The sequence below is a fragment of the Burkholderia sp. Bp8992 genome (assembly GCF_003853705.1).
Lineage (GTDB): Bacteria > Pseudomonadota > Gammaproteobacteria > Burkholderiales > Burkholderiaceae > Burkholderia.
In genome coordinates, this window is sequence record NZ_QTQI01000002.1 from 343,489 (window position 1) to 400,426 (window position 56,938).

Consider the following 56,938-nt stretch of genomic DNA (forward strand, 5'->3'; position numbering starts at 1 on the left):
GACCGGCGCCGGAACGCGAAAGACGCACGAAGCGCGCGCCCATGAAAAAACCGGCCCGAAGGCCGGTTTTCATACCGCATGCCGTAAGCGGCGCTCACGCGCCGCGCGACATCAGAAGCGGTGGATCAGGCCGACGCCGACGCCGATCTGGTTCTGCTTCGAACCTGCGCCCACGCCGTCACCGATCGACGTCGTTGCAGCGATGACCGACGCGCCGTTGAGCGTGTTGCCGCTCGCGTGCTGGTACGCCTCAACTGCGTACAGGCCCGTGCGCTTCGACAGGCTGTAGTACTGCGACAGCGTGACCTGGTGGTACTTGGCCGAGCTCGAGATGCCGTTCGACTCGGTCGCACGCGTGTACGAGTAGCCTGCAGCGAAGTCCCACTGAGCCGATGCCTTCCAGTGCAGCACGGCGCCAGCCGTGTTGAAGATTGCCGTGTTGCGGAACGACGAGCCCACGCCCGGGATGTACTGGACGTTCGAGTACGACGCCGAAATATCCCACGACGGCGTGAACTGGTAACCGGCCGTCACGGCGACGCGCTGTTGCGACTGTGCCGACTTGTAGCCGTTGTTGATCGACGACACGGCCTGTTCCGCACCGTTGCCGCTCGCGTCCAGACCGTTCTGCGCGGTCGAGTTCGCGCCCCACACGCCGCCGCCCAGCGTCGAGTTGTTGATCTTCTGGTAGCCGACTGCGATGCCTGCCGGGCCGTTCAGGTACTGGATCGCCGCGCTCCACGTCGAGCCGCGGTTCGTCGCGCCTGCGACGCCGCCGAACGAGTACGAACCGCCGACCGTGAAGCCGTAGAACTTCGGCGACATGTAGACGAGCGAGTTGTTCGCGCGGTAGCTGGTGTCCAGCGAATCGATATCGCCCGGGTGTGCGCCGTAATAGCCGGTCAGCCAGGTCGTCGGGCTGTACGGCGACAGCAGCGTGTAGTACGCGGTGTACTGGCGGCCGGCCGTCAGCGTACCGTACGTGGCGTTGGTCATACCGACCCATGCCTGACGCGTGAAGATGCCGTTGGTCCACTGCGACGAGCCGTTAGCCGTGTTGACGCCGGCTTCCAACTGGAAAATCGCCTTCGTGCCGCCACCCAGATCTTCGCTGCCCTTCAGGCCGAAGCGGCTGCCAGCCCACACGCCGGTGGACATCTGCACCTTCGAGTGACCACCCGTGGTTGCGCCGACTGCCGACGAATTGTTCTGCCACGCGATACCGTTGTCGACGATACCGTACAGGGTCACGCTGCTCTGAGCGTGGGCGGCGGTAGCGGCTGCGAGACCGACTGCCGTCATGGCGAAAGCGACGCGCTTTTTCATTGATTCTCCGTCCTCAAAGAATGTTTCTTTTCTGGTGTGGTTTTATGACCGACACATGTGCGAGTACATGCCGACGCGATTCTGACGGATTACCAATTGTTTCCCAACATGTGCAGTCGGTCATCGTATGATCGACGCAACGCGCGGGTTCACCAAGCGGTTACATAACACCTGAAAACGCTTACGCGGCGGGCCTTTCCGGCATTTCCCGGTGAAAACCCTAGCTTTACATTTTTACGGGTGCAACGCGGCCGCCCAATGTCGTCAGACGCCTTCGGCAAAAATTCATCTTACAAATGCGCGATCGCAGCTGACACTGCGATTCACGCCGCCGCGCAGGATCGCTGACATTCATGACACCCATGTTTCGTGAAACGAAATCATGAAAACGTTTCAGTTGGTGTGGGGGAAATCGGACAGGGAGCGGCCCGGCGAACGCGGGCCGACAGGAATGCCGGCGCGGCGCGCCGGCGCTATTCAGCGCGATGCCGGGCCGGCGAGGCGCGCGGTCACCGCATCGGCGAGCGCGGCCATGCGCGCACGGATCGCCGCGTTCGAGCCCACCAGCGCGAGCGACGACGCCATGATCCGGTAGATGCGCTTTCTCGGCACCTTGGCCGGCTTCGCCGGATCGAGCCACGCATCGTGGCCGGCCAGCAGCTCGAGCGTTTCGAGGCCGATCATGATCGGCCACAGGCATGCGAGCCGCAGCCGCACGAAGCGGCGCGGGATCGCGAGCGTATACAGGCACGCGTCGCGATACTGGTCGAGCGTCACGCGCAACAGGTCGACCAGCACGACGCGCGTCCGCGCCGACGCACCGGGCTGCATCAGGTCGGCCACGCCCAGCCCATGCGCGCCCAGTACGTCGTCCGGCAGATAACAGCGCCCGATGCGCAGGTCCTTCGCGCAATCGCGCAGGATGTTGGTCATCTGCAGCGCCTTGCCGAAGCGGATGCCCTTCTCGCGCATGTCCGGCAGGTCCCAGCCGCGCGCGGCGCGCGTGTGCGCGCCCGTCATGTCGGTCCAGAACTCGCCGACGCAGCCGGCGACGAGGTACGTGTAGCGGTCGAGTTCGTCGCGCGTCGGCAGCGACGCGACCTGCCCCGACTGCTCGTCGGGGAACGTGCGCAAGTCGAATTCCATCCCCGACGTGAGCGTCGCGACGACCTTGCGGATCGACGCGCGGTCGGCGTCCGGCTGGGCGCGCAGCAGCGCGAGCATCGGTTCCATCGAGCCGAGCAGCACGTGCTCGTGCGAATCGGTCTGCATCCGCGTCACGTCCTCGAGCGAACGCGACAGCGCCACGCCGTCGCCGAGCCGCTCGACCTCGTTGCGCAGGTCGGTCAGCAACGCCGCGCGGCGACCGGGCGCGACGAGCGCGGTGTCGGCAATCGTGTCGGCCGCGCGCGCAAGCAGGTACGCGAGGCCGACCGGGTCGCGCATGCCGTCGGGCAGCACGCGCAGCGTCAGGTAGAAGGAGCGGGAAACGTTCTTCAGCAGGTCGCCGAGCAGGAAGGCGGAATCGGTTCGAGTCGTCATGGGTCGGGAAAAATCGGCCGGCGCGGGCCCCGGACGCACACGGGCGCCGGGCGCCCGCGCCGGCCCGCGAGTCGCCGCATCGTCGCGCGGGACGGGCGTCGGCCCCGGCACGGCGATGCAAAATTCCCGCAAGTTTAGTGCATCCGGCGCTCGGCCTGCCCGAGGCGGCCGGATTGCGGCACACGCCGGGCCGTCGTCATCGGTCCTGCCGCGCGGATTGCACCCCAAAAACAGGAACGGAAAGGTCGAAGTAATACATATGTAATTATTCGATGCGACGATCGCGCACCGTTCGATTCCGTGCGGCTCGGCGCGACAGCCGCGCCGACGGAGCGTCCGCCCTTTTCCGACTCCCGTTTCGAAGGTTCATCGACATGCTCTTCAAGCGCCCGACCTCCCTGCGCTACGTCCCGTTCGCCTGTGCCGCCGCGTTCCTGCTCGCCGCGTGCGGCGGCGACGACGACGTGACGTCAGATCCCACCCAGCCGATTTCCGCGAAAGTCCAGGTGGTCGGCCATCGCGGCGCGAGCGCGCTGCGCCCCGAACACACGCTGGCGTCGTACCGCAAGGCGATCGAGGACGGCGCGGACGTGATTGAGCCCGATCTCGTGTCGACGCGCGACGGCGTGCTCGTCGCACGCCACGAGAACGAGATCTCGGGCACGACGAACGTGTCCGTGCTGCCGCAGTTCGCCAGCCGCAAGGCGACCAAGACGATCGACGGCGCGCAGCTGACCGGCTGGTTCACCGAGGATTTCACGCTGGCCGAGCTGAAGACGCTGCGTGCGCGCGAGCGTATTCCGCAGGTCCGCCCGGCGAACACCGCGTACAACGACCAGTTCGAGATCCCGACGTTCGACGAGATCGTCGCGCTCGCGAAGCAGATGTCCGCACAGACCGGCCGCACGATCCACCTGTATCCGGAAACCAAGCACCCGACCTACTTCCAGTCGATCAACCTGCCGCTCGAGGACCGTCTCGTCGATGCGCTGCTGAAGGATACGTACACGTCGCGCACGGCGACCGTCTACATCCAGTCGTTCGAGGTCGCGAACCTGAAGGCGATCCGCAACCGGATCAAGTCGAGCCAGCCGAACTGGAAGCTCGTGCAACTGATGGACGAAGCCGGCCAGCGCCCGTACGACTTCGTGAAGGCGAACGACAAGCGCACCTACGGCGACCTGTCGACGCGCGACGGCATGCGCGAGATCGCGACCTACGCGAACGGCGTCGGCCCGTACAAGACGTCGATCATCGCGGTTGCCGCAGACGGCACGCTGCAGCAGCCGACGCCGTACGTGCGCTACGCGCACGAGGCCGGCCTCGTCGTGCATCCGTACACGTTCCGCCCGGAGAACAACTTCCTGCCCGCGTCGCTGAAGGACGGCGGCACGCCGGCCACGCGCAACACGGCCGGCTCGGTGCGTGAAATCCAGGCGTACCTGCGCGCGGGCATCGACGGCTTCTTCACCGACGATCCGGCCGTCGGCCGCACGGCCGTCGATACTTTCAAGCGCTGATACGCGCGTCGACCGGGCGCGGCGCACCACACGCGCGCCGCGCCCGGTTGCAACGCATCGGTCAGATCACGTTGAAGTGGTGCGTGCCGTCCCGCTTCAACTGGTCGACCAGCCCGTATTCCCAGTCGAGATACGCCTGCATCGCGGCCGCGGCGTTGTCGGTGCCTTCGTACGGGCGCCGGTAGCGGTCGACGCGCGGCGAGGCGAGATGCGTCTCGCCGCTTTCGAGCGGCAGCCCGGCGTCGATCCACGCGGCCGTGCCGCCGGTCAGCACCCGGATCTCGGCCGAGGCCGGCAGCAACGCACGCGCATCGTCCGCCGCGAAGCGCGCCAGCAGGCTCGATCCGCACGTGAACACATAGCGCTTCGCGGGCGGGATCGCCGCAAGCGCGTCGCGCAACTGCGCACGCACGGCGAACCACGCACCCGGAATATGGCGCTTCACGTAGTTCGCGCTGGCCGTCACGTCGACGATCGCCAGTTCGCCGGGTGCAGCCTCCTTCAGCCAGCCCGCGAGCGTCGCGGGCGACACGTCGGCCGCGGGCGGCGTCGCCGGCACGTCGCGCGGCGGCTGGCCGCGCTCGGTGAACGCCGCCGCGCCGGCCGGTTCCACGACGCGCACGTCCCAGCCCATCTGTGCGAGCCACGATGCGGTCATGTCCGCGCGCACGCCGTCGTCGTCGGCGAGCACGATCCGCGCGCCGCGCACGGCCGCGTGATGGTCGGTCTCCTGCACGAGCTGGCCGCCCGGCGTGCTCAGGAAGCCCGGTAGGTGGCCGGCTTCGTATTCCTCCGGCGTGCGCACGTCGAAGCGGTACAGCGTGCGGCCCGGCGCGTCGAGCGCGGCGACCTCGGCCAGCGCGATGCGCGGCACGCCGGCGCGCTCGGCCACTGCGCGTGCGGCCTGGCGCGCCTGCGCGCGCTGCGCCGCGTCGATTTCATCCGGAAAGCGTCGCGCGGCGCCGCGCTCGAGCGTCTGGCCCGCGAGCGTCCAGCCGATCGTGCCGTTGCGCAGTGCCGCGACCGGATTCGGCAGCCCCGCGTTGACGAGCGACTGCGTGCCGATGATGCTGCGGGTGCGGCCCGCGCAGTTGACGACCACCTGCGTCTTCGGATCCGGCGCGAGCGCACGCACGCGCAGCACGAGTTCCGCGCCCGGCACGCTCGTCGACGTCGGGATGTTCATCGTCTGGTATTCGTCGAACCGGCGCGCATCGACGATCACGACGTCGGCTTTCGCATCGATCAGCGCCTGCACCTCCTGCGCGGACAGCGACGGCGTATGGCGCTCGGCCTCGACCCATTCGCCGAACGACTTGCTCGGCACGTTCACGTCGATGAACAGCTCGCCGCCCGCCGCCAGCCAGCCCGCGAGGCCGCCGTCGAGCAAGCGCACGTCGCTGTAGCCGAGTTGCGCGAGCTTCGCGGCCGCGCGCGGCGCGAGATCCTCGCCGCCGGCTTCGCCGTACACGACGATCGGCGTGTCGCGGCGCGGAATGCGCGTCCATGCGTCGAGTTCGAGCTTCGACAGCGGAAAGTTGGCGGCCCACAGCGGATGGCCCTGCGCGTACGGATCTTCCTCGCGTACGTCGATCAGCGCGAGCTCGTCGCGGGCCAGCAGGCGTGCGCGCACGTCCTGGTACGACGCGACGGGAAAGCGGGAAATGGAATCGGCGGATTGCGTCACGATGTCTCTGCGTTGAATACGTTGAAGTCGGTGAAGAAAGCGGAACGGGGCGATCTCGGGCCTGCCGCCGCGCACCCGCAACGGGCCGCGCCGGCAGGCCCCGCATCAGGCGTTCGAATAGCCCGACACGAAAGGCTTCACGGTGCCGTCGTCCAGGAACACCGCGCGCTCGACCTTGCCGATGTTCGCGCCGTACACGTGGATGCTGATCGACACCTGGTCGTCGAACGCGTTGGTCACGCGATGGACGTCGCCGATGCGCGGCGACACGGCCTCGACCTCGCCCGGCGCCAGCCGCACGGCGTCGCCCGCGGCAACCGGCTTGCCCGCGGCGTCGAACCGGTAAGGCTGCGAGAACTCGCCGCCGCGCAGCATCCCGATCAGCCCCCACACCGTGTGGTTGTGGATCGGCGTGGTCTGGCCGGGCCCCCACACGAAGCTGACGACCGAGAAGCGCTCGTCCGGGTCGAGATGCAGCAGGTATTGCCGATAGCGCTCGGGATCGGGCTGCGCGAACGCGTCGGGCAACCAGTCGTCGTGTTCGACGAGCGCGGCAAGCAGCGCGCCGCCCTCGTCGAGAATGCGCGCCTCGTTCGCGCCGGACGCGAGCAGCGCGCCCAGGCCGTCGACGAACGGACGCAGCGGCGTCTGTTGCAACGAAAGCGTACTCATCGGCCGTCTCCTCGAATATGATGCCGAATATGATGGATCGTCATGATGCACCCGAAAGACCATGCAGAACAAACATGAAAATTAGCGATATCGACGCTTTTGCAGCAGTCGTCCGCTGCCAGACCCTGAGCCAGGCCGCGGCCGAGCTCGGGATGACGCAGCCCGCGATCACGCGGCGCGTCCAGAATCTCGAGGAGGCGCTCGGCGTGATCCTGCTCGACCGCAACACGAAGCCGCCGCGCCCGACTGACATCGGCCGGCAGGTCTTCGAGCAGTGTCGCGCGATCCTGCGCGAGGTCGATGCGCTGCGCGAGCTGACGGCCGGCGAGCAGCCGCCCGCCGGCGAATTCCGGATCGGGCTCACGCAGGGGCTCGGCGAACTGATGCTGCCCGCGCTGATCGCCGGGCTCGCCGCGCAGTGGCCCGCGCTCGCGACTCAGGTCACGACCGCATGGGGCGGCAGGCTCGTCGAGCGTGTCGCGCGCCGCGAACTCGATGCGGCACTGGTGTTCCTCGCACGCGAAATGGTGCTGCCGGCACAGGTCGAGGGCGAGCGGCTGCTGGCCACGCGGCTCGTCGCCGTCGGCCGCAAGGGCGACTGGCCGCGCCGCAGCTACCGGCTCGCCGACTGCCACGCGCGCGGCTGGGTGCTCAATCCGGACGGCTGCGGCTTTCGCGCGGGCCTGCGGCGCGCGCTCGACGCGCAGGGCCTGCCGATGCCCGTCACGCTCGACACCTACGGCCGCGACCTGCAACTGCAGAGCGTCGCGAACGGCTTCGGCATCGGGCTGATGCCGTTGCCGCTCGTCGAAGGCAGCCCGCTGCGCGAGGCGCTCGAGATCGTGCCGCTCGCCGATTTCAAGCCGCAGATCGATCTGTGGCTGCTGCGCCGGCACGATGCGGCCCGCTTCGACGCACCGCTCGCGGCCGTCGCCGCGCATGCGCGCACGGCGTTCGCGGTGACCGAGCAGCCGCACGGCAAGGCCGCCTGACCGGCCGGGGCGGCCGCTGCAGCGCGCCGCCCGGTTTTCCTGCACCCCCATCCTGCCAGGCTCACGCATCGGGTCGACCGCATTCGATCTCGTTGCGTGGCGCTTCTCCCGCCTCGGCCTTCGTTTCGCTCGCGCTCGCCGCGTCGAGCACCGCCCGCCCCGCCGCCACCGCGATCGCGTCGTCCTGCGGCGTATGCACGCGGCTGCACAGCACGTCGCGGTAGTGGCGTTCGAGCGGATTGGCCCGGCTGAGCCCGTGATTGCCCGACAGCTTCAGCGCCTGCTCGACCGTGCGGATCGCCTGCTCGGTCACGGTGCGCTTGACGAGGCCGCTCGTCGTCACCGGCGGCGCGTTGCCCGCGTCGGTGCGCGCGATGTGATCGTCGAGCAGCACGCGGTTCGCGTGCAGCCAGCCCTCGATTTCGCCGACGGCTTCCTGCACGCGCGGCAGCGTCGCGAGCGGCGCGCCGAGCCCGCTCGGCGCACGCGTCGTCGCGAATCCGACCAGCCAGTCGCGCGACGCCCGCGCGACCGCGTCGTACAGGCTGCCGAGCAGCGCGACCATCCACGCCTGCTGGTCGGCCTGCGCGTCGGCATCCGCATGGGTCGCGGCCGATACGGCCCACGCGTCCGGCGCGCGCACGTCGACCGCATGGTCAGCCGGCAACCACAGATCGTCGAACACGACTTCGTGGCTGCCCGATGCGCGCAAACCGAGGTGGTTCCAGCTTTCGATCACGCGGATGCGGTCGCCGTCGGCGTCGCGCTCGCGCGGCACGAGGAACACGCCGACGCGCGGCTCCGGTTCATCGGTGCGCGCCCATACGGCCAGCCAGCGCAGCGCCGGAATGCCGGTGCTGTACAGCTTGTGGCCGGACAGTCGCCAACCGTCGCCGTCGCGCCGCGCAACGGTCGCCGGCAGCCCGCCGCGCGACGGCGAGCCGAGCGCCGGCTCGACGCGCAGCGCATTGATCAGCGCGCCGTGCGCGACCGCGCTGTCGAACACCGCGCGCCGCACCTCGGCCGGCCAGCGGTTGTCGGCGCGGCCGAGCGCGCGATGCTGCAGGTAGGTCATCGTCAGCACCAGCGCGGTCGCCGGATCGGCCCGCGCGACGGCGGCCACGATCCGGCTCGCCTGCGCAAGCGTCGCACCGGCGCCGCCATGTTCGCGCGGCACGACCTGCGCGATCAGCCCCGCGCGCTGCAGCCGTGCGAAGTTCTCGTGCGGAAAGCGGCCGTCGACATCGTTGCGGGCCGCGTCGGCGGCGAGTTCGGGCGCGAGACGGTCGAGCAGCGCGGCGACGCGCGCGTCGTTCGCATCGTCGGCGTGGCCGGCAGGCAGGAGGCGCAGCGCAGGCTGCGGTGACGGCGAGGAAGCGGCAAGGCTGGCGGACATCGAGACGGATTCCCTGTGGAGTGCAAACACGGCGCCAACGCGCGCCCGATCATTCACGAGCCCACAGCGTATGCGTAACGCATTCGGGCCCAAACCATGCAAATCTGATATTCAATTCGGGATTGATTATTTCCATTCCGCATGATCGCGGCGTTAACCTGCGCTCCATTCCTGCCCGGCCGTGCGCCGGGACATCCCTGCACCGGAGACCCAGATGAGCGTCGAATTCATCGGCATGATCCAGAGCCAGAAACAGTCGGAAATCCATCCGGCATCGGGCCCCGTCGTCGATCCCGACTACGTGCGCGACTTCGCTCGCGCCCACGAGACGGCCGGCTTCGACCGGATCCTCGTGCCGCACCACTCGACCGGCCCGTCGGCCACGCTGACGATCGCGTTCGCGGCGGCCGCGACCGAGCGCATCCACTTCATGCTCGCGCATCGCCCGGGTTTCACGGCGCCGACGCTCGCCGCGCGGCAGATCGCGACGCTCGACCAGTTCAGCCGCGGCCGGCTCGCCGTGCACTTCATCTCTGGCGGCTCGGACAGCGAACAGCAGCGCGACGGCGATTTCCTCGACCACGACGCGCGTTATGCGCGCACCGACGAATACCTCGGCATCCTGCGCCGGATCTGGACGGAAGCGCAGCCGTTCGATCACGACGGCGCGCACTACCGGTTCAAGCAGGGTTTCTCGGAAGTGAAGCCGGTCCAGCAGCCGCATGTGCCGATCTACTTCGGCGGCGCGTCGGACGCCGCGCTCGCGGTGGCCGGCAAACACGCCGACGTGTACGCGCTGTGGGGCGAATCGCTCGACCAGGTGCGCGACCTGACGACGCGCGTGCGCGCCGAAGCCGCGAAGCACGGGCGGCAGGTGCGTTTCTCCGTGTCGTTCCGCCCGATTCTCGCCGCAACCGAAGACGAAGCGTGGGCGCGCGCGCACCGCATCCTCGACGAGACGCGCCGGCTGCGCGAAGCGGCCGGCCTCGGCGCCGGCGGCCCGCAGCAGAGCGAAGGCGCGCGCCGCCTGCTGGCCGCGGCCGAACGCGGTTCGCGCGTCGACAAGCGGCTGTGGACCGAAATCGCGAAGCTCACCGGCGCACGTTCGAACTCGACGGCGCTCGTCGGTACGCCCGAACAGGTCGCCGACGCGCTGCTCGACTACTACGACCTCGGCGTGACGACCTTCCTGATCCGCGGCTTCGACCCGCTGGAAGACGCGATCGACTACGGCCGCGAACTGATTCCGCGCGTGCGCAGCGCCGTCGCCGCACGCGACGCAGCACGCCGCGCCGCCTGACGTCCAACGGAGCCACACGCCATCATGTCCGCCGTCCTTTCCTCGCCCGTGCGCACTGCATCGGGCCTCGAACTCGCCGAAGCCCCGCGCCAGCACTTCTGGTTCGACGCGACGGCACCGCGCATCGACGTCGCCGCCGAACGCCGACACCGGCAGGAGCGGCTCGCGGCCGCGTTCCGCCTGTTCGCGCGCTTCGGGTTCGCGCAGGGGCTCGCCGGCCACATCACCGCGCGCGATCCGGAGCTGCCCGACCATTTCTGGGTGAATCCGCTCGGCGTGCATTTCTCGCAGATCAAGGTGTCCGACCTGCTGCTCGTCAACGCGCGCGGCGAAACCGCGATCGGCACGCGGCCGCTGAACAAGGCCGCGTTCGCGATCCACGCGGCGATCCACGAAGCCCATCCGCACGTCGTCGCCGCCGCGCACACGCATTCGACCTACGGCAAGGCATGGTCGACGCTCGGCCGCCCGCTCGATCCGCTCACGCAGGACGCCTGCGTGTTCTACGAAGATCACGCGCTGTTCGACGACTTCACGGGGATGGTCGTCGACACGAGCGAAGGCGCACGGATCGCCGACGCGCTCGCGAAACCCGACGGCAGCACGCACAAGGGCGTGATCCTGAAGAACCACGGCATCCTGACGGCCGGCCCGACGGTCGAGGCCGCCGCGTGGTGGTACATCGCGCTCGACAACGCCGCGCACACGCAGTTGCTGGCCGAAGCGGCCGGCACGCCGCAGCCGATCGATCACGACACCGCGCGCCACACGCACGGCCAGATCGGCGGCCCCGACGGGGCGCTGCATGCGTTCGACAGCCTGTTTGCGCGGGTCGTCGCCGACGAACCCGACCTGCTCGACTGAGCGCCTTTCCGCACGACCGGAGACCCGACAATGACCCACACCACCGCTCCCGCGCCCGCCGACGCGCACGACGACAAACGCCGCCGCCTGCTGCGCGCGGCCGGCGCCGCCGCGCTCGCCGCGCCGGCGATCACGCTCGGCCGCAAGACGTGGTCCGCGCCGCCGCTGAAGAAGCTCACGTTCGCGTGGAACCAGAATGCGTTCTGCCTGACGCCGATCGTCGTCGCGCAGGAAAACGGCTTCTTCGAGAAAAACGGCCTGAAGGTCGATCTGATCAACTACAGCGGGTCGACCGACCAGTTGCTCGAATCGATCGCAACCGGCAAGGCCGATGCGGCGGTCGGGATGATCCATCGCTGGCTGAAGCCGCTCGAAGCCGGCTTCGACGTGAAGATCATCGGCAGCTCGCACGGCGGCTGCGTGCGGCTGCTCGGCGCGAAGGCGGCCGGCGTCACGACGCTGCAGGCGCTGAAGGGCAAGACGGTCGGCGTCAGCGATCTCGCCGCGCCCGGCAAGCACTTCTTCTCGATCCTGCTCGCGAAGAACGGGATCGATCCCGAGCGTGACATCACGTGGCGGCAGTATCCGGCCGACCTGCTCGGCGTCGCGGTCGACAAGGGCGAAATCCATGCCATCGCCGATGGCGACCCGAATCTCTATCTGCTCGAAAAGCGCAGCAACGGCGCGTATACGGAACTCGCGACGAACCTGTCCGGCGAATACGCACGCAAGGTGTGCTGCGTGATCGGCGCGCGCGGCGACCTCGTCCGCAACGACCGGCCGGCGGCCGCCGCGCTCGCGCGCTCGATCGTGCAGGCCACCGAATACACGCACGACAACCCGAACGAAGCGGCGAAGGTGTTCGCGAAGTACTCGCCGAAAATCAATCCGGAAGACCTGCGCAAGCTGTACGCGACGCTCACCTACACGCATCACCCGACCAACGTCGACCTGCAGCAGGAAATCGCGTTCTATGCGGACGATTTCCGCCGCATCAGCGTGCTGAAGAAGAGCACGGACCCGCAGCGCTTCGCGCAGCAGGTCTATGCGAACGTACTGGGGTAACGCGATGTCGACGATCGAACACGCTGCCGCTGCACGCACCGCGTCGGCCCCGGCCGGCGCCGCGAACGCCAACGCTTCCGCGCGCGCGGCCTGCACGGCCTGCGAAGCCACGCTCGCCGCCGAAGCGCGCCGCGCGCGCACGTGGCCGACCGGGATCGCCGCCGCGCTCGCGTGGGCCGCGCTCGGCGCGCTCACGCAGCTGTGGCCGAACCGCATCGTCGGCTTCAGCGACTGGGCGTACACCGACACGTTCGGCACGGCCGCGTGGACGATCGCCGCGCTGCTGCTCGCCGCCGCGACGCTCGGCCATCTCGTCGCCGCGTCGCGCACGCGGCTCGCGCGCGTGCGCCCGGCCGGCCCGTGGCTCGTCGCGCTGCCGCTCGTGCTCGCCGCGTGGGAGATCGTCACCGCGAAAACCGGCTGGCTGCCGACGCCGTTCTTCGCGCCGCCGCAGGCGCTGATCGAGGTCTACGTCGACGACTGGCCGCGCCTGCTGGGCAGCGCCGGCAACACGCTGAAGCTGCTCGCGCTCGGGTTTGCATACGGCGTCGCGGTGGGCTTTGCGGTCGGCGTGTCGATCGGCTGGTCGCGCCGGATCGGCTACTGGGTGCATCCGGTGCTGCGCGTGCTCGGCCCCGTGCCGGCCACCGCGCTGCTGCCGCTCACGTTCTACTTCTTCCCGTCGAGCTATTCGGCCGCCGCGTTCCTGGTCGCGCTCGCCACCGGGTTCCCGGTCGCGGTGCTCACATGGTCGGGCGTCGCGAGCGTGAACAAGCAGTACTACGACGTCGCGCGCACGCTCGGCGCGAACGCGCGCTTCCTCGTGCTGCGCGTCGCGATTCCCGCCGCGCTGCCGCACGTGTTCGTCGGCATCTTCATGGGGCTGAGCGCGTCGTTCACCGTGCTGGTCGTCGCCGAGATGATGGGCGTCAAGTCGGGGCTCGGCTGGTACCTGAGCTGGGCGCAGGGCTGGGCGTCGTACGTGAACATGTATGCGGCGCTGATCGTGATGGCGCTGCTGTTTTCCGGGCTGATCGCGCTGCTGTTCGCGGTGCGCGACCGCGTGCTCGCGTGGCAGAAGGGAACCGTCAAATGGTAAGCGCCGCCGTACTCGAACCGTCCGCGGCCACTGTCGCAGCACCCGCCGTCACCGCGCCGCGCGGCGCACGCATCGACATCCGCCGCGTGAGCCATGCGTTCGACGGCCCCGGCGGCGCGCTGCCGGTGCTCGACGACGTCACGCTGTCGGTCGCGGCCGGCGAATTCGTCGCGCTGCTCGGCCCGAGCGGCTGCGGGAAATCGACGCTGCTGCGCCTCGTCGCGGGGCTCGATGCTGCGCGGCAAGGCACGATCGCGCAGGACGGCGTGCCGATCGAACGGCCCGATCCGTCGCGCATCGTCGTGTTCCAGGACCCGACGCTGTACCCGTGGCGGCGCGTACGCGCGAACGTCGCGCTCGGCCTCGAAGCGCGCGGCGTGGCGGGCACCGCACAGCATCGCGTCGACGATGCGCTCGCGCGCGTCGGGCTGCAGGAATTCGCGAACGTGTTCCCGCATCAGTTGTCCGGCGGGATGGCGCAGCGTGTCGCGCTCGCCCGCGCGCTCGTCAACGATCCGCGCCTGCTGATTCTCGACGAACCGCTCGGCAAGCTCGATTCGCTGACGCGGCTCACGATGCAGGCCGAGCTGACCGCACTGTGGCAACGCGACGGGTTCTCGTCGCTGCTCGTCACGCACGACGTCGAGGAAGCGCTGTTCCTCGCGCAACGCGTGATCGTGTTCGGGCCGCGTCCGGCACGCATCGTCGCCGAATTGCACGTCGACCTGCCCTACCCGCGCCATCGTGGCGACCCGCGCCTCGCCGAATTGCGCCACGACGCGCTGCGGCATCTCGGGCTCGATGCGAGCTGGTAGATGCGAGGTGCCGTTCGACGACCGGTTGATACACGGCGGAGACGCGCGCGATGAACGCACCGCCGTTCGCCGACTGGGCGATCGCCTTCCTGCAACTGCTGTATCGCGCGCAAATCGCGCTGGCACGTGTGCTGCACGCGGTCGGCCTGACGGGCGACGCCGACGGTCAGGCCGCGTGGCCGTGGGCGCACCGCATCGCACTCGAAACGCTGCGCATCGATGCCGGACTGACGCGGCAACTCGCGCTCGCCGGTGCCATGACGGCGCTGGCCGTCGTGCTCGCCTGCGTCGCGCTCGCTTCGCGCAAGCGGCGTTTGCCGTCCGCAATCGTCGCGATCGCCGCGCTGGCCGTCGCGTGGTTCGCGCCGTGGCCGCCGTCGTCGCTGTGGCTCGCGCCGGCCGTGCCGACGAGCTTCCAGCGCGATCCCGCGCCGTTTGCCGTCTCGAGCGTGATGCACGGCGCGCACCTGTATGTCCAGCACTGCGCGGCCTGCCACGGTGCGGACGGACGTGGCGAAGGGCCGCTCGCGGCCACGCTCACGCGCTGGCCGCCGACCTTTGCCGGTGCGCTGCTCGCGCGTCGCCTCGACGGCGAGCTGTTCTGGCGCGTGCGGCACGGCACACGCGACGAACACGGTGCGTCGACGATGCCCGGTTTCGCCGCGACGCTCGGCCCGCAGGACACGTGGGCCGTGCTCGACTACCTGAAGGCGCTGGCCGCGGGCAGCGGCGCGCAGGCGGAAGGCGCGTGGCCGGTGCCCGTCCCGCTGCCGGCGCTCGACGTGCGCTGCGGCGACGCCGCGCCGCAATCGCTCGACCGCTGGCGCGACGGCCAGCGCGTGCGCATCGTCGCGCTCGCGCCGGGCGCAACGCCGCCGCCGGAAGACGCGCGCTGGCAAACCTTGCTCGTCACCGAACGCGGTGCGTCCGTGGCGCCCTCGGCCGCCACGCGCGCGAACTGCGTCGCGACGACGCCCGATGCGTGGCGCGCGTTCGCGACGATTGCCGGCGTCGCGCCCGATGTGCTCGGCGGCACGCAACTGCTCGCCGATCGCCGTGGCTGGCTGCGGGCGCGCGCGTTGCCGGGCAGCGCCGGCTGGTCGGATGCCGACCTGCTGTGCCGCTCGGATGCGGCTGCACGACCGGCCGCGCCGGCCGCCAGCGGCGACGCACTGACCGCGCTGCTGCTGCGCGTCGACGCGGAACCCGTGCGCGACGTGCAAGCCGGGCTCCCGCATTGATTCCCTGAAACCTGCCTTCGACCGACCTTCACTTCACGATGAATCCGACCCGACGCCATTTCCTCGCCCAAGCCGGCGCCCTCGCCACGATCGCCGCGGCGCCTGCCGCGCTGCGCGCGCAAGCGGGCGCGCGGCCGCTGCTGCGTGCCGGCGACCAGAAAGGCGGGCTGCGCGCGCTGCTCGAAGCCGCCGGCGAACTGAACGGCCTCGCGTACGACATCGCGTGGACCGAGTTCCCGGCCGCCGCGCCGCTCGCCGAAGCGCTGAACGCGGCGGCCGTCGACTGCGGCCCGATCGGCGACGCGCCGGTGATCTTCGCGCTCGCATCGGGCGCCCGCATCAAGGTGATCGGCGCGAACCGTTCCGATCCGTACGGCACGGCCGTGCTCGTGCGGCCCGACGCGGCGCTGAAAGGCGCGGCCGACCTGAAGGGCAAGCGCATCGGCACCACGCGCGGCTCGATCGGCCATTTCGTCACGCTGAAGGCGCTCGACGCGGCCGGCCTGCCGCCCGATGCGGTGTCGTTCCGCTTCCTGCCGCCGGCCGACACGATGCTGGCGCTCGCCACCGGGTCGATCGATGCGTGGGCGACCTGGGAGCCCTATACCGCGCTCGCCGAAACGAGCGGCCGCGCACGCGTACTGGTCGACGGCCGCGGGCTGTGGTCGGGCCTCAGCTATCTCGCGGCGACCGACGCGGCGATCGCATCGAAGCGCGACGTGCTGCACGATTTCCTGCGGCGCGTCGTGCGCGCGCAGACGTGGTCGTACCGCCATGCCGACGCGTATTCGGCGGCGCTCGCACGCATCATCGGCATTCCGCCGGCCGCCGCGAAGCTGCAGTTCGAGCGCCGCAACACGCGCTGGCTGGCGCTCGACGCCACGGTGATCGCCGAACAGCAGCGCACGGCCGACTTCTACCTGAAGGCCGGGCTGCTGCGCCAGCCGCTCGACGTGCGCACGACGTTCGATACCGGCTTTCCGCTCGCCTGACCGCGCACGCGGCGGCCGACAGCCGCCCGAACGGCTTCGGCATGATCTGGCACAATCGCGATTCGACCATCCCGCGTTCAGCCAGCGTCATGCCAGCCATCACCGAACTCTTCGTCTATCCGATCAAATCCTGCGCCGGCATTGCGCTGACGCGCGCGCAATTGCTCGAAACGGGCCTTGCATACGACCGTCACTGGCTGATCACCGATCGCGACGGACAGATGATCACGCAGCGCACGCACCCGCGCCTCGCGCTGATCCGCACGGCGCTCGACAGCGATGCGCTCGTGCTGAACGCGCCGGGCATGCCGGCGCTCCGCACGCCGCTCGACGGCGACGCGTCGCCCGCGACGCCGAAGATGGCCGCGACCGTCTGGCGCGACACCGTCGACGCGATCGACACGGGCGCCGACACGGCCGCCTGGCTCACTGAATTCCTCGGCACGCCGACGAAGCTCGCGCGCTTCGGCGCCGACGCGCGCCGCGGCTGCGACCGCAAGTGGACCGGCGACATCGATACGCATACGCAATTCTCGGACGCCTATCCGCTGCTCGTGATCGGCCAGGCGTCGCTCGACGACCTGAATGCGCGGCTCGCCGCGAAAGGCGCGCCGGCGATCCCGATGAACCGCTTCCGGCCGAACATCGTCGTGTCGGATCTCGATGCGTACGAGGAGGATTTCGTCGAGCACCTCGACACCGGCGGCGACACGCCGGTGCGGCTGCAGCTCGTCAAGCTGTGCACGCGCTGCCCGATGCCGACGATCGACCAGGCGACCGGCGCGCCCGATCCGGCATGGCCGCACGAGCCGACCGACACGCTGCAGACCTATCGCGGGAACCCGAACTACAGCGGCGCGCTGACGTTCGGCATCAATGCGATCGTCGTGCGCGGTGCGGGCAGTTTCCTGGAAATCGGGCAGGCGCTCGACGCGGAAATCGGCTTCGGCGACTGATCGACCTGCCGTGCGGACCGCCGGATGGCCGGTCCAGCCATCGCTTGAAAATGTGACGCACCGGGTAATTTGCCGCGATGCGTCACCGGGATAAAATGATTTAACCCTGAATTTCGCTGACGCTTTATTTATAAACTATATCGACCATTTATTTCTGAATCGACAATTCGGTAAGTACTGCATCGCTCACCGTGATCGTTTCATCGGGAATTTTCGGATCGAGATAGATCGTATAGTTCGCCGTTCCGGTTTTCGAATTCCGCGGCGTAACCGAGGTCAAATCCAGCAACGGGAATGGCGCCGGCGGAATGCCATGCCAGTTGGCGACGGAAACCAATCCGATGTAACCGTGCAGGTGCATCCAGAAGGTGCGCACCAAATTGCTGTGCCCCCCGCCTTCCTTTGCCGGAAAATTCCAGTAATTCCCTCGAATCGCGATTTTTGTCGGTGCGGGCCGCTGGCTCCAGACAACCGCACCCGGACCGTGCACTGAGCCGGTACCCTCCGGCAGTGACGCCTGCACACCTTCCGTGTTGAAAGCAGCGGCGAAGGAGATGAGCGGTGCCTTTCCGCTCCCGGACGTGACCTGCCCTCCGCTTACCTTGAATTTCACGACAACGATTTCCGGCAGAACGTCTTCGTCGAGTACTGTGGCCATGATGTGGTCCTTTTCAATAATCTGAAATTTTGATTCACCCCTAAATCATCAAGACAAGGCCGCGCAACAGGCGGCCAATTTATCGTAGGTATAAAGATTCCGTTTTTGAAGCTGTCAAAAATAGCAGCGTATTACGACGACATCAAATTAATCACTGAATTGTCGATTTAATTGTTTTTATTTCTGCAGCCCTGCATCGATCGCCACCGGCAACCACACCGCCACGTCCAACCCACCGCCGGGCGCATCGCCCAGCGTCACCCTGCCCTGGTGCACGCGTGCGATCTCCCGCACGATCGACAACCCGAGCCCCGTCCCCTCGACCGTCTGCGTCTTGCTGCCGCGATGGAAGCGTTCGAACACCGCGTCGCGTTCGTCCGCCGGGATGCCCGGCCCGTTATCGATCACGTCGAGCCGCGCCTCTGCGCCGTCGCGCGACACGCGCACCGTGATCACCGCATGGTCGCCCGCATAGCGGACCGCGTTGTCGATGAGGTTGCCGATCATCTCGCCGAGCAGATCGGACTGCCCGAGCACGTCGACGTCGGCCTCGTGCTCGAAGCCGAGATCGATGTCGCGCGCGCGAGCGACAGGCGACCAGTCGAGCGTCACGCTGCGCGCGAGCCGGTGCAGTTCGACCGGCTTGTGCGCGACCGCGTGGCCACTGTCCGAATCGAGCCGCGACAGCGACAGCAGCTGCTGGACGATCTTCGCGGCTTGCCGCACCGCGCCGTTCGCGCGCCGCAGGTGCCCGTTCGCGCGCGGCTGCTCGTCCGGTCGCAGCGCGAGCTCGACGCCGGCCTGCACGGCCGCGAGCGGCGTCTTCAGCTGATGGGCCGCATCGGCGAAGAAGCGGCGCCGCGCCACCTGCATCCGCTGCGTGCGGCCGATGTACTGGTTGATCGAATCGACGAGCGGCGCGAGTTCGCTCGGCATCGCGCCGGTATCGAGCGGCGTCGTGTCGTCCTCGCTGCGGGCGGCGACGGTGGCCGACAGCCGGTTCAGCGGCCGCAGCCCGCGCCCGACGCCGAGCCACACGATCCCGAGCGCGAGCACGACGAGCAGCCCCTCCTGCAGCAGCGACCCGATCAGGATCTCGCGCGCGAGCGCCTGGCGCGCCTCGATCGTCTCGCCGACCATCACCCACACGATGCGCGACTGCGCGGTCGGCACGTCGTGCACCGGGATCCGCAGCGCGGCCATCCGCAACTGCTCGCCGCGATAGACGACGTCGTAGTAGCGCGTGACGAACAGCGCGCCGTCGCCTGCGTCGCGCCCCTGCGGCAGCGGCAGGTCCGGATAGCCGGTGATCGTGTGGCCGTTGTCCTCGCGGATCAGGTAGTAGATCTTGCCGCCGTCGCTCGACTCGAGCATTTCGAGCGCGAGATACGGCAGGTCGACCTCGATCTCGCCGTCGTTGAGCCGCACGCCTTCGCGGATCGACTTTAGCGACGACGACAGCGTGCGGTCGAACGCGACGTGCGCGGCGCTCATCGCACGCTGGTACGTGAGCCACGAGTCGAGCGCGAGCAGCCCGAGCAGCGGCAGCAGCAGCCACAGCGCAACCTGCGTGCGCAGGTTCGGGCGGCGGGTCATTCAGCGCTCTCCGCCTTCGCTTCGAGCAAGTAGCCCAAGCCGCGCAGCGTGACGATCGCGACGCCCGTGTTTTCCAGCTTCTTGCGCAACCGGTACACGTAGATCTCGATCGCATCGGCGTTGACCGACTCGTCGATCCCGAAGATCTTCTCCGACAGCGTGTCCTTGTTGATCGCGCGACCGTTGCGCAGGATCAGCACCTCGAGCACCGAGCGCTCGCGCGGCGTGAGCGACAGCGGCTCGCCCGCGAGATGAAAGCTGCGGTCGATACTGTCGTACGAAAGCGGCCCGCATTCGACGCGCGAATGCTCGTGGCCGAGGCTGCGCCGGATCAGCGCGCGGGCGCGCGCTTCCAGTTCGGTCAGCTCGAACGGCTTCGCGAGATAGTCGTCGGCGCCGAGATCGAGCCCCTTCACGCGGTCCTCGACCGACCCGTGCGCGGTGAGGATCAGCACCGGCACCGGGTTGCGGCGCGCGCGCAGCCGCCGCAGCACCTCCAGCCCGTCGAGCTTGGGGAGCCCGAGATCGAGGATCACCAGCGCGTAATCCTGCGTGCGCAGCACGTGGTCCGCCGCCTCGCCGTCCGCCATGTGATCGACCGCGAAGCGCGCGGCGCTCAGCGCGTCGTTCAGCGACTGGGCCAGGTTCGGGTTGTCTTCGACGAGCAGCACGCGCATGGGGATTCCGGTAAGGTCAGCGACAGGCCGCTACATTACATGATCCTTTCCATGCCGACGCCTCGCGGAAACACGGGTTGCGCGGGGGCCGCCAGGCCGCCGCGCCCCGCCGCGACGGCCACTGCTCAGCGCTCGGCAGCGGCTCGGTCACCCGTCGCGAAGCGTGCATCTCCCGTCGCGCGCCGCTCGCGAAAGCCGACGACCACCGCGACGAACGCGACGCTCGCGCCGGCCGTGACGACGATCATCGGGCGCGCGGTGCCGTCCGACAGCGCCGCCAGCACGCCGCCGCACGCGGCCGTGATCGCCATCTGGATAAAGAAGAACAGCCCCGACGCCGTGCCGGCGATCGTCGTGTAAGGCTGCATCACCGCGAACTGGCAGGCCGGAATCGCGATCCCGACGGCGATCATCACGACGAACATCGGCACGACGAGGGCCGCCACGGCCGTCGGCGCGATCGCGCCGCCGACCCACAGCGCGGCGGCGCCGGCCAGATTGACGACTGCCGCCGCCGCGATGACCGCATCGGCTTGCCAGCGCTTGCCGGTGCGCGCGAACGCGCTCGAACCGATCAGGTAGCCGAGCACGGTCACGCCGAAGATCGCCGCGTAGACCGGGCCGGACACGCCGATTTGCCGCTGGAACAGCGTCGACGATTCCGCGATGAACGGGTAGTACGTGCAGTAGACGAAGCCGATCGCCAGCGAGTAGCGCAGGAAACGTCGGTCGCGCAGCAGGCCGGCGTAGGTCTGCAGGAGCCGCGGGCCCGGAGCCGGTCGCGCAGCGCGTTCACGCGTCTCGGGCAGGTAACGCAGCACCATCGCGGTCGCGACCAGCCCGCCCGCCGCCAGCCATCCGAACACGCCGCGCCAGCCGAACCACTCGGCAATCGCGCTGCCTGCCAGCGGCGCGACCACCGGCGACAGCGCCATGCCGGCCGAGATATGACCGAGCATCGCGGCCTGCGTCGCGGCCGGATAGCGCTCGCGCACGATGACGCGGCCGATCACCGTGCCGGTGCAGCCGCCCAGTGCCTGAAAGATGCGCGCGACGACGAGTGCCGGAATACCGGTCGACAGCGCGCACGCCACGCTCGCGACGACGTACACGCACAGGCCGCCGAGCAGCACGGGACGGCGGCCCCAACGGTCGGACAGCGGCCCCGACACCAGCATCGACAGCGCATAGCCGACCATGTAGAGGGTCAGCGTGAGCTGCAGCTGCGCGTCGGTGCCGTGCAGCGCATCGGCCATCGCGGGCAGCGACGGCAGGTAGGCATCGATCGTGACGCGCGGCAGGCACACGACAAGCATCAACAGGAACAACCAGCCCCGCTGGGGCAATGAACGTGTCTTCATGCGGCAAGTCCGTTTCCGGTCCGGAGAGAGAGGTCGACAGCAATCTAAGGGGAAAGTGATATAATCTGAAGGACCATTAAATCGACTATTGACTGGACCACTATGCCGCGAGGCAAAGCCGCGATTCCACTCGACCTGCCACGCCCTTCCGGGCTGTCGGCCGGCAGCCCGCAGTCGAAACAGGAATGCATCGCCGACACGATTCGCGGCGCGATCCTGAAGCGCCTGCTGCCCGCCGACAGCCCGCTGCCGTCGAGCCGGACGCTGGCCGCGCGCTGGGACATCGCGCGCGGCACCGTCGAAGCCGCATACGACATCCTGTGCGCCGAGGGCTACGTCGCGCGCACCCAAGGGTCCGGCACGCGCGTCTGCGCGGTGGTGCCGGACAGCTATCTGCGCGCGGCCGCGCAGCCTCGTCCCCGCGACACACGTCCCGCACCCGCGAGCGCCCCGGGCGCAGCCGAACCCGAACACGGCGTGCGCCCCGGCGTCCCGTTCGTCGCACGGCTCGCCGATCCCGGCCTGATGCCGATGCAGCAATGGAAGAAGGCGCTCGGCGCGAGCCTGCTGGCCGCGACGGCGAACGACCTCGGCGCGACGCCCGCGCAAGGCATCGACCGCCTGCGCGACGAAATCGCCGCGTACCTGCGGGAATATCGCGGCATCCCGTGCGACGCCGGCGACATCTTCATCACGACCGGCATCCGCCATTCGATCGACCTCGTCGCACGCACGCTGCTCGCGCCCGGCTCGACGGTGCTGATGGAAGACCCCGGCTACGTGTCGGCCTGGCAGATCTTCACGATCGCGGGCGCGACCGTGATCGACGTGCCGGTCGACCGCGAAGGCATCGACACGGCATCGCTGGACCGGCATCCCGATGCCTGCGCGGCCTATGTGACGCCCGCGCATCAGGCGCCGCTCGGCGTGACGATGTCGGTGTCGCGCCGGCTCGAACTGCTCGACCGCGCGCAGCGCAACCGCACGTGGATCATCGAGGACGACTACGACGGCGAATTCAGCTACCAGACGGCCCCGCTGCCCGCGCTGAAATCGCTCGACGCGTGCGACCGCGTGATCTATTGCGGCTCGTTCAACAAGACGCTGTTCTCGGGGTTGCGCATCGGCTTCATGGTCGTGCCGAAAACCTTGCGGCCGGCGCTGTCGGCCGTGTGGCACGCGACCGCGCGCGCGGTCGGCGTGGCGCCGCAGCTGGCGCTGGCGCGCTTCATCGCCGACGGCGATTTTGCGAAGCACCTGCGCGCCGCGCGGCACGCGTACCGCCAGCGCCGCGACATCGTGCTCGACCAGTTGGCGAAGCACGCGGGCGGCAGGTACACGGTATCGGGCGAGCACGCGGGCTTTCATTTCGTGCTGTGGCTGCCGCCCGGGATGGACGCCGCCGCGTATGTCGCCCAGGCGCGCGCGGCCGGCATCGCGTTGCAGCCGATCCGCGAATTCTGTCGAAGCGCCCGGCGCGACGCGGGCGTCGTCGTCGGATATGCCGCGCTGACCGCCGCGCATGCCCGGCATGGCGGTCGGATCCTCGGCAAGCTGCTGGCGGCCTCCGAATAGCCCGTCGTCGTGACAGGCTTGCGCGCCCGCCCGTGCGTCGCCTTCTTCCCCTTTTCGCACCGTGCCGCACGCCGTGAAACCCGCGGTAGCGGCCGCGTCGACCTCGGGAAATCCATGACACAAACGACGCGACTGCGAACAGAAATGAAAGCAGGCTGAAAGTGCCCCGCAATTAACATCCGCGTCACTCGAACAACACAATGCGTAACTGGAGGAAGACATGCCGTTTGCACCGAAGCACCTCGCCGCCGCGCTGGCTATCGTCCTGGGCACCGCCGCCGGCAGCGCCGCCGCACAGGTTCCGGCCGGGTATCCGGGTAACTACCAGGGCGTGATCGACGCCGCGAAGAAGGAAGGCAAGCTGATCGTCTACTCGACGACCGACACGGGCCTCGTGCGCCCGCTGATCAAGGACTTCGAAAGCCTGTACGGCGTGAAGGTCGAGTACAACGACATGAACAGCACCGAGCTGTACAACCGCTACATCAGCGAGAACGCGGCGAGCAGCACCAGCGCCGACGTGCTGTGGAGCTCCGCGATGGACCTGCAGGTCAAGCTCGTCAACGACGGCCTGATGGCGTCCTACGATTCGCCCGAAAGCCCGAACGTGCCGCAATGGGCGCAGTACCAGAAGCAGGCGTACGGCACGACCTTCGAGCCGCTCGCGATCGTCTACAACAAGCGCCTGATCCCCGAGAACGAAGTGCCGAAGACGCGCGCCGAGCTGATCAAGCTGCTCGCGTCGCAACCGGACAAGTTCAAGGGCAAGCTCACGACCTACGACGTCGAGAAATCCGGCGTCGGCTTCAACGCGCTGACGCAGGACGCGCACCTGAACGAGAAGGTCACGTGGGAACTCGTGAAGGCGATCGGCGCGACCGGCCCGAAGCTGCAGTCGAGCACGGGCGCAATGATGGAGCGCATCTCGTCGGGCGAGAACCTGATCGGCTACAACATCTTCGGATCGTACGCGTACGCGAAGGCAAAGAAGGACAAGTCGATCGGCTACGTGTTTCCGAAGGACTACACGCAGGTCGTGAGCCGCCTCGTCACCATCTCGAAGAAGACGAAGAACCCGAACGCCGCGAAGTTGTGGGTCGACTACCTGCTGTCGAAACGCGGCCAGACGCTGATCGCAAACCAGGCGAACCTGTACGCGATCCGCACGGACGTGACCGGCGAAACGTCGGCCGCGGGCCTCATGAAGGAACTCGGCGATTCGCTGAAGCCGATCCAGATCGGCACCGGCCTGCTCGTCTACCTGGACCAGTCGAAGCGGCTCGCGTTCCTGAAGCAATGGCAGCAGGCGATCAAGGGCTGATCGCCTGATCCGCTGATCGGCTTCGGCCGGCCAACGGCCGCCCGCCACGTTGCGCGGGCGGCCCCTTCCCCATACCGACTTCCTAGAGGCGGCCATCCGGATGGCCGCAGGGGCGAACTCATGCTTTCAACCAGCACCCGCGGCACGGCACCGGCCGTTCCGCCCGCCACCGGCCCGCGCGGCGCGATTCCCGCGCTGCCGGTCAGCAGCCTCCAGCCGCTCGCCGGCATGCTGCGCTGGATCGTCGTCGCGGTACTGACCGTCGCGGTCGCGCTGCCGCTCGGCTTCATCCTGTTCCAGAGCCTGTTGTCCGCGCCGTTCTTCGATGCGAACAAGACGCTCGGCATCGAGGGCTTCCGTTTCGTCTTCAGCGATCCCGATTTCTGGTCGGCCGTGAAGAACTCGTTCGTCATCGCCGGCGGGATGCTGTTCATCTCGATCCCGCTCGGCGGCATCCTCGCGTTCCTGATGGTGCGCACCGACCTGCCCGGCCGCCGCTGGCTCGAACCGCTGCTGCTCACGCCGGTGTTCGTGTCGCCGATGGTGCTCGCGTTCGGCTACGTGGTCGCGGCCGGCCCGGTCGGCTTCTACTCGGTGTGGTTCAAGGAACTGTTCGGCGTGCAGAACGTGCCCTGGAACGTGTACTCGGTCTTCGCGATCACGGTGATCGTCGGCCTCACGCACGTGCCGCACGTGTACCTGTACTCGTCGGCCGCGCTGCGCAACCTCGGCTCGGACGTCGAGGAAGCCGCGCGCGTGACGGGCGCCCGCCCGTTCCGCGTCGCGCTCGACGTGAGCCTGCCGATGACGATGCCCGCGCTGCTGTTCGCCGGCGTGCTGGTGTTCTTCCTCGGCTTCGAGGTGTTCGGGCTGCCGCTCGTGCTCGGCGATCCCGAAGGCCACCTCGTGCTCGCGACCTACCTGTACAAGCTGACCAACAAGCTCGGCGTGCCGTCGTATCACCTGATGGCCGCAGTCGCCGTGTGCATCGTCGCGATCACGTTCCCGCTCGTGCTGCTGCAGCGCCGCCTGCTGAAGACCGCGAACCGCTTCGTCACCGTGAAGGGCAAGGCCGGCCGCGCGACGGTGCTGCCGCTCGGCGTGTGGCGCTGGGTGGCGCTCGCGATCGTCGCGCTGTGGCTGATGCTGACCGTGATCGTGCCGATCTCGGGCATCGTGCTGCGCGCGTTCGTAACCAACTGGGGCGAAGGCGTCGCGCTCGCCGAGGTGCTGACGCTGTCGAACTTCGTCGAGCTGTTCGAGCAGGACAACCTGGTGCGCGCGATCGTCAACACGCTCGGCATCGGCGTGATCGGCGGCGCGCTCGCGATCGGCTTCTACTCGCTCGTCGCGTTCGCCGGCCACCGCCGCCCCGACTGGGCGACCAAGCTGCTCGACTACCTCGTGCTGCTGCCGCGCGCGGTGCCGGGCCTGCTCGCCGGTCTCGCGTTCCTGTGGATCTTCCTGTTCGTGCCGGGCCTGCGCGAGCTGAAGAACTCGATGTGGAGCATCTGGATCGCGTACACGGTCGTGTGGCTCGCCTACGGGATGCGGCTCATCCAGAGCGCGCTGCTGCAGGTCGGCCCCGAGCTCGAGGAAGCCGGCCGCAGTGTCGGCGCGACGCGCAGCCGCGTGTCGCTCGACGTGACGCTGCCGCTCGTGCGCTTCGGCCTGCTCGCCGCGTGGCTGCTGATCTTCATGATCTTCGAGCGCGAATACTCGACGGCCGTCTACCTGCTGTCGCCCGGCACCGAAGTGATCGGCGCACTGCTCGTGTCGCTGTGGGCGACCGGCGCCGTCGACCAGGTTGCCGCGCTTTCTGTCATCAACATCGCGATGGTCGGCGCCGGTCTCGGCGTGGCCCTGCGCTTCGGAGTGAAACTTCATGGATAAGCTCATCGTCGACGACCTGCATCTCAGCTACGGCGCCAATCCGATCCTCAAGGGCGTGTCGTTCGAACTGAAGGCCGGCGAAGTCGTGTGCCTGCTCGGCGCGTCGGGCAGCGGCAAGACCACACTGCTGCGCGCGGTGGCCGGCCTCGAACAGCCGTCCGACGGCCGCATCCAGCTCGACGACCGCGTGTTCTTCGACGGCGCTCGGCGCGTCGACCTGCCCGTCGAGCAGCGCTCGCTCGGCCTCGTGTTCCAGTCGTACGCGCTGTGGCCGCACCGCACCGTCGCCGACAACGTCGGCTACGGGCTGAAGCTGCGCCGCGTCGCGCCGGCCGAACAGAAGCGCCGCGTGCAAACCGCGCTCGACCAGCTCGGCCTCGGCCATCTCGCGGAACGCTTTCCGCATCAGCTGTCGGGCGGCCAGCAGCAGCGCGTCGCCATTGCACGCGCGCTCGTCTACAACCCGCCGGTGATCCTGCTCGACGAGCCGCTGTCGAACCTCGACGCAAAGCTGCGCGAGGAAGCGCGGGCGTGGCTGCGCGAACTGATCGTGTCGCTCGGGCTGTCGGCCCTGTGCGTGACGCACGACCAGACCGAAGCGATGGCGATGTCCGACCGCATCCTGCTGCTGCGTAACGGCCGCATCGAACAGGAAGGCACGCCGGCCGAGCTGTACGGCGCGCCGCGTTCGCTGTACACCGCCGAATTCATGGGCAGCAACAACCGGATCGACGCGCGCGTCGCCGCGATCGACGGCGAATGCGTGACGCTCGCCGGCGACGGCTGGGAGTTGCGCGCACTCGCGCGCGACACGCTCGCGCCGGGCCAGGACGCGCAGGCCGTGATCCGCCTCGAACGCGTGCAGGTCACCGACGGCCCGGGCGCGAACCGGCTGCAGGCCGACCTCGTCACGTCGATGTATCTCGGCGACCGCTGGGAATACCTGTTCCATTGCGGCGACATGCGCCTGCGCGCGTTCGGCCATGTGCCGCGCGCGGCCGGCAAGCACTGGATCGAATTCCCGACCAACGACTGCTGGGCGTTCGCGAAGGCGGGCTGACCCGGTCGCGGCGGCCGGTGCGCCGCTGCGGATGAATTCAGGCACACCTCCCTTTGCGACTCGCATCGGCGGACGCCTCATAGCGTCCGCCGACAGCGCGGCGAGTAACCGTTTTCTGTTTCAACCAGCCCACAAAAACCAAGGAGACACCGTCAAAATGAAGTCACGCGCAGAACGTTCCATTCGAACAGTAGTCCTCACCGGTTCGGCCGCGGCAGCCTGTATCGCCTTGCCGGCCGCGCACGCGCAGTCGTCGGTCACGATGTACGGGATCATGGATGCCGGCATCGAGTACACGAACCACGCGGCGCCGGAAGGCGGCAGCTCGGTCAAGCTCAAGTCGGGCAACAAGAACACGTCGCGCTGGGGCTTGCGCGGCGTCGAGGATCTCGGCGGCGGGCTGAAGGCCGTGTTCCGCCTCGAAAGCGGGATCGACCTCGCGAACGGCGCGCTCGACGACGGCCCGGACTCGATCTTCGCGCGCCGCGCGACGGTCGGCCTGAAGAGCAAATGGGGCGAACTGACGCTCGGCCGCAACTACACCGTCACCTACGACTACATGCTGCCGTTCGACCCGATGGGTTATGCGCAGAACTACTCGTGGGCCTCGTCGTCGATGGCGACGGGCGGCCGCAAGGACGGCATGTTCACGCGCTCGTCGAACGCGGTGCGCTACGACGGCGAATTCAGCGGCTTCAAGTTCGGCGCGCTGTACGGCTTCGGCAACGTGCCGGGCAGCATGAAGACCAGCTCGAAATACGACTTCGCGGTCGGCTACGAGAAAGGCCCGTTCGCGGCGGTCGTCACGTTCGACCGGCAGAACGGCGCGGCCGACAGCGTCACGCCGGTCGATACGGTCAACTATATCCAGGGCATCCATGCCGGCCTGAGCTACGACTTCGGCAACCTGAAGACGATGGCCGGCTACCGCAACTACAAGCGCACGTTCCGCACCACGGCGGCGAACCAGTTGAGCGACATGGTCTGGCTCGGCGGGTCGTATCAGTTCACGCCGGCGTTCTCGCTGATCGCGGCCGTTTATCACCAGAACATCAAGGGCGGCAGCGACGCCGATCCGACGCTGGTGTCGATGCGCGCGAACTATGCGCTGTCGAAGCGCACGGTGCTGTATGCGGCCGGCGCGTTCGCGATCGCGAAACACGACCAGAAGGTCGGCGTGTCGCGCGATTTCGCGGGATACGGCACGACGCAGGTCGGTGTCACGGCGGGGATTCAGCAGCGGTTCTGACGCGTGGGCCGGCGGGCGGCGGTAGTCGGTCGACCGCCCTTCTGCCAGGCCACGCGCGGCGGCATCGCGGCAAACCGCCGACCGCCGCCGCGCAGCGCACCCCTCGCGCCGTGCCCAGCGCGCTGCGTTTCGATGCACCGCTCACTCGCCGCGCATCGTGAACACCGGGCGCACGAGGCTGTTCACATCGCCCCAGTGTTCGCCGACGTCGGACAGCGGCACCGTGCGCGTGTCGATCGCGAGACCTGCCGGCCCGGCCGCGTCGAACACGCCGCGCACCGACGCCAGCAAGCGCGGCAGCGATACGCTGCCGATCCCGCTGCCCATCAGTTCGATTGCAGTCGCCCGCAGCACGGCCCCCGGCAACGACACGTCCGCGCCGCCGATCGAGCCGATCTGCACGTATCGCAGCCGACGGCCGGCCGGTAACGCCTTCGCGGCGGCAGACAGCAGCGTCTGCGCGCTGGCGCCCCACAGATAGTCGAGCACGACGTCCACACCGTCACGGAAATGCGGTTCGAGTGCACGCGCCAGATGGACGTCGTCCTGCTGCAGCGACACGACCGCATCGGCCCCGGCGCTCGTCAACGCCTGCAGCGCAGCCGCGTTGCGGCCCGTCGCGATCACCTTCGCGGCACCGAGACGCTTCGCGATCCGCACCGCCAGCCGCCCCGACGTACCCGTCGCGCCGTTGACGAGCACCGTCTCGCCCGCGACGAGCCGCGCGCGTTCGGTCAGCGCCGCCCACGACGACATCCCCGGAATCGCAAGCGCCGCGGCCGTGACATCGTCGAGCGTGTCCGGCAGCGGCACGCATTGCGTATCAGGCACGATCGTACGTTCGGCCATCGCGCCGAACGGCACGGGGGCGCCGAAGAAGTAGACACGCCGGCCGTCGTCGTGACGCCGCCCCACGCCGTCGACACCAACCACGAACGGATAGCGTCGGTCCGACGAGTAATGCGTGCCGGCCGCGCGCCCCTGCGCGATCCGGCTCAGCGCGGACGCCGTCACGTCGATCAGGCTGTGGCCCGGCATCGCGTGCGGCGCATCGAATTCCATGTGAACGGGACGCTCGCCGGCGCCCGTCACGACTGCTGCTTTCATGGCGACTCCTTGATTCGGGGATCTCGATCGACGGTTCGGGCGCGCATCAGCGTGCGTCTAGCCATGCGCGCAGCGCGGGATCGCGCACTTCCAGCACGTCGAACAGGCCGAGCGCACGCAGCGCCGGCAACGCGTCGATCGCATCGGCCTCCGCGCGCACCCGGTCGGCGGGTGCTGCATTCGGGTCGGTCAGCACACGCGCGTTGACCAGGAACGCGCCGACGGTCCCCTTGCGGATCGTCGTTCCGCCGGTTTCGATCTGGTCGGCATGGTCGGGGAGCATCTGGTCGGCTCGCATCGTGTCGTACTCCGGTTGTCATCGATGGACGCAGTGTAGGCATGCGAAATCGGCCGATCTCCGGTATAACGGCCATTCGATACCGAAATCCGGCCATGTCCGATCCGCTCCTGCCCGCCCGATTCGTCACATCCGACGACGGCCCGTTCGTGGTCGCCGCCGTGCTGTCGCAACGCGACCCGCGTGTCACGCCGGCGCATTCGCATGCGCGCGGCCAGCTCGTCGGCGCGCTGAGCGGGCTGGTGACGATCGGCCTCGACGACCAGGACTGGGTCGTGCCGGCGATTCATGCGATCTGGATTCCGCCGCATTGCCGGCATTCGCTGCGCTCGTTCGGGCCGATTTCCGGCTGGTCGGCATTCGTCGCCGAAGCGCGTTGCGCAGCACTGCCCGCTGCGCCGCGTGCGATCCGCACGACGCCGCTGCTGCGCGAAGCCGTGCAGCGCGCGGCAAGCTGGGGCGATTCGGAACTGGATGCCGCACAGACGCGGATCGCCGACGTGATCCTCGATGAAATCGCGTCGTCGGAGGTCGAGGCGCTGGGGTTGGTCCGGCCGCAGGACCCGCGGCTGATGAAGATCACCGACGCGCTGGCCGCGGATCTCGCGGACAACCGGCGGCTGGAGGAATGGGCCGAATGGGCCGGCATCGGTGCGCGTACGATGAGCCGCCGCTTCGTCGCGGAGACGGGGCTGACGTTCGCGCAGTGGCGTCAGCAGGCGAGGCTGCTGCGCGCGCTGGAGCGAATCGCGGATGACGTGCCGGTGACGACGATCGCACTCGATCTCGGGTACGACAACGTCAGCGCGTTCATCGACATGTTCCGGCGTGCGCTGGGGACGACACCGGGGAGGTATATGGAGGCGGGCCGGCGCAGCAACACGTAGCGTCCTTCACCGTCCCGCCGCCGACAGGCTCAATACGACCCATCGCCCTTCTTCGCCGCGTCGCCGCCCTTCCCCTTGAACTGCGCCGCCAGCCGCTCCGCACTTCTCGCCAGCAGCGTCGTATCCACACCGACCGCAACAAACAGCGCCCCCGCTTCGAGATAACGCCGTGCGGCGGCTTCATCGGCACTGAGAATGCCCGGCGCCTTGCCGGCCGCCTTGATCGCACGGATCGCGCCGTCGATCGCGGCCTGCACGTCCGGGTGCCCCGGATTGCCGAGATGGCCGAGATCGGCGGCCAGGTCGGCCGGCCCGATGAACACGCCGTCCACGCCCTCGACCCGCGCAATCGCCTCGATCGCGTCGAGCCCCGCATGCGTCTCGACCTGCACGAGGACGGCCATCTCGTCGTTCGCGCGCTGCAAGTAATCACCGACGCGATTCCACCGTGACGCACGCGCCAGCGCACTGCCGACGCCGCGAATCCCGTGCGGCGGGTATCGCGTCGCGGCCACGGCCGCGCGCGCTTCGTCGGCGCTCTGCACCATCGGCACGAGCAGCGTCTGCGCGCCGAGATCGAGCACCTGCTTGACGATCACCGGATCGTTCCACGGCACGCGCACGACCGGATGCGACGGGTACGGCGCGATCGCCTGCAGTTGCGCGAGGATCGTCGGCACCGTGTTCGGCGCATGCTCGCCGTCGATCAGCAGCCAGTCGAAACCGGCGCCCGCGACGACCTCGGCGCTGTACGGATTCGCGAGCCCGAGCCACAGCCCGACCTGCGCGTCGCCGCGCGCCAGCGCGGCCTTGAACACATTCGACGGAATCTGCATCGTTCGCTCACCTCACTCGAAGTAGCACTGGATCGTTCCGAGCGAGCCGTAGTCGACGCTGAACGTGTCGCCCGATCGCGCCGCGCACGGCCGCGTGAACGAGCCGCCGAGCACGATCTGCCCCGGTTCCAGCGCGACATCGAAGCGCGCCAGCCGGTTCGCGAGCCATGCGACGCCGTTCGCCGGATGGTTCAGCACGCCGGCCGCGACACCCGTTTCCTCGACCACGCCGTTGCGCGACATGATCGCCGCGACCCAGCGCAGGTCGACGTCCTGCGGCCGCACCGGGCGGCCGCCGATCACGACGCCCGCGTTCGCCGCGTTGTCGGCGATCGTGTCGAACACCTTGCGCGGCCGTTTCGTGTCCGGGTCGATCGACTGGCTGCGCGCGTCGATGATCTCGAGCGCGGGCACGACGTAATCGACCGCGTCGTACACGTCGAAGATCGTGCAGTTCGGGCCCGAGAGCCGCTTGCCGAGCACGAACGCGAGCTCGACCTCGACGCGCGGCACGATGAAGCGGCCGGTCGGAATCGTGCCGCCGTCTTCGAAGAACATGTCGTCGAGCAGCGCGCCGTAGTCGGGCTCGTCGATCTGCGACGTGTTCTGCATCGCCTTCGACGTAAGGCCGATCTTGTGACCCTTCAGCGTGCGGCCTTCCGCGAGCTTGAGAGTGACCCACGCGCGCTGGATCGCATACGCGTCGTCGATCGTGATGTCGGGATGGTCGAGCGAGATCTGGCGAATCTGCGTGCGCGCGCGCTCGGCGTCGTGCAGACGCTGCGCGAGCTGGTCGATGATGGCGGGTTCGAGCATGGTCGGATCGGGAATGAGGTTCAGCCGGCCCGCTTGTAGCGGGCGTGGATGTTGTTGTGCTTGTACGAGCCGCTTTCGCTGAACTCGGTCAGCTCCATCGACAGCGCGAGGTAGCGTTTCGCGTACAGCTCGGCGAAATGCGCCTTGATCGCGTCGAACAGCGCGTCGCACGCAGCGTGCTTCGTTTCGTCGCTGCGGCCCGCGCCGATCTTCAGCGTCACGTGGACGAACGCGTCGTCCTCGGTGCCGTCGGCCACGCAGTAGTCCTGCAGCTCGATCGCGCGCGAGCGGATGCCGCCGGTCGGGAACACGCCGCCCTGCGCGATCAGCGTCGCGTTGATCGTGCGCAGCAGCGCGGGAATGCGCGCGTCGTCGCGGATGTTCGCTGTGTATTCGACGACGATGTGAGGCATGGCAAATCTCCGGTCGGATTCGGTTGCTTGGCGGGCCGCCGCGCTCAGGCCAGCGGGAAGATCGCGTTGATCTGCCCGGTGCCCGAACTCGCGAAATAGTCGGTGACGATCTCGACGGGCTTGTCGTAGCGGTCCCAGCCGAGCAGCCCGAGCAGCATCGCCGTGTCGTGCATCCCGCCTTCGCCGTGGCAATGCAGGTTGTACTCCGGCAGCATCGCGCAGAAGGTCTTGAAATCGCCCTGCTTCCACAGCTCGACCACGCGCAGGTCGACCTGCCGGAAGAATTCGCGGCTGATCTGGTGGATCGATTCCTCGGGGCTGTCGTTGTCGTTGAAGCGGTGCGACAGCGAACCGCTCGCGAGGAACGCCACGTTCGAATCGCTCTTCTCGATCGCTTCGAGCAGCGCCTCGCCGAAGCGGCGGCTTTCGTCGAGCTGATGCCACATGCACCAGCCCGCGATCGACACGACCTTGAAGTGCTGGTCGCCATTCATGTAGCGCATCGGCACGAGCGTGCCGTATTCGAGTTCGAGGCTGTCGATCTCGTGCGCGCGCGTCGCGATGCCGCGCTCGGTGGCCGTCTCGGCGATCAGCCGGCCGAGCGCCGGGTTGCCCGGATACGCGTACTGCATGTCGCGGATGAAATGCGGCAGCTCGTTGCTCGTGTAGGTGCCCGCGAACCGCGCATTGCAGTTCACGTGATACCCGGCATTGACGAGCCAGTGCACGTCCGACACGACGATCGTGTCGACGCCGAGCGCGCGGCAGCGCTCGCCGATCAGCTGGTGGCCGCGGATCGCCGCTTCACGGCAGCCGTGATGCCGGCCGGGCAGTTCCGACAGGTACATCGACGGCACGTGCGTGATCTTCGCGGCGAGGGACAGTTTGCCCATCGTTCAAGTCTCCCTATCGTTCGTTCTTGCGGCGACACGACCGGCGCCCGTCACACGCCCCAGCGCGGGATGTGATGCGAACCCATCGAGATGCACACGTTCTTGATCTCCGCGAACACCTCGAAACTGTATTCGCCGCCCTCGCGCCCGGTGCCCGATTCCTTCACGCCGCCGAAAGGCTGGCGCAGGTCGCGCACGTTTTGGCTGTTCACGAACACCATCCCGGCCTCGATGCCGCGTGCCAGACGATGCACCTTGCCGACGTCCTGCGTCCAGATGTACGACGCGAGGCCGTACGCCGTATCGTTCGCGAGCCGCAGCCCTTCGTCTTCGTCCTCGAACGGGATGATGCACGCGACCGGCCCGAAGATCTCTTCCTGCGCGATGCGCATCCGGTTGTCGACGTCGGCAAACACGGTCGGGCGCACGAAATTGCCGTTGCGCAGATGATCGGGCAGCCCGGCCGGCTTGTCCGCGCCGCCCGCGACCACACGTGCGCCTTCCTGCTCGCCGATGCGGATATAGCCCGTCACCTTCTCCCAGTGCTGGCGCGTGATCATTGCGCCGAGATTCGTGCCCGGATCGGACGGATCGCCGACCACCAGGTTGTTCGCGCGGCGCGCGAATTCCTGCACGAAGCGATCGTAGATCGTGCGCTGCACGAAGATCCGCGACCCGGCGGTGCAGCGTTCGCCGTTGATCGAGAAGATCGTGAACAGCGACGCATCGAGCGCGCGATCGAAATCGGCGTCGTCGAAGACCAGCACCGGCGACTTGCCGCCGAGCTCCATCGAATACTTCTTGAGGCCGGCGCGCTCCATGATGCGCTTGCCGGTGACCGTGCCGCCGGTGAACGACACCGCACGCACGTCCGAGTGGCGCACGAGCGCGTCGCCGGCCGTCGCGCCGAAGCCCTGCACGACGTTCAGCACGCCGGGCGGAATGCCGGCTTCGAGCGCGAGCCGGCCGAGCTGGTCGGCCGTCAGCGGCGACAGCTCCGACATCTTCAGCACGGCCGTGTTGCCGAGCGCGAGGCACGGCGCCGTCTTCCACGTGGCCGTCATGAACGGCACGTTCCACGGCGACACCAGCGCGCACACGCCGACCGGCTGGTACAGCGTGTAGTTCAGCATCTGGTCGTCGACCGGATACGTGCGGCCGTTCATCTGCACGCACACTTCCGCGAAGAAGTTGAAGTTCTCGGACGCCCGCGGAATCAACTGCTTGCTCGTCTGCGCGATCGGCAGGCCGGTGTCCTGCGTCTCCAGCGCCGCGAGCATCGGCACGTTCTTCTCGATCAGCTCGCCGAGCTTGCGCATCAGCTTCGCGCGCTCCTTCGCGGGCGTGTTCGCCCATTTCGGGAACGCCGCCTTCGCCGCGCGCACGGCCGCGTCGACCTCGGCCTCGCCGCCCGACGCGACGTCGGTGATGACTTCGCCCGTCGCGGGGTTCAGCGTCGTGAAGGTCTCGCGGCTCTCGACTTCGCGGCCGTCGATCCAGTGCTTGATGGTCATATGCTCTCCTGGTGCGACGGGCTCAGCCGGCGCGATAGTAGTCTGCTTCGCCGACGATCGTGTTCACGAGCCGGCCGATCCCTTCGATCTCGGTCACGACCTCGTCGCCCGGCTTCGTGTCCGCCAGCCCCTCGGGCGTGCCGGTCAGGATCAGGTCGCCCGGCGAGAGCGTCATGAAGCCGCTGATGTGCTCGATCAACGCCGGCACGTCGAAAATCATGTCGCGCGTGCTGCCGCGCTGCGTCTCCCGGCCGCTCACGGTCGTGCGCAGCATCAAGTCGCCCGCGTCGCCGATCTCGTCGCGGCTGACGAACCACGGCCCGAGCGGCGTGCAGGTGTCGCGGTTCTTCACGCGCAGGTTCGGGCGGTAGTAGTTCTCGAGATAGTCGCGGATCGCGTAGTCGTTCGCGACCGTATAGCCGGCCACGTAGTCGATCGCCTGCGCGCGGCTGACGTTGCGCGCGGGCCGGCCGATCACGACGGCCAGCTCGCACTCGTAGTGCATGTGCGTCGCATCCGCCGGGCGCACGGTGCGCGACCGGTGGCCGATGAACGTGTTCGGCCCCTTCAGGAAGATCAGCGGCTCGCTCGGCGCCTTGAACGCGAGTTCCTTCGCGTGGTCGGCGTAGTTCAGGCCGAGCGCGAACGTCGTGCGCGGCGCGACGGGCGGCAGCCACGCCACCGCGTCCTCGGCGACCTCGCGCCCCGTATCGAGGCGGATCGTGCCGTCGCCGGCCGGTTCGGCCGCATGCAGTGCGCCGTTGTAGATCACGCGTGCCGTCTTCATCGAGCTTCCTCCGCAACCAGCGTATGCCGCAACGTGCCGATGCCGGCGGCCGCAATCTCGATCTTGCTGCCCGCACGGGCGCGCGGTGCGCCGCCCGCGACGCCGAGCAACAGCACGTCGCCCGCGTCGAACGACATGAACGCCGTCACGTCGGCGATCAGCTCGCGCACCGGGCGGATCAGCGCGGCGGTCGACGCGGACGCGGCCGCCTCGCCGTCGATCCGCACCGTCAGGCCGATCGCGTCGACGTCGCCCAGCGCGGCGGCCGGCACGATCGCCGGTCCCAGCGGGCAGAAGCCGTCGCGGCACTTGAAGCGCACGGCCGGACGGTAGAAATCGGGATGCGGCACCGACACGTCGCTCGCGAGCGTGAAGCCGTGCACGTAGTCGAGCGCCTGCGCGGCCGGCACGCGCGTCGCGCGCCGGGCGAACACGACGGCCACCGATGCGCCGATCTCCAGCGCGTCGACACCGGCCGGCACGACGACGGCCGCGCCGTCGGCCGCATGCGTGTTGGCGGGCTTGATGTACAGGATCGGTGCCTGCGGCGGACGGCCGTAAGGCGGTGCGTTCACGGCGTCGCCGAGCGCGTCGAGCGCCGCGCGCTCGTTGAGCAGCGCCCCGTAGACGGTACCGATGGCGACCGGCAACGGCGGCGCCGCGGCGGTCGTGCAAGACAGCTCCATGCGTCATTCCCCTGCCGCGCGTCGCGGCGCATCGTCAATAGTTAATATCTTAAGTAAACAATCGGGCGCTGGCAACCTCGATTACCCTGAGTTGCGAAATTCATCACCTTCGGCTGTTAAGATTGATGCGTCCCCGTCCTTTACCCACCCCGATGAACCGTACGCTCGACCATCGCAACCTGGCCATGCTGCTCCTCGAGGCCCGCGAAACGCTGATGGGTCTGTTTCGCCCCATTCTCAAGGAATTCGCGCTGACCGAACAGCAATGGCGGATCATCCGCGTGCTCGACGGCGAACCGGCGCACGCGCTCGAAGCGGGACAGATCGCCAAACGTTGCTGCATCCTGAGCCCGAGCCTCACGGGCGTGCTGGAACGGATGGAGCGCGACGGCCTGATCACGCGCACGCGCGCGCAGGAAGACCAGCGCCGGCTGCTGGTCAGCCTGACGCCGCAAAGCAGGAAACTGGTGACGGAAATCGGTCCGCGCATCGACGAGCAATACCGGCAGCTCGAATCGCGTTTCGGCCAGGACGGCCTCGAAGACATCTACCGCGCGCTCGACCGGCTCATCGAGCTCGGCGGCAACGCGTGACGACGGCGCCCGCGCCCGCCACGCGCGGGAACGGGCGCCGCGCCCGTGCGAACGGTCAGTGCAGTGCGCCGCGCATCAGCTCGGTCACGGCCACGCCGCGCGACGTGCGCATGCATTCCTCGACGTAATCGATGAACGGCAACGGCTCGAAATCGATTTCGTCGCGCACGCGGCGGTTGTCGAACACGCGGTCGACCGTCGCGAACTCCCCGCAGCGCTGCAACGCGCGGCCGATCACGCGCTCGAGTGCCGGATCGGGCCGCCCGAGCACGTCGCGCACCACCAGCGGCAATTCGGCCGGCGCGCACGCCGCGTAGCGCGGCGCACCCGTCATCCCGGCCGCCTCGTCCATCGCGCGCACGATCTGCGCCACCTGCGGCGCCTCGTCGCCGGCCGACACGTGATAGACGTTGTGCGCGAGTGTCGGCTTCACGGCCAGCAGCATCGTCGCGCGCGCCACGTCGTCCACCGACACGATGTCGATCCGCGTCATCGGCCGCGCGGTGAAGCGGCGCGCGGCATGCGCCAACCGGAACATCCAGAACGAATTCGGCGCGGGCCGCGTGCCGAGCACCGTATGACCGACCACGTGCGACGGCCGCACGACGACGAGCGGCAGTCCGAGCGCGCGCAGGCGCTGCTCGGTTTCGGCCTTCGCGTGCAGGTAGTCGGCCGCCAGCACCGCGCCCGGCAGGCCTTCGTCGTCGCGCGCCGCGTCGTCCGCCGCATCGCCCGCCCCCGCTTCCTGCACGATCCCGCCACGGCCCGCATGTGCATAGGCCGTGCCGACGTACACGAAGCGCTGCAGGCGCGGCGCGCGCGCGAAGCGTTCGGCGAAGTGCACGGCATCGGCGATGTCGGCCTGCAGGTGTGCGCCGTCGGCCGGCGATGCATGGCCCGCGCAGTGAATCACGTGTGTCGCGCCGGCGAGGCGAGGCGCGTCGGCGCCGTGCCATACGTCGCCGAGCGCGCCGACGATCACGTTCGCATCGGTCAGGCGCGACGCCCAGTAGGGCGCGAGCCCCGCGCGCAGCGCCGCTTCGCGCAGCCGCGCGACCGCGTGGCCGCGGTCCTGCGCACGCACGACGCACACGATGCGTTCGAGCAGCCCTGCGTTGACGAGCGCCGTCAGCACGGTACTGCCGATGAAGCCGGTCGCGCCGGTCAGCACCAGCCGTCCGACGTTCGCCGCCGCGACCGGTGCGCTGGCCGGCGACACGAGGCTCGTGCGCCAGTTGAGCGACAACGCGGTTTTCCAGATCAGCACGATAGTCTCCTTCGAAGAATCGGCCGGGCGGCGCGGCGCCCGCGGTTGCAGGCTGCGCACGGCTCACCGGCCGGGCCGGGGCTGACGCGCGCCCCGGCAGTCCCGATCGGGCATGCGGCCCGCGATCGCGTCGATCGCGTCTCTGGCACGAGGCGGCGGCAGCCGCCGCGGACGGGCGTCCGCGGCACGGGATCGGGATGTTCCCAGTGTGGGGCCCGACCGAATGCAAGTCTGTCCCGAAAGTTTCGTGAAAGTGTGCCGATTTGTACGCGATTGTCTGAGTGTGTCGTTCCGGGCCCGTCGTCAACGCGCCGAAACATCCGGCCGCGCAACGGCCGGACTGCGTCATGTCGCATCCGGCGACGTCGTTTCCCGCCGCCGGCCGCGCGCGACAGATCGACGCGCCCGGCGGCCATGTCATCCCATGTCTCGCGCGTCGGAATGCGCGCACCGGCGCGGCAACCGCCCGTGACGCCCGCTAGTGCGCGGGCCTCCGGAATGACCACGAATCGTCAGACGTCGTTTCATCTGAATCCGCAATAGACTCAATATGGATTTATTGCGGATTAACACTTGCGTTTCACACCAGTCTATCTAGACTGGTCAAGTCAAAACGGTCGAATGCGTCATTTTTTTAGGAGACGATCACAATGCGCCTCACCATTCGGATTAATGGCAGCGATTCCGCAACCCGGCATGCCTTCGCGGTACTGTGGGTCGATACCGACGAAGGGCTGTGGTCGCGCGAGGCACATCAGGGCATCGATCTTCCGACCTGGGGCAAGGTCCGCGACGTCGAGGGCGCGATGGCCCTCTGCGCGGCCGACAGCGGCAACGCCGTCTGCCAGTTGAAGGGGCTGTCGTTCGGTGCGATGCAGCGCGAACAGGGCCCCGCCGTACTCGCCGGCGATCACGCCGGTGCATGGCGGCTGCAGGAAGTCGATCGCTGCACGACCCAGCCGGAATACCGGGAATTCATTTCCGTCGCCCGCTAGCATTCATTGACGTAAATCGTCTGCGGTCTTCGGGTTTATTCCGGCATCAGTGATATTCATTGCGATATTCATTATTAACGGCGCCCCTTTTCGGGGCGTTTTTTATTTTCGGGCATAAAGAAATAATCAGGAGCCGGGCAATTGATCGCACTGCATCGACGGCCGCGATCGACCTGCGCCGGAATCCGCAGCCCCGGATCGACGCGCAGCCGAGGTTCCGCCCGCGTCGCCTGCCGTGACGTTTCCGCGCGAGCCGAATCCAGGTCAACGTTTTTTCACGGGGCCGGAACACACTTTCCCCACACGGTGTTTACTCATTTATTACAATCGCATTATCCAGACTGATTTGCCGCCGTCGGGCGGCCCGAACCGGCCATTGCATGAGCGTGAAAAAGAAGACCCACCCCGCCGATCCGTACGCGGCCGCGACCAAGAATCCGATGCTCGCGTCGCGCCTGCCGATGTGGCGCTCGAGGTTCATCGTGATCATCGTGTTCCTCGCGTTCGCCGCACTGATCGCGCGGGCCTTCTGGGTGCAGGTCGCGAACCAGGATTTCTATGTCGGCCAGGGCCAGAAGCGCTACCAGCGCACGATCGAGCTCGACGCGATGCGCGGGCGCATCGTCGACCGCAACGGCGCGATGCTCGCGGTCAGCCTGTCGACCTATGAAATCTGGGCGAACCCGAAACAGGTAGCCGATACCGACTACCCGCAGATCGCGAAGGTGCTGGACATGCCGCTCGTCGAGGTGAAGCGGCGTCTCGGCAACGAGAAGACCTTCGTTCTGCTCAAGCGGCAGGTCGACGCCGATACCGCGGGCCGCCTCGACAAGCTCGCGATCGACGGCATCACGCAGATCGCCGATTCGAAGCGCTTCTACCCCGAAGGCGAGTCGGCCGCGCACGTGGTCGGCTTCACGAACGTCGAGGACAAGGGCCAGGAAGGCGTCGAGCTTGCGGCGAATGCACGCCTGCAGGGCACGTCCGGGCAGCGCGAGGTGATCCGCGACCGGCTCGGGCGCATCGTGTCGGACACGCGCCCGCTCGTGCCCGCGCAGCACGGCGCGACGATCGAGCTGACGATCGACCGCCGGATCCAGCAGCTCGCGTACAGCCAGCTCAAGGCGGCCGTGATCGAGAACAACGCGGAGGCCGGCAGCGTCGTCGTGCTCGACGCGCAGAACGGCGAGATCCTTGCGCTCGCGAACTACCCGACCTTCGACCCGAACGACCGCGCCCGCCTCACCGGCCAGCAACTGCGCAACCGCGCGGTGATCGACACGTTCGAGCCGGGCTCGACGATCAAGCCGCTCGTCGTCGCGCTGTCGATCGACGAACGCAAGGTCACGCCGAACACGATCATCAACACGTCGCCGGGCACCTACAAGATCGGCCCGGCCGTGATTCACGACACGTCGAACCACGGGTCGCTGACCGTCGCGCAGGCGCTGCAGAAGTCGAGCAACGTCGCGCTCGCGAAGCTCGCGCTGAACCTGCCCGCCGAAACGATCTGGAACAAGTACCAGGAGTACGGGATCGGCCGCGCACCGGAACTGACGTTCCCGGGCGTCGCGTCGGGCCGGCTGCGCGGCTACAAGCGCTGGCGTCCGATCGAACAGGCGACGATGGCCTACGGCTACGGCCTGTCGATGTCGCTGCTGCAGATCGCGCAGACCTACACGGCCTACGCGGGCGACGGCACGCTGCACCCGGTGTCGCTGCTGAAGAACGGCACCGACCAGCAGACGATCGACGCGCATCGCGGCCACCGCGTGACGTCGCCGCAAACGGCCGCGTCGATCCGCTCGATGCTCGAGATGGCGGTCGGCGAAGGCGGCACGGGGCGCCGCGCGCGCGTCGACGGCTACCGGATCGGCGGCAAGACCGGTACCGCCCGCAAGCAGGTCGGCGCGACCTACGCGAAGGGCAAGTACCGCGCGCTGTTCGCGGGGATGGCACCGATGAGCAACCCGCGCCTGATCGTCGCGGTGATGATCGACGAGCCGCGCGGCAAGGGTTATTACGGCGGCACGGTGGCCGGCCCGGTGTTCGCGTCGGTCACGAGCGGCTCGCTGCAGTTGCTCGGCGTGCCGCCCGATGCACCGGTCGAGCCCGAGAATGCGCCGGCGAAGGCCGCTGCGCCGCAGAAGACGGTCGCAACGCCGAAGGCGGCGGCGGCCGCCGCCACGGCCGCTGCGGCGCAGAAACCGTCGGCACCGCTCAAGACGGCCGCGCAGGCCGGCACGGTCGCGCCGACGAAGGCTGCAGCCGCAAGCTGACGAAGCCTCACGGGCGACGCCGCATGCGCGTCGCCCTTCCGTTGCTTTCGTCCCACCTTCCAGGAACGCCCCGCACTATTCGAGCGTTTCCACCGCGTCCCGTCCGATGCGCGGCGCGCAGCGCGATGCCGCGCGCCGTCAGTGCGCAGCCGCGACCGGCTTCGCCATCCTGCCGAGCACGTGCTCGGTCATCCCGCGCGCGAGTTCGGTCTCGCCCATGAACACGGTGCCGATTCCTTCGTGAGACAGCAGCGCGGCCTCGTCGCCGCTGTTTGTGCACAGCACGACCTCGAGCGTCGGGTTGAGCGTGCGCGAGATCTCGACGATCTGCCGCACGTCGAACACGTCCGGCAGCGTGACGACCAGCATCCCGGCGCGCGCGATGTGGGCCTGCACGAGCACGATCGGCTCGATCGCGTCGCCCGACACGGCCGCGACGCCGTCGGCACGCAGTTTCTCGACGAGTTCGCGGTTCTGCTCGACGACGACGTACGCAATGCCGCGCTCGTCCAGCGCATGCGCGATCCGCGTGCCGACCTTGCCGTAGCCGACGATCACGACCTGCCCGGTCAGGTGAGTCTGCGGCGTCGACATCGGCAGCGCGGCGAGCGGGTCGTCGCGCGCCTCGAGCCTGCGCGCGAAGGCAGAATGCTTGCGGATCCATGCGAGCGCCGGGTCGATCATCGCGAACAGCAACGTATTCATCGCGATCGAGATCAGCGCGACCGCCAGAATCAGGCTCTGCCCCTCGGCCGACAGCAGCCCGAGTGCCCGGCCGAGCCCCGCGAGGATGAACGAGAATTCGCCGATCTGCGCGAGGCCCGCGCCGACCGTCAGCGCGGTGTTCAGCGGATAGCGGAACGCGATCACGAGCGCGACGGCCGCGAGCGTCTTGCCGACCAGCACGATCGCCGCGACCTCGATCACGTGCAGCGGCTCCTCGATCAGCACCTTCGGGTCGAACAGCATGCCGACCGAGATGAAGAACAGCACCGAGAACGCGTCGCGCAGCGGCAGCGTCTCGTCGGCCGCGCGCCGGCTGAATTCCGACTCGCGCATCATCATCCCGGCGAAGAACGCGCCGAGCGCGAACGACACGTCGAACAGCTTCGCCGCGCCGAACGCGATGCCGACCGCGGCCGCGATCATGCACAGCGTGAACAGCTCGCGCGAACCGGTGCGCGCGACGAGCCACAGAATGCGCGGGAATACGCGCTTGCCGACCACCAGCATCAGCGCGATGAACGCCGCGACCTTCAGCAACGTGACGCCGAGCGTGCCCCATACGCTGCCGCCGGCCGCATGGGTATCGCCGGGCGGCGTGCCGCCGAGCAGCCCCGCCACCGGCGGCAGCAGCACCAGCACGAGCACCATCACGAGATCCTCGACGACCAGCCAGCCGACCGCGATGCGCCCGTTGACCGTCTCGACCAGCCCGCGCCCTTCGAGTGCGCGCAGCAGCACGACGGTACTCGCGACCGACAGCGCGAGCCCGAACACGAGCGCCGCGCCGAGGCTCCAGCCCCACGTGAGCGCGAGCCCGCCGCCCAGCAGCGTCGCGACGGTGATCTGGACGACGGCGCCCGGCAGCGCGATCTTGCGCACCGCGAGCAGATCGCCGAGCGAAAAATGCAGGCCGACGCCGAACATCAGCAGCATCACGCCCACTTCGGCGAGCTGCTGGGCGAGCGACAGGTCGCCGACGAAACCGGGCGTGCCGGGGCCGATCACGATCCCGGCGAGCAGATAGCCGACGAGCGGCGGCATTTTCAGCAGCGACGCGAGGTAACCGAAGATCATCGCGAGACCGAAACCGGCCGCGAGCAACGCAATCAGGCTGACATCATGAGGCATCCCCCCTCCCAAGCTCTTGTAACTATTTAGTAAGGTTCAAGAGTGAAAGGATAAGGGATGAGGCGGAAGAATGGCGCGCGGCCGCGAAAAATTCACGCGGCCGCGCGCCTTTGCGGGGTGCAACCCCGACGAAACGACAGGCGGAGCCGGCGCCCCGCCGCCCGCGTCAGCGCGACGCTTGCGGGAACCGCGCGCCCGGCGGCGGTTCGGGCCGTGTCGACGGCACGCTCTTGCGCACCTTCGCGACCTGCGCGGCCGTCACCGGCGCGCCCGTGTTGCCCCAGCTCGTGCGCACGAAGTTCGACACGTCCGCGACTTCCTGGTCCGACAGGCGCCAGCCGAACGGCGGCATCGTGAAGGTCGACGGCGCGCTGTGCGTTCCCTGCAGCGCACTGCCTTCCAGCACGACGTGGATCAGCGAGGTCGGATCGTCGCCCTGCACGACCGGGTTGCCGGCGAGCGCCGGGAACACGCGCGTGTAGCCGTGGCCGTCGCTGCGGTGGCAGGCCATGCAGTTGTCGCGATAGACGGCCGCACCCGGCTTGCTTGCGTCGCCCGTCTGCAGCGCCTTCGCGGCAGCCGCGTCGTACACGTGCGGCTGCTCGCCCTGCACGCGCGGCGGCAGCGTCTTCAGGTAGCGCGCGATCGCGTTCAGGTCGTCGTCGGTCATGTGCTGCATGCTGTGGCCGACCACGTCCGTCATCCCGCCGAATGCGGCCGTGCGCAGCGTGCGGCCCGTCTTCAGGAACTGCACGATCTCGGCGTCGTTCCACGTGCCGAGGCCCGTGCGCGGCTCGCCGCGCAGGCTCGTCGGCACCCAGCCGTCGATCGCCGCGCCGCCGGCCAGGAAGTCCGGGCCGTCCGCGTCGGTCAGGCCGCGCTCCTGCATCGTCGGCGCGCGCGGCGTGTGGCACGCGCCGCAGTGGCCGAGACCCTGCACGAGATACGCGCCGCGCGCGACCACCGGATCGGTGTACGGCGCCGCATCAAACGGCTTCGGCGTCGGCGCGAACATCTTGCGCCAGATACCGAGCGGCCAGCGCATCGACAGCGGCCACACGATGTCGACCGCGCGGTTCTGGTGCTCGACGGGCGCGACGCCGTGCATGAAGTACGCGTACAGCGCCTTCATGTCGTCGTCGGTCAGGCGCGCATACGACGGGAACGGCATCGCCGGATACATCGTGTCGCCGTTCTTGCGCACGCCTTCGCGCACCGCGCGCGTGAAGTCCTCGTAAGTCCAGCCGCCGAGGCCCGTCTTCGGGTCCGGCGTGATGTTGGTCGAATAGATGCCGCCGATCGGCGTGTCGAACTTCAGCCCGCCCGCGAACGGCTTGCCGCCGTTCGCGGTGTGGCACGCGATGCAGTCGCCGGCACGCGCGAGATATTCGCCGCGCTTGATCAGGTTCGCGTCGGCGGATTGACGCGCGGGTGCGGCGGCCGCAGCGGAAGCCGCCGCAGGCGCTGCCGGCTGCGCAAATGCCGTCGTGCCCGCGAAGCCGAACGCGGCCCAGATGGCGCCGGCCGCCAGCGCGCGCGACACCCGGCGCGCGACGTCGTGGTTCATCGTCCTCTTCATACGGTCACCAGCGGGGCAGGATTTTTCAGGTATTGCTCGCGGATCGCGCGTGCCGACCAGTAGGCCAGCGCCGCGATGATCCCGGTCGGGTTGTAGCCGATGCCCTGCGGCAGCGCCGATGCGCCCATCACGAACACGTTGTGCACGTCCCAGCACTGCAGGTAGCGGTTCAGCACGCTCGTCTTCGGGTCGGTGCCCATGATCGCGCCGCCGACGAGGTGGGTCGTCTGGTAGGCGCGCGAATCGAAGTGCTTGCCGAACTCGCGCGTCGACACGCCGATCGCCTTCGGCCCCATCGCTTCCGCGATCTTCTTCATCTGCCCGGTCACGTACTGCGCCATCTTGATGTCGTTGTCCTTCCAGTCGAACGTCATCCGCAACAGCGGCTGGCCGTATGAATCGCGATAGGTCGGATCGAGGTCGAGATAGACGTCGCGGTACGACATGTTGGTGCCGTGCGCGTCCATCGAGATCGTGTGCGCGTAGTTGTCCTTGACGGCCTTCTTCCACGCGGAGCCCCACTGTGGCGTACCGGGCGGCGTCGCGATGCCGCTGATCGGCTTCACGCCGGCCTGGTTCACCCACAGCGGCGAGCCGCCGACGAAGCCGAGCGGGCCGTGGTCGAAGTTGTCCGCGTTGAAGTCGTCCACCGCGACACCGTTGCCGCCCGCGCCGATGAACGGGTTCGTGTAGGTGTCCTTGTCGAAGAACGCCTTGATCGTCGACAGGTTCTGGTACGCGAAGTTGCGGCCCACGACGCCCTCGCCCGAGATCGGGTCGTACGGCTTGCCGATGCCCGACAGCAGCAGCAGGTGCACGTTGTGGTACTGGAACGCGGCCACGATCACGAGATCGGCCGGCTGGTGCACTTCGCGCCCGGCCGGATCGACGTAGGTCACGCCCGTCGCGCGCTTCTTCGTGTCGTCGAGATCGACGCGCAGCACGTGGCACTTCGAGCGCAGCTCGAAGTTCGGCGCCTGCTTCAGCGCGGGCAGGATGTTCAGGTTCGGCGACGCCTTCGAGTACATGTAGCACGCGTAGCCGCTGCAGTAGCCGCAGAAGTTGCACGGCCCCATCTGCACGCCGTACGGGTTCGTGTACGGGCCCGACGTGTTCGCCGACGGCAGCCGGTACGGATGCAGGCCGAGCGACTTGGCCGCGTCGGAGAAGCGCTGTGCCGAATACGTGTTGAGCTGCGCAGGCAGCGGGAAGTTGTCGCTGCGGTTCGCCTCGAACACGTTGCCGTCGCCGACCACCTTGCCGCCGACCTTGTACGCCTGGCCCGACGTGCCGAACACCTTCTCGGCGAAGTCGAAGTGCGGCTCGAGCTCCTCGTAGGTCACGCCCGTATCCTGGATCGTCATCCCTTCGGGGATGAACTTCCTGCCGTAGCGCTCTTCATAGTGGCTGCGCAGGCGCAGCTCTTCCGGCGTGATCCGGAAATGCACGCCCGACCAGTGCAGCCCCGCGCCGCCGACGCCTTCGCCCGGCAGGAACGCGGCGAGCTGCCGGTACGGCAGCGCGGTGTCCTGCAGGCCGTGGCGGATCGACACGGTCGTCTTCGACAGGTCCAGGAACAGCTTCTTGCGGATGTTGTAGGTCAGCTCGTCGATCGTGTTCGGATACGCGCCGTCCGGATAGGTGTCGCGATATTCGCCGCGCTCGAGCGCGACGACCTTCAGGCCTGCTTCGGTCAACTCCTTCGCGAGGATCGCGCCGGTCCAGCCGAAGCCGACGATCACCGCATCGACGTGCGGCTTTTTCTCTGCGACCATCAGCTGCGCTCCCCGTTGATCGAGACGGGCCCGTACGGATAGGGTTTGCCGCTCTGGTTGACGAAATCCATGAAGTCCGCGCGCGCGCCCGGAAAGCCGATCATCTTCCACGCGGCCATGTCGTGATTGCCGCCGTGCACCGGATCGCAGAAATAGCCTTCGCGCGTGTTCTGCAGCAACTGGCCGAAGAACACGCCGGGCGGCACGTCGTCGATCTGCGCGCCGCCCTTCTCCAGCGCGCCGAGCACGGTGTCGCGCGTCGGTGCATCGAGATCCGCGAACGCCTTGCCGTGCGCCTTTTCGCAATAGCGGTTGACGGCCGCGATGCCGAGCCGGTAGATGTCGCGCGGCACCAGCTTCAACTGGTAGCCGAGCTCGGGCACGCCTTGCTGGAACGGCCCCTGCATGTACCACGTCGCGCCGTGCGCATACGGCGTCTCCATCTGGCGGTCGATGAATTCGGGCACGCCGGATTCGAGCGCGCCGGGGCCCTCGGCGTCGGCCGGGATCAGCCGGTCGACCGCGGCCTGGACGAACGCCCACTCCTTCGCATCGAAGAAGGTCGGCTTGTACGGGGCGCGTTCGGCGCCGGACGATGCGGCGGGCGCGTTGCCGGCTGTCGTCGCGGACGGCGACGACGAACGCAGGTCGCAGCCGGCGACCGACGCGATCGGCACGAGCGCGACCGACGTGCGCAGGAAACGGCGGCGCGAGTTGGGTTTGTCAGGTGGCGTGGACATGGTCGGATGTTGATCGTTGGGGATCGGGATCCGGACGCGCGCACTCCGCATGCGTCGTATCCGGTATGGCAGCCATGCCGCACGCGGCCAGCCGTCCTGTTCTTTCGTGTGCTGCGAACAACCTCGATGCGGGTGCCGGCCGCGCGATGCGCAGCGGCGACTTCATGCAGCCGCGCGGCGCACCGGCTTCGGCAGCGCCGCACGGATCGACCTCTTATCGGGCTCTATCATCAGACAAATACCATCTTTCTTCCGGCATTTGCCCCTCATCGCCATGACCCTGTTTCAACTTAGACGCCGCGTTTGCCGACGGCAAGCGAGACGTGCACGACCCTCTTTCGAGCACTGGGCGACGAGTGCCGCGAATTATATATGGAACCGGTTCCATTACGAGGGGGTTCGATGCAATTCAATGCATCGAAAATCGCAACAATCAAAAAAACAGGAAGCCGGAATGCGCAAGGATGGCGCAATGGCCGATGGATTAAGGCAGCAGGCAGGCGTTTGTTCCGCGCTGGAGATGTCGGATGGCTGTCTCTCTCCAGCGACGCGGCACCGCGTGATGGCGTCGGCGTGCGTCCGTATCATCCGTCGGTCGACATCCCGACTGCGCCGGCTGTCGGCGCGCGCGACGGCGTGCCGGTGATGCTCGATGTCGATGCGCAGCGCACGCACCTGCAAGACCACACGTTCTTCGTCGCCGAAAACGGCGCATGGCTGACCGATGCCGTGCCGGCCGATGCCTCACGCCGATCGACATGCGGGCGGGCCGAACCGCCCGCCCGTCACCACGGCCAGAACATCGACGCGATCGAGAGCGCCAGTGCCGCACACAGCGGCGAGTAACACAGCGAATCCATCCGCGCGAAACGCGACCCGCGAATCCGCTTGAAGAAGCCGACGTAACGGAAATCGCCGACGGCGCGCACCGCGAAGATCAGTGCGAACGCAACGACCGCGAACGCGATCGCATTGGGATACGCGTTGCGCCCCAGCCAGCCGGCACGCGCGGCCACCACCCACGCGCCGCCCAGCAGCGCCGCCGCGACGACAAGCGTGCCGATGGCGGTCGGCCGCAGCAGCGGCACGCCATCCTGTTCCGGAATCGCCGCACGCTTGCCGCGCCGCCCGCCCAACGCCCAGTAGGCGTGTACGAGCGCGATCGCACAAAGCGTCGGCACGCTGAAATACGCACCGGTCATGTCGGTAGTGTCCTTGTCTCGTTGTTCTGCCGGAAGGATCCGGCACGCGGCCCCGGCCCGCGCCACGCATGACGATACCGAAACCCGGTATCGCGTGCATTGCGACGTCCGGTCGCAACCCGTCGCAGCGCATGGTGCGATGCAGTGCGCGCGACTACCGCACGGGCCGGCCGCTTGACTTCCCTTGGCGCGCTACTACCCTGTTATTCCAGTACTGCGGTCGGCATGCCGCTCGCACGACGACGATAACGAAGGCCATGGAGGCGACTCATGCTGATCGGTGTGCCGAAGGAGATCAAGAACCACGAATATCGCGTCGGCCTCACGCCGGCCAGCGCGCACGAACTCGTGCGGCACGGCCATCGCGTGCTTGTGCAGCGCGGCGCGGGCACCGCGATCGGCCTGCTCGACGACGACTACACCGCCGCCGGCGCATCGCTTGGCGACGACGCCGACGAAGTCTTCGCGCGCGCCGACATGATCGTCAAGGTCAAGGAGCCGCAGCCGGCCGAATGCGCGATGCTGCGGCGCGGCCAGATCCTCTATACGTATCTGCATCTCGCGCCCGATCCCGGCCAGGCCGCCGCGCTCGTGAAATCCGGCGCGGTCTGCATCGCGTACGAAACCGTGACGGGTCCCGGCGGCGGCTTGCCGCTGCTCGCGCCGATGAGCGAAGTGGCCGGACGCATGTCGATCCAGGTCGCGGCAACCCACCTCGAAAGCCCGCGCGGCGGCCGCGGCCTGCTGATGGCCGGCGTACCCGGCGTGCCGGCCGCGCACGTCGTCGTGCTCGGCGCGGGTGTGGTGGGCACCGGTGCGCTGCAGATGGCGGTCGGCCTCGGCGCGCGCGTCACCGTGCTCGACAACAACGTGAACCGGTTGCGCCAGCTCGACCTCGTGTTCGCCAACCGGATCGCGACCGTCTGTTCGAATGCGCATACGGTCGACGAAGCCGTGCGCGATGCCGACGTCGTGATCGGTGCGGTGCTCGTGCCGGGCGCTTCGGCGCCGCGGCTCGTCACGCGCGACATGATCGCGACGATGCGCACGGGCGCGGTCGTCGTCGACGTCGCGATCGACCAGGGCGGCTGCTTCGAGACCTCGCATGCGACGACGCATGCGGACCCGACCTTCGTCGTCGACGGCGTCGTGCACTACTGCGTCGCGAACATGCCCGGCGCGGTCGCGCGCACGTCGACCTTCGCGCTGAACAACGCGACGCTCGGGCATGCGCTCGCGCTTGCCGACAAGGGCTGGAAGCAGGCCATGACCGACGATCCGCACCTGCGCGCGGGCCTCAACGTCTGCGACGGGCACATCACGTACGAAGCGGTCGCGCAGGCGCTCGGCCTGCCTTATGTGCCGGCCGCCGGCGTGCTCGCATGACGGTGCCGGCATGACGTGAACGCATGGCGGGCGGCATGCGCCGCCGGCCATGCGTTCACGTGCCCTTCGACCGGCTCCGCTTCGTCCCGCTGCCCTTGCCCATCGTCCGTGCCAGCAACGGCCGCAGTTGCGCGAGCGTACGCGTGTTCAGCACGTCGGGCCGCGTCAGCCAGCCGCGCCGTGCCTGATCGACGCCGTACGCGAGGTTGTCGAGTTCGCCGGCGCTGCATGCATCCGAGCCGATCGCGACCGGCACGCCGGCCTTCGCGGCCTCCCGGCACCAGGTGTCGGGCAGATCGAGCCGCCGCGGCTGTGCATCGAGCTCGACGAAGCAGCCGCGCGCCGCGGCCTGCGCGATCACGCGCGGCACGTCGAGTTCGCATGCATCGCGCTCGCCGAGCACACGGCCGGTCGGGTGCGCGAGAATCGTGAAATGCGGATGGTCCATCGCGCGCAGCATGCGATCGGTCTGCGCGTCGCGCGACAGGTCGAAGCCGTCGCGTACCGCGCCGACCACGAGATCGAGCCGGCCGAGCATCGCATCGGGCACGTCGAGGCTGCCGTCCTCGTGAATGCCGGCTTCCACGCCCTTGAGCAGCACGAAATCGTCGAAAGACGCATTGACACGATCGATCTCGTCGAGCTGCCGCGCGAGCCAGTCGAAATCGCCGCGACCGCGGCCGGCGTGCGGCGCGCGGTCGGTCACGGCCAGGTACGCGAGCCCGCGCGCACGGGCTGCCTCCGCCATCGCGCGCAGGCTGTCGCGGCCGGCCGACGCGTCGGTATGCGCATGCAGGTCGCCGTGGAGATGCTTGCGCTCGACCAGCGCCGGCAGCGCGCCGGCGCGCGACGCGTCGATCTCGCCGCGATTCTCGCGCAGTTCGGGCGGCACCTCGTGCAGCCCGATGGCGGCGTAGACCGACGCCTCGGTGTCGCCGGCGATCCGCTCGTCCCCGCGAAACACGCCGTATTCGTTGATCTTCAGCCCGCCGGCCTGGGCGATCCTGCGCAGCGCGATGTTGTGCGCCTTCGATCCCGTGAAATAGACGAGTGCCGCGCCGAACGCATCGGCATCGACGACGCGCAGGTCGACCTGCAACCCGCTCGCGAGCACGACGCTCGACTTCGTCTTGCCGTGCGCGAGCACGCGCGCCACGTCGCCGCAGCCGACGAACGCAGCGGCGACGGCGGCCGGGTCGCGTGCGGTGACGAGGATATCGAGATCGCCGACGGTTTCGCGGCGCCGGCGGAAACTGCCGGCCGGCACGGCCTGGCCGACGCCCGCGACCGCGCGCAGGCGGTCGAGCAACGGCATCAGCGATTGCGTGGCATCGGGCAGCAGGAAGCGTTGCGGTTCGCGGTGCAGGCGATCGTCGATTGCGTCGAGCAGATGGGCTTCGGTTTTCGCGCCGAAGCCCGGCAGTTCGCGTACGTGCCCGTTCTTCGCTTCGGCCCGCAGCTGTTCGAGCGAATCGACGTGCAGCGCGTCATGCAGCGCCTTCACGCGTTTCGCGCCCAGCCCCGGCACGTCGAGCAACTCGACGATCGCGCCCGGCAACGCATGGCGCAGCGTTTGCTGCAGCTCGCAGGTGCCGGTCGCGGCGATCTCGCGCAGCTTCGACGCGAGATCGGACCCGATCGACGGAATCCTGCCGAGATCGTCGCCGTGCGCGATCATCGTCGGAATATCGCGGCCGTAGTCGGCAATCGTCCGTGCGGCGTTGCGGTAGGCCCGCACGCGGAACGGATTGGCGCCCTGGATCTCGAGCATGTCGGCGATCTCGGCGAACACGGCCGCGCACTCGGCATTGTGGATCGGCATGGTCGGCGTGGCTCCCTTCCACGTGGATGGCGCCGTGCGCCGGCGCGGCGGCGTATGCGCGCCCGGCACCGCATGTCGGGATGTCGACGCTGCCGGGCGCACGACCTTCATCGTACGCCCGCTGCGCAGCGCGCGCAGCGCCGTTGCGGCGGCGACGTCAGAGGGAGGCGCGCGGTGTCGTGGCGTATTGCCGCTCGTAGATCGACTGGCAATGCGTGCAGCGTTCGGCGCTCGGGCGCGCCAGCAGGCGCTCGTAGCCCACCGAGCCGTCGCAATCGATGCATTCGCCGTAGCTGCCGTCGCGCATCCGCTGCTGGGCACGGCCGATTGCACGCAGTTCGGTCAGCTTCATGCCGATCAGCGCATGATCGACGTCGACGAACAGATCCGCGTTCGCCTCGTCGCCCTCGTCGGGCGCCGCGCCGGCAAGGTCCGCATAGGATTCCGACGCGCGATGGTCCTCGCTCGTGCGGATCTCCGCACGCAGCGCCTGCTCGCTCTCGTTCAGCCGCTGTTTCAGCGTCTGCCATTGTTGTTGGTCGAGCGCCATGGCCGTGTCTCCTGTTCCGGGTTCCGCGCGAAAAAGTGCGGCGCGCGGTGTCGCGCCGGTGCGCGGCGCGGAGGCGTCACCGCCTGCGCCGCACGTCCGGGGTGCGCCCGGCAGCACGAAGCGCAGGACGCATTCGACGCAGGATAAACCCATTGAACACGCGTGTGTTGACCCGAATCAGCTTGCCTGCCGTGCGCCCGAAAATCGGGGACGGACGCGAAAACGCGACCACGCCGGATTCGTCCGACGCAGACGCGACCGTATCGATCGAGCCGTCGGGCCGGACGGCGTCACCGCCCGTCAGGCATCGGCACGGACGATGTCGAGCAACGCGCGCGCCGAACGCTGCCAGCTGTACTGCTGCGCACGCTCGCGGCCCATCGTGCGCAGCCGCGCACGCAGTTCGGGATCGTCCATCACGCGAGCGATCGACGCAGCGATATCCGGTGGCGAATAGGCATCGCAGAACAGCGCCGCCCCGCTGCAGACTTCCGGCAGCGAACCCTCGTGCGACACGATGACGGGGCAACCGCACCGCATCGCCTCGAGCGGCGGCAGGCCAAATCCTTCGTACAACGATGGAAAAACGAAGCATCCCGCGTGCTCGTACAGCGCCTTCAGCTCGCCGTCGCTCACATAACCGGCCCACGTGACGTACGGATCGTCCTCGCGCAGGCCGGCCTCACGCACACCGAAGATCTTCGCATTGGCGCCGCCCGCGATCACGAAGCGCAACGTCGGGTGCGATGCCCGCATCAACGCGATCGCGGCCAGCGCGCGCACGAGATTCTTGCCGGGCGCGAGCGACCCGACGAACAGCACATAGCCGTCCGTCTCGAGATTCAGGCGCGACAGCACACCGTGATCGGCATCGATCCGGTCGATATGATCAACGGCACCCGGCACGACGGACAGGCGTGCCGGCGGCACGCCGAGGCGCGCGGCGAGCCGCGCCCGCGAAAAATGCGACACCGTCACGATATGGCGGGCGCGCCGCTTCAGGATCGAGAACGCGAAGCGGTACCACAGACGGAACGCGAGCGAATAGCCGGCCGGCAGATCGAAGATCGCCGCATCGTGGATCATCAGCAGCTGATCGCGCTTCGCCAGCGGGCCGATGTTGCACAGGCTCAGCAGGGTCCGGCCGCGTGTCGTGCGCGGCAGCGTCCATTGTTCCCACAGCGTGCCGCGCCGGCGCCCGGTGGTCTGCGACCGCACGCCGGCCGGCATCGCCGCCGGATCGTGATCGGACGGCACGACGAGCGACGGTTCGTCGCCGGTGTTCGCGATGCGCGCGAGTTCGGCCGTCAGTTCGTATGCCGCGCGCTGGACGCCCGTCATGCGCTGCGCGGTGAATTTCCCGTTGATTGCGAGGCGGCGCAGCCGCATGGTGTGCGCGGCTGTGCCGACGCCCCGTTCCGCGCGCGCTTCCTGAAGTACCGGTGCGCTTCGCTCCCGAATCGACGTTGACATGATCGTGACTGTTCCGATGGCTGCGACGCGACGAAGCGCCGCCGGACACTCCGCGGCGCGGAATGCTGATGTGCCGTCAGTGTGTCCGCGGCCGTCGTTCCGGTCGGTACGTTCGACCGCACAACGCACGGCTTTCCCGACGCTTCGCTATCCTCAGAAAGCGTTGCGCCCGATGAAACCGCGCACGATCGTCAGCAAGATGATCTTCATGTCGAACCAGAAGCTCCAGTTCTGCATGTAGAAGAGATCGAATTTCACGCGGGCCGCCATCGCCTCGACCTTGCGCGTCTCGCCGCGATAGCCGTTCACCTGCGCCCACCCGGTGATGCCCGGACGCACGCGATAGCGGTACATGTAGGAGTCGATCAGCTGCCGGTAGAGATCGTCGTGTTCGATCGCATGCGGGCGCGGCCCGACGACCGACATCTGACCGAACAGCACGTTGAAGAACTGCGGCAGCTCGTCGAGCGACGTGCGCCTCAGGAACGCGCCGACGCGCGTGATGCGCGCATCGTTGCGCGACGCCTGCCGCACGACGCCCGGCTGCGCGCGATGCACGCGCATCGTCCGGAACTTCAGGATGTCGAACTCGCGGCCGTCCACGCCCTTGCGGCGCTGCCTGAACAGCACGGGCCCCGGCGACGACAGCTTGACCGCGACCGCCAGCATCGACAGCAGCGGCAGCAACGGAATCAGCACGCCGAACGCAAACAGCCGGTCGAACGCGAACTTCGCCCACAGCTCCGGCGCGGAGCTCGGCGTGGTCGCGAGATTGATCGCCGGCATGCCGAGCACGTCGGTCGCGGAGCGATCGACGACCGCCATCTGCCGCACGTCGGGCAACAGCCTCAGTTCGACGAATTCGTCGCGCAACTCGCGCACGATGCGCTGGATCCGCCATTCGTGCGACATCGGCAACGTAAGCCACACCTCGTCGATCCCGCCGCCGCGAATCATGTCGCGCAGCGCGGCCCAGTCATCGATCACCGGTACGCCGCCGATGCCGCCGGCGGCGGCCGGCGCGTCGTCATCGAAGACGCACGCCGCCACGAACGGGCCGTTCGGCGCGAGCTGCATCCGCTCGACCGCCACGCGCCCGTACGCCGTTGCGCCGACCACGGCAACACGGCGTTGCCGCGCCCGCGGGTCGTTGCGCGTCAGCACCCACGCCAGCAGCGCGGCACGGCCGAGCAGCAACGCCGCGTCGCCGGCCAGCACCGTGCGCACGATCCAGCGTGTCGTGACCGTGCCGCCGCGATTCATGATCCACATCGTGCCGGCCACCGTCAGCACGCTCGCGCAGACGACCGCCACCAGCGTCTGCGTCAGCACGTGCGCGCCGCCCTGCACCGCCACGCCGCCGCGCACGGTGCGCAGGTAGCGCGGCAGCAGCGCCACCGTCAGCACGCACAGCAGCGCGATCGCGCCGCGCTGCGCATCGGACAGCTCGCGCCACGCCAGGCCGGATGCCGCCTGCGCCGCAAGCGCCCCCGCCAGGACGAGCACGACGTCGACCGCCGCGATCGCGGCGCGCCGCATCGTATTCGTTCCACCGGACATCGACTGCATCGTTACGCACCATGTGCCGGGAATCCGCCACGCACCTCCGGCATGCGCGGGCGAAGCGGCGCCTGCCTCGTATTGCCGCGCGCCCCGAGCAAGCGGCGATAGTCGGCGCGAATCAGGTCGTAGCATTCACACGCGTGGTGTTCGAGACCGTCGCGGTCGAGCACCGTGATGCGGCCGCGGCGCTGCCGGATCAGCCCGGCTTCCTGCAGGTTGCCGGCCGCCTCCGTCACGCCTTCGCGCCGCACGCCGAGCATGTTCGCGATCGTCTGTTGCGTAACGGGCAACTCGTCGCCGTCGATGCGGTCGTGCGCGAGCAGCAGCCAGCGGCTCAGCTGCTCGCTGACCGAGTGATGCCGATTGCACAGCGCGGTGCGCGAGATCTGCGCCATCGTCGCCTGGCAGTAGTTGAGCAGCAGCCGGTACGTCTGCGGCGATCGCTCGAATTCGGCACGCATCACGCAGCTCGGCACGCGATACGCCATCCCGCCGATACGCACTTCGACCCGGCTCGATGCCGCGACGCCGCCGACCAGCGTGCCGAGGCCGACCACGCCTTCGCGGCCGACCACCGCCACCTCGACCATCGCACCGTCTTCCATCAGGTGCTGCACCGACATCATCGACGTCGTCGGAAAATACAGATGGCGCATCGGCTCACCGACCCGGTCGAGCATCCCGGCCTTGATCCGGACCAGTTCCAGATGCGGTGCGATGGTACGGATGCTGTCCTCCGGGAGGGCATCGAGGATTGCGTTCGCCG

General features: G+C 68.5%; 50 protein-coding genes (1 of these 50 cut by a window edge). 21 read left to right on the top strand and 29 right to left on the bottom strand.

From position 1 onward, the window contains the following. Positions 1-111 precede the first annotated feature (111 nt). Both DIE03_RS04395 and DIE03_RS04400 read right to left on the bottom strand, forming a co-directional pair. Positions 112-1,326 carry a porin gene (locus DIE03_RS04395; protein ID WP_124447843.1) on the bottom strand — a complete coding sequence of 405 codons (1,215 nt, stop codon included), beginning with the start codon at positions 1,324-1,326 and terminating at the stop codon, positions 112-114. A 477-nt stretch (positions 1,327-1,803) separates the two neighbouring features. After that, a complete protein-coding gene (locus DIE03_RS04400; protein ID WP_124447845.1) occupies positions 1,804-2,868 on the bottom strand; it encodes a phytoene/squalene synthase family protein in 1,065 nt (354 codons plus the stop codon). 374 nt (positions 2,869-3,242) lie between these two features. Here DIE03_RS04400 and DIE03_RS04405 point away from each other — a divergent pair, with 374 nt between their 5' ends. Beyond that, positions 3,243-4,388, top strand: coding sequence for a glycerophosphodiester phosphodiesterase (locus tag DIE03_RS04405; protein ID WP_124447847.1), 1,146 nt, complete (start codon positions 3,243-3,245; stop codon positions 4,386-4,388). Positions 4,389-4,449: 61 nt separating this feature from the next. Here the strand turns inward: DIE03_RS04405 and DIE03_RS04410 are convergent, their stop codons facing one another. Together DIE03_RS04410 and DIE03_RS04415 are read right to left on the bottom strand one after the other, a co-directional pair. Then, complete coding sequence (locus DIE03_RS04410) at positions 4,450-6,075, bottom strand: rhodanese-related sulfurtransferase (RefSeq protein WP_124447849.1); 1,626 nt, start codon at positions 6,073-6,075, stop codon at positions 4,450-4,452. Between the two features lie 105 nt (positions 6,076-6,180). Further along, the gene (locus DIE03_RS04415) at positions 6,181-6,747 is read right to left on the bottom strand and encodes a cysteine dioxygenase (RefSeq protein WP_124447851.1); all 567 of its coding nucleotides are present in this window, start codon (positions 6,745-6,747) and stop codon (positions 6,181-6,183) included. Between the two features lie 17 nt (positions 6,748-6,764). Here DIE03_RS04415 and DIE03_RS04420 point away from each other — a divergent pair, with 17 nt between their 5' ends. Next, positions 6,765-7,739 carry a LysR family transcriptional regulator gene (locus DIE03_RS04420; RefSeq protein ID WP_185658095.1) on the top strand — a complete coding sequence of 325 codons (975 nt, stop codon included), beginning with the start codon at positions 6,765-6,767 and terminating at the stop codon, positions 7,737-7,739. Between the two features lie 61 nt (positions 7,740-7,800). Here the strand turns inward: DIE03_RS04420 and DIE03_RS04425 are convergent, their stop codons facing one another. Beyond that, on the bottom strand, positions 7,801-9,135 hold the full coding sequence (locus tag DIE03_RS04425) for an acyl-CoA dehydrogenase family protein (RefSeq protein WP_124447855.1): 1,335 nt from the start codon (positions 9,133-9,135) through the stop codon (positions 7,801-7,803). Positions 9,136-9,349: 214 nt separating this feature from the next. Between DIE03_RS04425 and DIE03_RS04430 the strand changes: the two genes are divergently transcribed. The 8 genes from DIE03_RS04430 to DIE03_RS04465 all read left to right on the top strand — a co-directional run bounded on the left by DIE03_RS04430 (position 9,350) and on the right by DIE03_RS04465 (position 17,467). Beyond that, positions 9,350-10,435 (top strand): LLM class flavin-dependent oxidoreductase, encoded by a 1,086-nt coding sequence (locus tag DIE03_RS04430; protein WP_124447857.1) that lies wholly within the window; start codon positions 9,350-9,352, stop codon positions 10,433-10,435. A gap of 24 nt (positions 10,436-10,459) precedes the next feature. Continuing rightward, a complete protein-coding gene (locus DIE03_RS04435) occupies positions 10,460-11,299 on the top strand; it encodes a class II aldolase/adducin family protein (RefSeq protein WP_124447859.1) in 840 nt (279 codons plus the stop codon). A gap of 30 nt (positions 11,300-11,329) precedes the next feature. After that, on the top strand, positions 11,330-12,364 hold the full coding sequence (locus DIE03_RS04440) for an ABC transporter substrate-binding protein (RefSeq protein ID WP_124447861.1): 1,035 nt from the start codon (positions 11,330-11,332) through the stop codon (positions 12,362-12,364). 4 nt (positions 12,365-12,368) lie between these two features. After that, positions 12,369-13,463 carry an ABC transporter permease gene (locus DIE03_RS04445; protein ID WP_124447863.1) on the top strand — a complete coding sequence of 365 codons (1,095 nt, stop codon included), beginning with the start codon at positions 12,369-12,371 and terminating at the stop codon, positions 13,461-13,463. Next, positions 13,457-14,278 carry an ABC transporter ATP-binding protein gene (locus DIE03_RS04450; protein ID WP_124447865.1) on the top strand — a complete coding sequence of 274 codons (822 nt, stop codon included), beginning with the start codon at positions 13,457-13,459 and terminating at the stop codon, positions 14,276-14,278. Before DIE03_RS04445 ends, DIE03_RS04450 begins: the two co-directional genes overlap by 7 nt. Before the next feature lie 50 nt (positions 14,279-14,328). Beyond that, complete coding sequence (locus DIE03_RS04455; protein WP_124447867.1) at positions 14,329-15,519, top strand: c-type cytochrome; 1,191 nt, start codon at positions 14,329-14,331, stop codon at positions 15,517-15,519. 38 nt (positions 15,520-15,557) lie between these two features. Then, entirely contained in the window at positions 15,558-16,511 is a 954-nt protein-coding gene (locus DIE03_RS04460; RefSeq protein ID WP_124447869.1) for an ABC transporter substrate-binding protein, read from the top strand. A gap of 89 nt (positions 16,512-16,600) precedes the next feature. Next, positions 16,601-17,467 carry an MOSC domain-containing protein gene (locus DIE03_RS04465; RefSeq protein ID WP_124447871.1) on the top strand — a complete coding sequence of 289 codons (867 nt, stop codon included), beginning with the start codon at positions 16,601-16,603 and terminating at the stop codon, positions 17,465-17,467. Positions 17,468-17,615: 148 nt separating this feature from the next. On the opposite strand, the gene DIE03_RS04470 is transcribed toward DIE03_RS04465, so the two are convergent. From DIE03_RS04470 to DIE03_RS04485, 4 genes are all read right to left on the bottom strand, one after another. Beyond that, positions 17,616-18,125, bottom strand: a complete 510-nt coding sequence (locus DIE03_RS04470) for a hypothetical protein (protein ID WP_124447873.1) — start codon at positions 18,123-18,125, stop codon at positions 17,616-17,618. Between the two features lie 177 nt (positions 18,126-18,302). Beyond that, the gene (locus DIE03_RS04475) at positions 18,303-19,721 is read right to left on the bottom strand and encodes a sensor histidine kinase (protein WP_124447875.1); all 1,419 of its coding nucleotides are present in this window, start codon (positions 19,719-19,721) and stop codon (positions 18,303-18,305) included. Further along, the gene (locus DIE03_RS04480; protein ID WP_124447877.1) at positions 19,718-20,398 is read right to left on the bottom strand and encodes a response regulator; all 681 of its coding nucleotides are present in this window, start codon (positions 20,396-20,398) and stop codon (positions 19,718-19,720) included. Before DIE03_RS04480 ends, DIE03_RS04475 begins: the two co-directional genes overlap by 4 nt. A gap of 125 nt (positions 20,399-20,523) precedes the next feature. Further along, positions 20,524-21,759 (bottom strand): multidrug effflux MFS transporter, encoded by a 1,236-nt coding sequence (locus DIE03_RS04485; RefSeq protein ID WP_124447879.1) that lies wholly within the window; start codon positions 21,757-21,759, stop codon positions 20,524-20,526. 102 nt (positions 21,760-21,861) lie between these two features. On the opposite strand from DIE03_RS04485, the gene DIE03_RS04490 reads away from it, so the two are divergent. From DIE03_RS04490 to DIE03_RS04510, 5 genes are all read left to right on the top strand, one after another. After that, positions 21,862-23,334, top strand: coding sequence for a PLP-dependent aminotransferase family protein (locus DIE03_RS04490; protein WP_124447881.1), 1,473 nt, complete (start codon positions 21,862-21,864; stop codon positions 23,332-23,334). A gap of 220 nt (positions 23,335-23,554) precedes the next feature. Then, positions 23,555-24,655, top strand: coding sequence for an ABC transporter substrate-binding protein (locus DIE03_RS04495; RefSeq protein ID WP_124447883.1), 1,101 nt, complete (start codon positions 23,555-23,557; stop codon positions 24,653-24,655). Positions 24,656-24,775: 120 nt separating this feature from the next. Beyond that, entirely contained in the window at positions 24,776-26,548 is a 1,773-nt protein-coding gene (locus DIE03_RS04500) for an iron ABC transporter permease (protein ID WP_124447885.1), read from the top strand. Then, complete coding sequence (locus DIE03_RS04505; RefSeq protein WP_124447886.1) at positions 26,541-27,608, top strand: ABC transporter ATP-binding protein; 1,068 nt, start codon at positions 26,541-26,543, stop codon at positions 27,606-27,608. The genes DIE03_RS04500 and DIE03_RS04505 overlap by 8 nt, the downstream gene beginning before the upstream one ends. Before the next feature lie 157 nt (positions 27,609-27,765). Further along, complete coding sequence (locus tag DIE03_RS04510; RefSeq protein ID WP_124447888.1) at positions 27,766-28,857, top strand: porin; 1,092 nt, start codon at positions 27,766-27,768, stop codon at positions 28,855-28,857. Between the two features lie 141 nt (positions 28,858-28,998). On the opposite strand, the gene DIE03_RS04515 is transcribed toward DIE03_RS04510, so the two are convergent. Next, complete coding sequence (locus DIE03_RS04515) at positions 28,999-29,964, bottom strand: zinc-binding alcohol dehydrogenase family protein (protein WP_124447890.1); 966 nt, start codon at positions 29,962-29,964, stop codon at positions 28,999-29,001. Between the two features lie 46 nt (positions 29,965-30,010). Further along, entirely contained in the window at positions 30,011-30,262 is a 252-nt protein-coding gene (locus tag DIE03_RS04520) for a hypothetical protein (protein WP_124447892.1), read from the bottom strand. A 95-nt stretch (positions 30,263-30,357) separates the two neighbouring features. Between DIE03_RS04520 and DIE03_RS04525 the strand changes: the two genes are divergently transcribed. Then, entirely contained in the window at positions 30,358-31,149 is a 792-nt protein-coding gene (locus DIE03_RS04525; RefSeq protein WP_124447893.1) for a helix-turn-helix domain-containing protein, read from the top strand. 29 nt (positions 31,150-31,178) lie between these two features. Here the strand turns inward: DIE03_RS04525 and hpaI are convergent, their stop codons facing one another. From hpaI to DIE03_RS04560, 7 genes are read right to left on the bottom strand one after another with little or no spacing between them, the layout of a single operon-like run. Continuing rightward, positions 31,179-31,985, bottom strand: a complete 807-nt coding sequence (hpaI, locus tag DIE03_RS04530; protein ID WP_124447895.1) for a 4-hydroxy-2-oxoheptanedioate aldolase — start codon at positions 31,983-31,985, stop codon at positions 31,179-31,181. 12 nt (positions 31,986-31,997) lie between these two features. Further along, the gene (hpaH, locus tag DIE03_RS04535) at positions 31,998-32,801 is read right to left on the bottom strand and encodes a 2-oxo-hept-4-ene-1,7-dioate hydratase (protein ID WP_124447897.1); all 804 of its coding nucleotides are present in this window, start codon (positions 32,799-32,801) and stop codon (positions 31,998-32,000) included. 20 nt (positions 32,802-32,821) lie between these two features. Further along, complete coding sequence (locus DIE03_RS04540) at positions 32,822-33,214, bottom strand: 5-carboxymethyl-2-hydroxymuconate Delta-isomerase (RefSeq protein WP_124447899.1); 393 nt, start codon at positions 33,212-33,214, stop codon at positions 32,822-32,824. Positions 33,215-33,258: 44 nt separating this feature from the next. Next, on the bottom strand, positions 33,259-34,107 hold the full coding sequence (gene hpaD, locus DIE03_RS04545; protein WP_124447901.1) for a 3,4-dihydroxyphenylacetate 2,3-dioxygenase: 849 nt from the start codon (positions 34,105-34,107) through the stop codon (positions 33,259-33,261). A gap of 50 nt (positions 34,108-34,157) precedes the next feature. Next, positions 34,158-35,621, bottom strand: a complete 1,464-nt coding sequence (gene hpaE, locus DIE03_RS04550) for a 5-carboxymethyl-2-hydroxymuconate semialdehyde dehydrogenase (RefSeq protein WP_124447903.1) — start codon at positions 35,619-35,621, stop codon at positions 34,158-34,160. A gap of 22 nt (positions 35,622-35,643) precedes the next feature. Further along, the gene (locus tag DIE03_RS04555) at positions 35,644-36,408 is read right to left on the bottom strand and encodes a fumarylacetoacetate hydrolase family protein (RefSeq protein WP_124447905.1); all 765 of its coding nucleotides are present in this window, start codon (positions 36,406-36,408) and stop codon (positions 35,644-35,646) included. Further along, positions 36,405-37,094: a fumarylacetoacetate hydrolase family protein gene (locus DIE03_RS04560; protein WP_124447907.1), complete on the bottom strand. Its 690-nt coding sequence runs from the start codon at positions 37,092-37,094 to the stop codon at positions 36,405-36,407. Before DIE03_RS04560 ends, DIE03_RS04555 begins: the two co-directional genes overlap by 4 nt. 152 nt (positions 37,095-37,246) lie before the next feature. On the opposite strand from DIE03_RS04560, the gene hpaR reads away from it, so the two are divergent. Beyond that, on the top strand, positions 37,247-37,687 hold the full coding sequence (gene hpaR / locus DIE03_RS04565) for a homoprotocatechuate degradation operon regulator HpaR (protein ID WP_124447909.1): 441 nt from the start codon (positions 37,247-37,249) through the stop codon (positions 37,685-37,687). Between the two features lie 55 nt (positions 37,688-37,742). Here hpaR and DIE03_RS04570 read toward each other — a convergent pair whose 3' ends face one another. Continuing rightward, entirely contained in the window at positions 37,743-38,954 is a 1,212-nt protein-coding gene (locus DIE03_RS04570) for an SDR family oxidoreductase (protein ID WP_124447911.1), read from the bottom strand. Positions 38,955-39,604: 650 nt separating this feature from the next. Between DIE03_RS04570 and DIE03_RS04575 the strand changes: the two genes are divergently transcribed. Next, positions 39,605-39,949 (top strand): DUF3564 family protein, encoded by a 345-nt coding sequence (locus DIE03_RS04575; RefSeq protein ID WP_124447913.1) that lies wholly within the window; start codon positions 39,605-39,607, stop codon positions 39,947-39,949. A gap of 380 nt (positions 39,950-40,329) precedes the next feature. Next, entirely contained in the window at positions 40,330-42,228 is a 1,899-nt protein-coding gene (locus tag DIE03_RS04580) for a penicillin-binding protein 2 (protein ID WP_124447915.1), read from the top strand. A gap of 138 nt (positions 42,229-42,366) precedes the next feature. Here the strand turns inward: DIE03_RS04580 and DIE03_RS04585 are convergent, their stop codons facing one another. From DIE03_RS04585 to DIE03_RS04600, 4 genes are all read right to left on the bottom strand, one after another. After that, positions 42,367-44,082 (bottom strand): cation:proton antiporter, encoded by a 1,716-nt coding sequence (locus tag DIE03_RS04585; RefSeq protein ID WP_124447917.1) that lies wholly within the window; start codon positions 44,080-44,082, stop codon positions 42,367-42,369. A 166-nt stretch (positions 44,083-44,248) separates the two neighbouring features. Further along, complete coding sequence (locus tag DIE03_RS04590) at positions 44,249-45,661, bottom strand: cytochrome c (RefSeq protein ID WP_124447919.1); 1,413 nt, start codon at positions 45,659-45,661, stop codon at positions 44,249-44,251. Continuing rightward, complete coding sequence (locus DIE03_RS04595) at positions 45,658-47,436, bottom strand: GMC family oxidoreductase (protein WP_124447921.1); 1,779 nt, start codon at positions 47,434-47,436, stop codon at positions 45,658-45,660. Before DIE03_RS04595 ends, DIE03_RS04590 begins: the two co-directional genes overlap by 4 nt. Next, positions 47,436-48,176 carry a gluconate 2-dehydrogenase subunit 3 family protein gene (locus DIE03_RS04600; protein WP_124447923.1) on the bottom strand — a complete coding sequence of 247 codons (741 nt, stop codon included), beginning with the start codon at positions 48,174-48,176 and terminating at the stop codon, positions 47,436-47,438. Before DIE03_RS04600 ends, DIE03_RS04595 begins: the two co-directional genes overlap by 1 nt. A 402-nt stretch (positions 48,177-48,578) precedes the next feature. Here DIE03_RS04600 and DIE03_RS38635 point away from each other — a divergent pair, with 402 nt between their 5' ends. Continuing rightward, positions 48,579-49,022 carry a hypothetical protein gene (locus DIE03_RS38635; RefSeq protein WP_260434794.1) on the top strand — a complete coding sequence of 148 codons (444 nt, stop codon included), beginning with the start codon at positions 48,579-48,581 and terminating at the stop codon, positions 49,020-49,022. On the opposite strand, the gene DIE03_RS04615 is transcribed toward DIE03_RS38635, so the two are convergent. Next, on the bottom strand, positions 48,962-49,378 hold the full coding sequence (locus DIE03_RS04615) for a DUF3995 domain-containing protein (protein ID WP_124447925.1): 417 nt from the start codon (positions 49,376-49,378) through the stop codon (positions 48,962-48,964). The genes DIE03_RS38635 and DIE03_RS04615 overlap by 61 nt on opposite strands. Before the next feature lie 270 nt (positions 49,379-49,648). On the opposite strand from DIE03_RS04615, the gene ald reads away from it, so the two are divergent. Further along, positions 49,649-50,764 carry an alanine dehydrogenase gene (ald, locus tag DIE03_RS04620; RefSeq protein WP_124447927.1) on the top strand — a complete coding sequence of 372 codons (1,116 nt, stop codon included), beginning with the start codon at positions 49,649-49,651 and terminating at the stop codon, positions 50,762-50,764. A 55-nt stretch (positions 50,765-50,819) separates the two neighbouring features. Here the strand turns inward: ald and polX are convergent, their stop codons facing one another. From polX to DIE03_RS04645, 5 genes are all read right to left on the bottom strand, one after another. Continuing rightward, on the bottom strand, positions 50,820-52,586 hold the full coding sequence (gene polX / locus DIE03_RS04625; RefSeq protein ID WP_124447929.1) for a DNA polymerase/3'-5' exonuclease PolX: 1,767 nt from the start codon (positions 52,584-52,586) through the stop codon (positions 50,820-50,822). Between the two features lie 157 nt (positions 52,587-52,743). Next, positions 52,744-53,136 carry a TraR/DksA family transcriptional regulator gene (locus tag DIE03_RS04630; protein ID WP_124447931.1) on the bottom strand — a complete coding sequence of 131 codons (393 nt, stop codon included), beginning with the start codon at positions 53,134-53,136 and terminating at the stop codon, positions 52,744-52,746. A gap of 300 nt (positions 53,137-53,436) precedes the next feature. Continuing rightward, the gene (locus DIE03_RS04635; protein ID WP_260434797.1) at positions 53,437-54,525 is read right to left on the bottom strand and encodes a glycosyltransferase family 1 protein; all 1,089 of its coding nucleotides are present in this window, start codon (positions 54,523-54,525) and stop codon (positions 53,437-53,439) included. A gap of 237 nt (positions 54,526-54,762) precedes the next feature. Beyond that, positions 54,763-56,169, bottom strand: coding sequence for an undecaprenyl-phosphate glucose phosphotransferase (locus DIE03_RS04640; RefSeq protein WP_124447935.1), 1,407 nt, complete (start codon positions 56,167-56,169; stop codon positions 54,763-54,765). An 11-nt stretch (positions 56,170-56,180) separates the two neighbouring features. Beyond that, positions 56,181-56,938, bottom strand: partial view of a Crp/Fnr family transcriptional regulator gene (locus DIE03_RS04645; protein ID WP_124447937.1) — the 3' portion only. It continues 25 nt past the right edge of the window; 758 of the gene's 783 nt are visible here — the last part of the coding sequence; its start codon lies off the right edge, out of view — the gene reads right to left on this strand; it ends in the stop codon at positions 56,181-56,183.

Coding starts and splice junctions, on each gene's coding strand:
- DIE03_RS04465 (WP_124447871.1), top strand. CDS start 16,601: ATGCCAGCCATCACCGAACTCTTCGTCTATCCGATCAAATCCTGCGCC.
- DIE03_RS04475 (WP_124447875.1), bottom strand. CDS start 19,721: ATGACCCGCCGCCCGAACCTGCGCACGCAGGTTGCGCTGTGGCTGCTG.
- DIE03_RS04495 (WP_124447883.1), top strand. CDS start 23,555: ATGCCGTTTGCACCGAAGCACCTCGCCGCCGCGCTGGCTATCGTCCTG.
- DIE03_RS04615 (WP_124447925.1), bottom strand. CDS start 49,378: ATGACCGGTGCGTATTTCAGCGTGCCGACGCTTTGTGCGATCGCGCTC.
- polX (WP_124447929.1), bottom strand. CDS start 52,586: ATGCCGATCCACAATGCCGAGTGCGCGGCCGTGTTCGCCGAGATCGCC.
- DIE03_RS04600 (WP_124447923.1), bottom strand. CDS start 48,176: ATGTCCACGCCACCTGACAAACCCAACTCGCGCCGCCGTTTCCTGCGC.
- hpaD (WP_124447901.1), bottom strand. CDS start 34,107: ATGGGCAAACTGTCCCTCGCCGCGAAGATCACGCACGTGCCGTCGATG.
- DIE03_RS04405 (WP_124447847.1), top strand. CDS start 3,243: ATGCTCTTCAAGCGCCCGACCTCCCTGCGCTACGTCCCGTTCGCCTGT.
- DIE03_RS04595 (WP_124447921.1), bottom strand. CDS start 47,436: ATGGTCGCAGAGAAAAAGCCGCACGTCGATGCGGTGATCGTCGGCTTC.
- DIE03_RS04500 (WP_124447885.1), top strand. CDS start 24,776: ATGCTTTCAACCAGCACCCGCGGCACGGCACCGGCCGTTCCGCCCGCC.
- DIE03_RS04395 (WP_124447843.1), bottom strand. CDS start 1,326: ATGAAAAAGCGCGTCGCTTTCGCCATGACGGCAGTCGGTCTCGCAGCC.
- DIE03_RS04440 (WP_124447861.1), top strand. CDS start 11,330: ATGACCCACACCACCGCTCCCGCGCCCGCCGACGCGCACGACGACAAA.
- DIE03_RS04445 (WP_124447863.1), top strand. CDS start 12,369: ATGTCGACGATCGAACACGCTGCCGCTGCACGCACCGCGTCGGCCCCG.
- DIE03_RS04635 (WP_260434797.1), bottom strand. CDS start 54,525: ATGCGGCTGCGCCGCCTCGCAATCAACGGGAAATTCACCGCGCAGCGC.
- DIE03_RS04455 (WP_124447867.1), top strand. CDS start 14,329: ATGAACGCACCGCCGTTCGCCGACTGGGCGATCGCCTTCCTGCAACTG.
- DIE03_RS04520 (WP_124447892.1), bottom strand. CDS start 30,262: ATGCGAGCCGACCAGATGCTCCCCGACCATGCCGACCAGATCGAAACC.
- hpaR (WP_124447909.1), top strand. CDS start 37,247: ATGAACCGTACGCTCGACCATCGCAACCTGGCCATGCTGCTCCTCGAG.
- DIE03_RS04485 (WP_124447879.1), bottom strand. CDS start 21,759: ATGAAGACACGTTCATTGCCCCAGCGGGGCTGGTTGTTCCTGTTGATG.
- DIE03_RS04540 (WP_124447899.1), bottom strand. CDS start 33,214: ATGCCTCACATCGTCGTCGAATACACAGCGAACATCCGCGACGACGCG.
- hpaH (WP_124447897.1), bottom strand. CDS start 32,801: ATGCTCGAACCCGCCATCATCGACCAGCTCGCGCAGCGTCTGCACGAC.
- DIE03_RS04590 (WP_124447919.1), bottom strand. CDS start 45,661: ATGAAGAGGACGATGAACCACGACGTCGCGCGCCGGGTGTCGCGCGCG.
- DIE03_RS04580 (WP_124447915.1), top strand. CDS start 40,330: ATGAGCGTGAAAAAGAAGACCCACCCCGCCGATCCGTACGCGGCCGCG.
- DIE03_RS04435 (WP_124447859.1), top strand. CDS start 10,460: ATGTCCGCCGTCCTTTCCTCGCCCGTGCGCACTGCATCGGGCCTCGAA.
- DIE03_RS04415 (WP_124447851.1), bottom strand. CDS start 6,747: ATGAGTACGCTTTCGTTGCAACAGACGCCGCTGCGTCCGTTCGTCGAC.
- DIE03_RS04510 (WP_124447888.1), top strand. CDS start 27,766: ATGAAGTCACGCGCAGAACGTTCCATTCGAACAGTAGTCCTCACCGGT.
- DIE03_RS04470 (WP_124447873.1), bottom strand. CDS start 18,125: ATGGCCACAGTACTCGACGAAGACGTTCTGCCGGAAATCGTTGTCGTG.
- DIE03_RS04490 (WP_124447881.1), top strand. CDS start 21,862: ATGCCGCGAGGCAAAGCCGCGATTCCACTCGACCTGCCACGCCCTTCC.
- hpaE (WP_124447903.1), bottom strand. CDS start 35,621: ATGACCATCAAGCACTGGATCGACGGCCGCGAAGTCGAGAGCCGCGAG.
- DIE03_RS04480 (WP_124447877.1), bottom strand. CDS start 20,398: ATGCGCGTGCTGCTCGTCGAAGACAACCCGAACCTGGCCCAGTCGCTG.
- ald (WP_124447927.1), top strand. CDS start 49,649: ATGCTGATCGGTGTGCCGAAGGAGATCAAGAACCACGAATATCGCGTC.
- DIE03_RS04420 (WP_185658095.1), top strand. CDS start 6,765: ATGATGCCGAATATGATGGATCGTCATGATGCACCCGAAAGACCATGC.
- DIE03_RS04555 (WP_124447905.1), bottom strand. CDS start 36,408: ATGAAGACGGCACGCGTGATCTACAACGGCGCACTGCATGCGGCCGAA.
- DIE03_RS38635 (WP_260434794.1), top strand. CDS start 48,579: ATGCAATTCAATGCATCGAAAATCGCAACAATCAAAAAAACAGGAAGC.
- DIE03_RS04450 (WP_124447865.1), top strand. CDS start 13,457: ATGGTAAGCGCCGCCGTACTCGAACCGTCCGCGGCCACTGTCGCAGCA.
- DIE03_RS04460 (WP_124447869.1), top strand. CDS start 15,558: ATGAATCCGACCCGACGCCATTTCCTCGCCCAAGCCGGCGCCCTCGCC.
- DIE03_RS04425 (WP_124447855.1), bottom strand. CDS start 9,135: ATGTCCGCCAGCCTTGCCGCTTCCTCGCCGTCACCGCAGCCTGCGCTG.
- DIE03_RS04505 (WP_124447886.1), top strand. CDS start 26,541: ATGGATAAGCTCATCGTCGACGACCTGCATCTCAGCTACGGCGCCAAT.
- DIE03_RS04585 (WP_124447917.1), bottom strand. CDS start 44,082: ATGCCTCATGATGTCAGCCTGATTGCGTTGCTCGCGGCCGGTTTCGGT.
- DIE03_RS04430 (WP_124447857.1), top strand. CDS start 9,350: ATGAGCGTCGAATTCATCGGCATGATCCAGAGCCAGAAACAGTCGGAA.
- DIE03_RS04640 (WP_124447935.1), bottom strand. CDS start 56,169: ATGTCCGGTGGAACGAATACGATGCGGCGCGCCGCGATCGCGGCGGTC.
- DIE03_RS04525 (WP_124447893.1), top strand. CDS start 30,358: ATGTCCGATCCGCTCCTGCCCGCCCGATTCGTCACATCCGACGACGGC.
- DIE03_RS04400 (WP_124447845.1), bottom strand. CDS start 2,868: ATGACGACTCGAACCGATTCCGCCTTCCTGCTCGGCGACCTGCTGAAG.
- hpaI (WP_124447895.1), bottom strand. CDS start 31,985: ATGCAGATTCCGTCGAATGTGTTCAAGGCCGCGCTGGCGCGCGGCGAC.
- DIE03_RS04515 (WP_124447890.1), bottom strand. CDS start 29,964: ATGAAAGCAGCAGTCGTGACGGGCGCCGGCGAGCGTCCCGTTCACATG.
- DIE03_RS04630 (WP_124447931.1), bottom strand. CDS start 53,136: ATGGCGCTCGACCAACAACAATGGCAGACGCTGAAACAGCGGCTGAAC.
- DIE03_RS04575 (WP_124447913.1), top strand. CDS start 39,605: ATGCGCCTCACCATTCGGATTAATGGCAGCGATTCCGCAACCCGGCAT.
- DIE03_RS04560 (WP_124447907.1), bottom strand. CDS start 37,094: ATGGAGCTGTCTTGCACGACCGCCGCGGCGCCGCCGTTGCCGGTCGCC.